53 protein-coding genes (1 of these 53 only partly in view) are annotated in these 52,517 nt (G+C 73.7%); 33 read left to right on the top strand and 20 right to left on the bottom strand.

The genetic code is table 11. The features are described from left to right. Positions 1–221: 221 nt before the first annotated feature. The 3 genes from ABD979_RS01580 to ABD979_RS01570 all read right to left on the bottom strand — a co-directional run bounded on the left by ABD979_RS01580 (position 222) and on the right by ABD979_RS01570 (position 3,012). On the bottom strand, positions 222–596 hold the full coding sequence (locus ABD979_RS01580; RefSeq protein ID WP_345505672.1) for a YciI family protein: 375 nt from the start codon (positions 594–596) through the stop codon (positions 222–224). Between the two features lie 333 nt (positions 597–929). Continuing rightward, positions 930–1,970 (bottom strand): ABC transporter ATP-binding protein, encoded by a 1,041-nt coding sequence (locus ABD979_RS01575; protein ID WP_345505671.1) that lies wholly within the window; start codon positions 1,968–1,970, stop codon positions 930–932. A 13-nt stretch (positions 1,971–1,983) separates the two neighbouring features. After that, complete coding sequence (locus ABD979_RS01570; protein WP_345505670.1) at positions 1,984–3,012, bottom strand: ABC transporter ATP-binding protein; 1,029 nt, start codon at positions 3,010–3,012, stop codon at positions 1,984–1,986. Between the two features lie 172 nt (positions 3,013–3,184). Between ABD979_RS01570 and ABD979_RS01565 the strand changes: the two genes are divergently transcribed. The 9 genes from ABD979_RS01565 to ABD979_RS01525 all read left to right on the top strand — a co-directional run bounded on the left by ABD979_RS01565 (position 3,185) and on the right by ABD979_RS01525 (position 12,865). Continuing rightward, positions 3,185–4,396, top strand: coding sequence for a dipeptidase (locus ABD979_RS01565; protein ID WP_345505669.1), 1,212 nt, complete (start codon positions 3,185–3,187; stop codon positions 4,394–4,396). Beyond that, positions 4,396–6,000, top strand: coding sequence for an ABC transporter substrate-binding protein (locus tag ABD979_RS01560; protein WP_345505668.1), 1,605 nt, complete (start codon positions 4,396–4,398; stop codon positions 5,998–6,000). Before ABD979_RS01565 ends, ABD979_RS01560 begins: the two co-directional genes overlap by 1 nt. 28 nt (positions 6,001–6,028) lie before the next feature. Continuing rightward, on the top strand, positions 6,029–6,994 hold the full coding sequence (locus tag ABD979_RS01555) for an ABC transporter permease (RefSeq protein ID WP_345505667.1): 966 nt from the start codon (positions 6,029–6,031) through the stop codon (positions 6,992–6,994). After that, positions 6,991–7,890, top strand: coding sequence for an ABC transporter permease (locus ABD979_RS01550; protein ID WP_345505666.1), 900 nt, complete (start codon positions 6,991–6,993; stop codon positions 7,888–7,890). The genes ABD979_RS01555 and ABD979_RS01550 overlap by 4 nt, the downstream gene beginning before the upstream one ends. A 2-nt stretch (positions 7,891–7,892) precedes the next feature. Then, positions 7,893–9,068, top strand: a complete 1,176-nt coding sequence (locus ABD979_RS01545) for a M24 family metallopeptidase (RefSeq protein WP_345505665.1) — start codon at positions 7,893–7,895, stop codon at positions 9,066–9,068. 28 nt (positions 9,069–9,096) lie between these two features. Next, a complete protein-coding gene (locus tag ABD979_RS01540) occupies positions 9,097–9,948 on the top strand; it encodes an alpha/beta fold hydrolase (protein ID WP_345505664.1) in 852 nt (283 codons plus the stop codon). Next, a complete protein-coding gene (locus ABD979_RS01535) occupies positions 9,949–10,953 on the top strand; it encodes an Lrp/AsnC family transcriptional regulator (protein ID WP_345505663.1) in 1,005 nt (334 codons plus the stop codon). Between the two features lie 44 nt (positions 10,954–10,997). After that, positions 10,998–12,029 (top strand): alpha/beta fold hydrolase, encoded by a 1,032-nt coding sequence (locus tag ABD979_RS01530; RefSeq protein WP_345505662.1) that lies wholly within the window; start codon positions 10,998–11,000, stop codon positions 12,027–12,029. Positions 12,030–12,100: 71 nt separating this feature from the next. Then, positions 12,101–12,865: a methyltransferase family protein gene (locus ABD979_RS01525; protein ID WP_345505661.1), complete on the top strand. Its 765-nt coding sequence runs from the start codon at positions 12,101–12,103 to the stop codon at positions 12,863–12,865. Here ABD979_RS01525 and ABD979_RS01520 read toward each other — a convergent pair. Then, positions 12,852–13,055, bottom strand: coding sequence for a hypothetical protein (locus ABD979_RS01520; protein WP_345505660.1), 204 nt, complete (start codon positions 13,053–13,055; stop codon positions 12,852–12,854). The genes ABD979_RS01525 and ABD979_RS01520 overlap by 14 nt on opposite strands. A 109-nt stretch (positions 13,056–13,164) precedes the next feature. Between ABD979_RS01520 and ABD979_RS01515 the strand changes: the two genes are divergently transcribed. Then, positions 13,165–13,590: a PNPOx family protein gene (locus ABD979_RS01515; protein ID WP_345505659.1), complete on the top strand. Its 426-nt coding sequence runs from the start codon at positions 13,165–13,167 to the stop codon at positions 13,588–13,590. A 2-nt stretch (positions 13,591–13,592) separates the two neighbouring features. Here the strand turns inward: ABD979_RS01515 and ABD979_RS01510 are convergent, their stop codons facing one another. Further along, positions 13,593–16,394: an AAA family ATPase gene (locus tag ABD979_RS01510; RefSeq protein WP_345505658.1), complete on the bottom strand. Its 2,802-nt coding sequence runs from the start codon at positions 16,392–16,394 to the stop codon at positions 13,593–13,595. Between the two features lie 231 nt (positions 16,395–16,625). Here ABD979_RS01510 and ABD979_RS01505 point away from each other — a divergent pair, with 231 nt between their 5' ends. From ABD979_RS01505 to ABD979_RS01485, 5 genes are all read left to right on the top strand, one after another. Continuing rightward, a complete protein-coding gene (locus tag ABD979_RS01505; protein ID WP_345505657.1) occupies positions 16,626–16,967 on the top strand; it encodes a hypothetical protein in 342 nt (113 codons plus the stop codon). Beyond that, the gene (locus ABD979_RS01500) at positions 16,964–17,491 is read left to right on the top strand and encodes a YceI family protein (RefSeq protein WP_345505656.1); all 528 of its coding nucleotides are present in this window, start codon (positions 16,964–16,966) and stop codon (positions 17,489–17,491) included. The genes ABD979_RS01505 and ABD979_RS01500 overlap by 4 nt, the downstream gene beginning before the upstream one ends. A gap of 124 nt (positions 17,492–17,615) precedes the next feature. Further along, entirely contained in the window at positions 17,616–18,716 is a 1,101-nt protein-coding gene (locus ABD979_RS01495) for a DNA glycosylase AlkZ-like family protein (RefSeq protein WP_345505655.1), read from the top strand. A gap of 32 nt (positions 18,717–18,748) precedes the next feature. Then, positions 18,749–19,318, top strand: coding sequence for a dihydrofolate reductase family protein (locus tag ABD979_RS01490; protein ID WP_345505654.1), 570 nt, complete (start codon positions 18,749–18,751; stop codon positions 19,316–19,318). 125 nt (positions 19,319–19,443) lie between these two features. Continuing rightward, the gene (locus ABD979_RS01485) at positions 19,444–19,725 is read left to right on the top strand and encodes a DUF427 domain-containing protein (RefSeq protein WP_345505653.1); all 282 of its coding nucleotides are present in this window, start codon (positions 19,444–19,446) and stop codon (positions 19,723–19,725) included. 42 nt (positions 19,726–19,767) lie between these two features. Here the strand turns inward: ABD979_RS01485 and ABD979_RS01480 are convergent, their stop codons facing one another. Further along, a complete protein-coding gene (locus tag ABD979_RS01480; protein ID WP_345505652.1) occupies positions 19,768–20,142 on the bottom strand; it encodes an iron chaperone in 375 nt (124 codons plus the stop codon). 101 nt (positions 20,143–20,243) lie between these two features. Between ABD979_RS01480 and ABD979_RS01475 the strand changes: the two genes are divergently transcribed. After that, positions 20,244–21,044 carry a thermonuclease family protein gene (locus tag ABD979_RS01475; protein ID WP_345505651.1) on the top strand — a complete coding sequence of 267 codons (801 nt, stop codon included), beginning with the start codon at positions 20,244–20,246 and terminating at the stop codon, positions 21,042–21,044. A 20-nt stretch (positions 21,045–21,064) separates the two neighbouring features. Here the strand turns inward: ABD979_RS01475 and ABD979_RS01470 are convergent, their stop codons facing one another. From ABD979_RS01470 to ABD979_RS01455, 4 genes are all read right to left on the bottom strand, one after another. Then, positions 21,065–21,853, bottom strand: a complete 789-nt coding sequence (locus ABD979_RS01470) for a GNAT family N-acetyltransferase (RefSeq protein ID WP_345505650.1) — start codon at positions 21,851–21,853, stop codon at positions 21,065–21,067. Positions 21,854–21,920: 67 nt separating this feature from the next. Further along, complete coding sequence (locus tag ABD979_RS01465; RefSeq protein ID WP_345505649.1) at positions 21,921–23,999, bottom strand: vWA domain-containing protein; 2,079 nt, start codon at positions 23,997–23,999, stop codon at positions 21,921–21,923. Between the two features lie 205 nt (positions 24,000–24,204). After that, entirely contained in the window at positions 24,205–25,092 is an 888-nt protein-coding gene (locus ABD979_RS01460; RefSeq protein WP_345505648.1) for a CopD family protein, read from the bottom strand. After that, positions 25,089–25,943 carry a hypothetical protein gene (locus ABD979_RS01455; protein WP_345505647.1) on the bottom strand — a complete coding sequence of 285 codons (855 nt, stop codon included), beginning with the start codon at positions 25,941–25,943 and terminating at the stop codon, positions 25,089–25,091. The genes ABD979_RS01460 and ABD979_RS01455 overlap by 4 nt, the downstream gene beginning before the upstream one ends. Positions 25,944–26,160: 217 nt before the next feature. Here ABD979_RS01455 and ABD979_RS01450 point away from each other — a divergent pair, with 217 nt between their 5' ends. Both ABD979_RS01450 and ABD979_RS01445 read left to right on the top strand, forming a co-directional pair. Next, entirely contained in the window at positions 26,161–26,964 is an 804-nt protein-coding gene (locus tag ABD979_RS01450) for a DUF4397 domain-containing protein (protein WP_345505646.1), read from the top strand. Continuing rightward, a complete protein-coding gene (locus tag ABD979_RS01445) occupies positions 26,961–27,683 on the top strand; it encodes a class F sortase (protein WP_345505645.1) in 723 nt (240 codons plus the stop codon). Before ABD979_RS01450 ends, ABD979_RS01445 begins: the two co-directional genes overlap by 4 nt. 9 nt (positions 27,684–27,692) lie before the next feature. Here ABD979_RS01445 and ABD979_RS01440 read toward each other — a convergent pair whose 3' ends face one another. Continuing rightward, complete coding sequence (locus tag ABD979_RS01440) at positions 27,693–29,090, bottom strand: sigma 54-interacting transcriptional regulator (protein ID WP_345505644.1); 1,398 nt, start codon at positions 29,088–29,090, stop codon at positions 27,693–27,695. 126 nt (positions 29,091–29,216) lie between these two features. After that, the gene (gndA, locus tag ABD979_RS01435) at positions 29,217–30,668 is read right to left on the bottom strand and encodes an NADP-dependent phosphogluconate dehydrogenase (protein ID WP_345505643.1); all 1,452 of its coding nucleotides are present in this window, start codon (positions 30,666–30,668) and stop codon (positions 29,217–29,219) included. Between the two features lie 125 nt (positions 30,669–30,793). On the opposite strand from gndA, the gene ABD979_RS01430 reads away from it, so the two are divergent. The 7 genes from ABD979_RS01430 (at position 30,794) to ABD979_RS01400 (ending at position 37,360) form a co-directional block, all read left to right on the top strand. Next, on the top strand, positions 30,794–31,300 hold the full coding sequence (locus tag ABD979_RS01430) for a 2Fe-2S iron-sulfur cluster-binding protein (RefSeq protein ID WP_345505642.1): 507 nt from the start codon (positions 30,794–30,796) through the stop codon (positions 31,298–31,300). Then, a complete protein-coding gene (locus tag ABD979_RS01425) occupies positions 31,297–32,319 on the top strand; it encodes an FAD binding domain-containing protein (RefSeq protein ID WP_345505641.1) in 1,023 nt (340 codons plus the stop codon). The genes ABD979_RS01430 and ABD979_RS01425 overlap by 4 nt, the downstream gene beginning before the upstream one ends. Continuing rightward, positions 32,316–34,481, top strand: a complete 2,166-nt coding sequence (locus ABD979_RS01420) for a xanthine dehydrogenase family protein molybdopterin-binding subunit (protein ID WP_345505640.1) — start codon at positions 32,316–32,318, stop codon at positions 34,479–34,481. Before ABD979_RS01425 ends, ABD979_RS01420 begins: the two co-directional genes overlap by 4 nt. Positions 34,482–34,551: 70 nt before the next feature. After that, positions 34,552–35,439: a DUF429 domain-containing protein gene (locus tag ABD979_RS01415; RefSeq protein WP_345505639.1), complete on the top strand. Its 888-nt coding sequence runs from the start codon at positions 34,552–34,554 to the stop codon at positions 35,437–35,439. 37 nt (positions 35,440–35,476) lie between these two features. Continuing rightward, the gene (locus ABD979_RS01410) at positions 35,477–35,917 is read left to right on the top strand and encodes a GNAT family N-acetyltransferase (RefSeq protein WP_345505638.1); all 441 of its coding nucleotides are present in this window, start codon (positions 35,477–35,479) and stop codon (positions 35,915–35,917) included. A gap of 115 nt (positions 35,918–36,032) precedes the next feature. Beyond that, positions 36,033–36,377 carry a hypothetical protein gene (locus ABD979_RS01405; protein WP_345505637.1) on the top strand — a complete coding sequence of 115 codons (345 nt, stop codon included), beginning with the start codon at positions 36,033–36,035 and terminating at the stop codon, positions 36,375–36,377. Then, positions 36,374–37,360 (top strand): DNA gyrase subunit A, encoded by a 987-nt coding sequence (locus ABD979_RS01400; RefSeq protein WP_345505636.1) that lies wholly within the window; start codon positions 36,374–36,376, stop codon positions 37,358–37,360. The genes ABD979_RS01405 and ABD979_RS01400 overlap by 4 nt, the downstream gene beginning before the upstream one ends. A gap of 394 nt (positions 37,361–37,754) precedes the next feature. Here the strand turns inward: ABD979_RS01400 and ABD979_RS01395 are convergent, their stop codons facing one another. The 3 genes from ABD979_RS01395 to ABD979_RS01385 form a co-directional block, all read right to left on the bottom strand. After that, positions 37,755–38,666 carry an alpha/beta fold hydrolase gene (locus ABD979_RS01395; protein WP_345505635.1) on the bottom strand — a complete coding sequence of 304 codons (912 nt, stop codon included), beginning with the start codon at positions 38,664–38,666 and terminating at the stop codon, positions 37,755–37,757. Beyond that, positions 38,663–39,886, bottom strand: coding sequence for an RNA polymerase sigma factor (locus ABD979_RS01390; RefSeq protein WP_345505634.1), 1,224 nt, complete (start codon positions 39,884–39,886; stop codon positions 38,663–38,665). Before ABD979_RS01390 ends, ABD979_RS01395 begins: the two co-directional genes overlap by 4 nt. Positions 39,887–39,981: 95 nt before the next feature. Beyond that, positions 39,982–40,377, bottom strand: coding sequence for a YciI family protein (locus ABD979_RS01385; protein ID WP_345505633.1), 396 nt, complete (start codon positions 40,375–40,377; stop codon positions 39,982–39,984). A 190-nt stretch (positions 40,378–40,567) separates the two neighbouring features. Between ABD979_RS01385 and ABD979_RS01380 the strand changes: the two genes are divergently transcribed. Together ABD979_RS01380 and ABD979_RS01375 are read left to right on the top strand one after the other, a co-directional pair. Continuing rightward, positions 40,568–41,698 carry a glycoside hydrolase family 76 protein gene (locus ABD979_RS01380; RefSeq protein ID WP_345505632.1) on the top strand — a complete coding sequence of 377 codons (1,131 nt, stop codon included), beginning with the start codon at positions 40,568–40,570 and terminating at the stop codon, positions 41,696–41,698. Between the two features lie 193 nt (positions 41,699–41,891). Continuing rightward, on the top strand, positions 41,892–43,016 hold the full coding sequence (locus ABD979_RS01375; protein WP_345505631.1) for an alpha/beta hydrolase family protein: 1,125 nt from the start codon (positions 41,892–41,894) through the stop codon (positions 43,014–43,016). Here the strand turns inward: ABD979_RS01375 and ABD979_RS01370 are convergent. Then, positions 43,009–43,905, bottom strand: coding sequence for an amidohydrolase family protein (locus tag ABD979_RS01370; protein WP_345505630.1), 897 nt, complete (start codon positions 43,903–43,905; stop codon positions 43,009–43,011). The two genes, ABD979_RS01375 and ABD979_RS01370, sit on opposite strands and share 8 nt — an antisense overlap. 70 nt (positions 43,906–43,975) lie before the next feature. Between ABD979_RS01370 and ABD979_RS01365 the strand changes: the two genes are divergently transcribed. Continuing rightward, the gene (locus ABD979_RS01365; protein WP_345505629.1) at positions 43,976–44,569 is read left to right on the top strand and encodes a dihydrofolate reductase family protein; all 594 of its coding nucleotides are present in this window, start codon (positions 43,976–43,978) and stop codon (positions 44,567–44,569) included. Positions 44,570–44,599: 30 nt separating this feature from the next. Here the strand turns inward: ABD979_RS01365 and ABD979_RS01360 are convergent, their stop codons facing one another. From ABD979_RS01360 to ABD979_RS01350, 3 genes are all read right to left on the bottom strand, one after another. After that, on the bottom strand, positions 44,600–45,934 hold the full coding sequence (locus tag ABD979_RS01360) for a C1 family peptidase (protein ID WP_345505628.1): 1,335 nt from the start codon (positions 45,932–45,934) through the stop codon (positions 44,600–44,602). 126 nt (positions 45,935–46,060) lie between these two features. Beyond that, positions 46,061–46,663 (bottom strand): ATP-binding protein, encoded by a 603-nt coding sequence (locus ABD979_RS01355; RefSeq protein ID WP_345505627.1) that lies wholly within the window; start codon positions 46,661–46,663, stop codon positions 46,061–46,063. Between the two features lie 36 nt (positions 46,664–46,699). After that, positions 46,700–47,623, bottom strand: a complete 924-nt coding sequence (locus ABD979_RS01350; protein WP_345505626.1) for an NAD(P)/FAD-dependent oxidoreductase — start codon at positions 47,621–47,623, stop codon at positions 46,700–46,702. A gap of 57 nt (positions 47,624–47,680) precedes the next feature. Here ABD979_RS01350 and ABD979_RS01345 point away from each other — a divergent pair, with 57 nt between their 5' ends. From ABD979_RS01345 to ABD979_RS01330, 4 genes are all read left to right on the top strand, one after another. Next, positions 47,681–48,127, top strand: a complete 447-nt coding sequence (locus ABD979_RS01345) for a MerR family transcriptional regulator (RefSeq protein ID WP_345505625.1) — start codon at positions 47,681–47,683, stop codon at positions 48,125–48,127. Between the two features lie 69 nt (positions 48,128–48,196). Continuing rightward, a complete protein-coding gene (locus tag ABD979_RS01340) occupies positions 48,197–49,201 on the top strand; it encodes an NAD-dependent epimerase/dehydratase family protein (protein WP_345505624.1) in 1,005 nt (334 codons plus the stop codon). Between the two features lie 159 nt (positions 49,202–49,360). Further along, positions 49,361–49,762, top strand: a complete 402-nt coding sequence (locus ABD979_RS01335) for a MerR family DNA-binding transcriptional regulator (protein ID WP_345505623.1) — start codon at positions 49,361–49,363, stop codon at positions 49,760–49,762. A 98-nt stretch (positions 49,763–49,860) separates the two neighbouring features. Continuing rightward, the gene (locus ABD979_RS01330; RefSeq protein WP_425583886.1) at positions 49,861–51,474 is read left to right on the top strand and encodes a SulP family inorganic anion transporter; all 1,614 of its coding nucleotides are present in this window, start codon (positions 49,861–49,863) and stop codon (positions 51,472–51,474) included. Between the two features lie 37 nt (positions 51,475–51,511). Here ABD979_RS01330 and ABD979_RS01325 read toward each other — a convergent pair whose 3' ends face one another. Further along, entirely contained in the window at positions 51,512–51,988 is a 477-nt protein-coding gene (locus tag ABD979_RS01325; RefSeq protein WP_345505622.1) for an ATP-dependent zinc protease family protein, read from the bottom strand. Between the two features lie 24 nt (positions 51,989–52,012). Between ABD979_RS01325 and ABD979_RS01320 the strand changes: the two genes are divergently transcribed. Then, positions 52,013–52,517 carry the start of a RimK family alpha-L-glutamate ligase gene (locus ABD979_RS01320; RefSeq protein WP_345505621.1) on the top strand. It continues 689 nt past the right edge of the window, so the window shows 505 of its 1,194 coding nt (coding positions 1–505); it begins with the start codon at positions 52,013–52,015; its stop codon lies off the right edge, out of view.

Raw genomic sequence — 52,517 nt, 5'->3', positions numbered from 1 at the left:
ACCTCACCCGGAGGTTCTCCTCATCGTCAACGCCTACGTGTCACCAACGTCCAGGCCGAGTACAGCTAGGCCATGGCTGGGACGGGGCTGGTCCAGGGCCGGTGCAGGCCGGTCCGCCGCTGTCGTGGCCCGACCGCGCCACCGGCGTGGCGGCACCGCGGCGGCACCGGGGCGGGCGCGGTCGTGCCGCCCCGGCCCGGTGCCGGCGTGGTCACGCGGGCTCAGTCGCCCGGGGCCTCGGGCCCGTCGGAGATCTGGCGCAGCGTGGCGACGACGGTGGCCTCCGGCCAGTGCTGCGCGTGCAGCTCGGCGAACTTCTGCTGGTCGGCGACGGCGTCCTCGAGGGTGTCGTACTGGAGGATCGACCAGCCTCCGACGACCTCCTTGGACTCGGCATACGGCCCGTCGTGCCGGGTGACCTCGCCCCCGCTGACCACGAAGTTCACGGCGTCCTCGGTGCCGTAGAGGCCACCCCCGTCGAGGAAGACCCCGGCGGCGGCCCGCTCGCCGATGTGGGCGTCCATCGCGTCGAAGAGCGACTGGGGCGGCATACCGATCCCCTCCTGCATCCGAACGAAACCCATGAAACGCGGCATGTCGATCACTCCTACGTGTGTCGGTTGGTGCGTACACCCCTACGTCGAACGACGGTCGCGGCCTTCGACATCGACGTTCACATCCACTTTCACATCCACGTCCACGTCCACATCCATGATCACGTCGACAGCGACGTCGCACTCGACGCGGACACCTCGACCGGCGGGGCCCAGTCTGCCCGCGCAACCGCCTCGACCGGGGCCGGACGCCCTCGGGTGGTCTTCGACCACCTGGCCGTGGCGCCGACCGTCCTCGACGACCCGACCGTGGTCGCGGGCGTCGGGGTGACCCACCTGACCTACCCCGTGCTCAGGGAGTAGCGGGGCGGGCTCTCACTCGGCCACTGACGCCGCGAGCGGCACGGTCTGCTCCGTGTGGTGGCAGACGGCGACGTGGCCGGCTCCCACGTCCACCGGTGGTGGTGCGTCGACGCTGCAGACCGCGGTCGCGAACCGGCAGCGCGTGTGGAAGCTGCAGCCCGGCGGCGGGTCGAGCGGTGAGGGCGGGTCCCCCTGGAGCACGATGCGCTGGGCCCGGCGGGCCGACCGCTCGCGGTCGATGGTCGGCGACGCGGAGAGCAGGGCCTGGCTGTAGGGGTGCGTGGGCTGCGCGAAGAGGTCGGCGGTGGCCGCCGTCTCGACCGCGCTCCCGAGGTACATCACGGCGGTGTTGTCGCTGATGTGCCGGATGACGCCGAGGTCGTGGGCGATGAAGACGACCGCGATCCCGAGCCGCTGCTGGAGGTCGCGGAGCAGGTTGACCACCTGGGCCTGCACCGAGACGTCGAGCGCCGACACCGGCTCGTCGCACACGAGCACCTTCGGCTCGAGCGCGATGGCGCGGGCGATGCCGATGCGCTGGCGCTGGCCGCCGGAGAACTGGTGGGGGTAGCGGCTCATCATGTCGGGCGAGAGGTTGACGAGCTGGAGGAGCTCGGCCACGCGCTCGCGGACGGCCCCGGCGCCGCGGTGCCTGCGGTGGACCCGGAGCGGCTCGGCGACGAGGTCGAGCACGCTCATCCTCGGGTCGAGCGAGGTGTACGGGTCCTGGAAGACCATCTGGACGTCGCGGGTCAGCGCGCGGCGCTCCCTGCCCGACAGGCGGGTCACGTCGTGGCCGCCGATCTCGATCGTGCCGTTGTCGGGGCGCTCGAGCCCGACGAGCATGCGCGCGAGGGTCGTCTTGCCGCAACCGGACTCCCCGACGATGCCGAGCGACTCCCCGGCGTGCACGGCGAGGCTCACGTCGCGCACCGCCTTGACGTGACGCCGGCCGCGCCCCGCCGAGCCGATCGTGAAGGTCTTGCTGAGGCTCGTGGCGCGCAGCACGGGCTGCGCGGCGTGCACGGGCTGCGCGGCGTGCACGGGTTGCACGGGTTGCACGGGTTCAGGCGTGGGCATCGAGCACCTCCAGGGCACGGAAGCAGGCGGACTCGCGGGCGGGGGCCACGGCCTCGAGCGGCGGGCGCGTGTCGCGGCAGGCGTCGACCGCCCACGCGCACCGCGGGTGGAAGGGGCACCCCGACGGTTGCGCGCCCGGGTGCGGCGGACTGCCCGGGATGACCGGCAGCGCATGGCCGATCCGCCCCGCCTGCGGCACCGAGCCCAGCAGGGCCTGCGTGTACGGGTGCCCGGGACGGTCGAAGAGCGCGTCGGCGCTGGCCCGCTCGACGATCCGGCCGGCATACATGACCGCCACGCTGTCGGCGACCTGGCACACGACGCCGAGGTCGTGGGTGATGAGCACGACGCCCATGTCGAGCTCGGTGCGGAGCCGGTCGAGCAGCTCGAGGATCTGCGCCTGCACCGTGACGTCGAGCGCCGTCGTCGGCTCGTCGGCGATGAGCAGCTCGGGCTCGAGCGCGATCGCCATGGCGATGAGCAGCCGCTGGCGCATCCCGCCGGAGAACTGGTGGGGGTAGTCGTCGACGCGCGAGCTCGCCGCGGGGATGCCGACGAGCGAGAGCATCTCGGTGGCCCGCCGACGCGACTCCTTGCGCGAGGCGCCCTGGTGCTGGCGGTAGAGCTCCCCGATCTGCGCACCGATCGTCAGCACCGGGTTGAGCGCCGAGAGCGCGTCCTGGAAGACGAGGCTCACGGTGGCGCCCCGGAGCCGGCGCAGCTGCTCGGGGGTGCTCGTGAGCACGTCGGTGCCGGCGACGCGCAGCTCGTCGGCGCTGACGTCGGCCCCGCTGCCGGTCAGGCCCATGATGGCGCGCGCCGTCACGGACTTGCCCGACCCCGACTCGCCGAGCAGCGCGAGGAACTCGCCGCGGCGGACGTCGAGGCTGACATCGCGAACGGCGGGGACGGGGCCTCGGCGGGTGCGGAAGGTGACGTCGAGGCCACGCAGGCGCAGGGCGGCCGTGGGCGGCGCCTGCGTCGGCCGGGCGGACGGAGCGGGTGCAGCTGGCATCGATACCTCCAGAGCGGTTTCGACGAGTGTGCCGGAAAATTTCAACCCTGACTAGACCCTGCCGAATTTCGTCAGAACCATTGACTTTGGTGCCGCAAAGTGATGAGACTGCCAAGGGTCCAGCGAGACACCACCGGCACGTCACACCGTTCCAGCGCCTCAGGAGGCCCCCGTGCTCGAACCCGCCGAGCAGTACAAGCAGTACCGCTCCTACAGCTACCTGGAGGCCGGGGTCGACTACCCCGACATCCCCATGGCCAAGGAGGTCGGCCGCGTCCCGGCCTACGCCGGACTCGAGCTCGACACCGAGCAGCGGGCGCGCACCGAGCGCCTGCTGACCGAGAACGTCGTCATCTCGCTCCACGACCACCCGTCGGTCTTCCCCGAGGACCTCGCCGGCGACCTGCGGGAGTACATCCGCACGGGTCGCGAGCTGACCGGCTTCGAGGGCCTCGCCCGCTCCGGCATGACCGCCGTCTTCGACAACGTCATGGACGGCACGTGCTGCATCAGCAGCGAGGGCGGCTGGAAGTGGACCGACGTGCTGCACGACCTCGGGATGCGCATGTCCGACCTCGCGCACCAAGACTACCTCGTCAAGGGCGAGTCGCTCGCCGACATCCGCGCGGCGCACGCCGACGGGAAGATGGCGCTCGTCTTCGCCCTCGAGGCCGCGACGATGATCGAGAACGAGGTCGACCGCCTCGACATCCTCTACGGCTTCGGGGTGCGCCAGATCGGCATCGCCTACTCCGAGGCGAACTACCTCGGCAGCGGCCTCAAGGAGCGCGGCGACGGCGGCCTCACCTACTTCGGCGAGCGCGCCGTGACCCGCATGAACAAGCTCGGACTCGCGATCGACCTCTCGCACTCCGGCGACCAGACCTCGCTCGACGTGATCAAGCACTCGAAGCAGCCGGTCTTCATGACCCACTGCGGCTCCCGTGAGGTGTGGCCGACGAACAGGATGAAGCCCGACGCCGTCATCAAGGCGATGGCCGAGCGCGGCGGCGTCATCGGGCTCGAGGCCGCCCCGCACACGACGCTGTCGCCGGCCCACCCGAAGCACTCGCTCGAGTCGGTGATGGACCACTTCACGCACCTCGTCGACGTCGTCGGCATCGAGCACGTCGCCTTCGGCCCCGACACCCTCTTCGGCGACCACGTCGGCCTGCACGACACCTTCAGCAAGAACCTGTCGATCGGCCAGGCCCACGGGCACGTGGAGTACGAGAAGCAGCCCTACGTCGACGGGCTGGAGAACCCGGCCGAGTGCTTCTACAACATCATCGGATGGCTCGTCTCGCACGGCTACTCCGACGACGAGATCGCCGCCGTCGTCAGCGGCAACATCATCCGCGTCCTCGAGGAGGTCTGGTTCTGATGCGAGTCCCATGGGTGGGTCGCGGCCTCGCCGCGCTGGCCGTCGGCGTGACCTCGGTGGCCCTGGCCGCCTGCGCGCCGAGCGCGCCGTCCGAGAGCGGGTCGGGGGCGTCCGGCGGCTCGGGCGCGGCCGACGTCCTCAACATCGCGACGACGACCGACGTCGTCAACCTCAACCCGATGCTCGGCAACTCGCGGACCGACAGCTGGGTCACCGACCTGATGTACCCGCGGCTGCTCACCATCGACGCCGACGGCTCCAAGCAGCCGTACCTCGCGACGAAGTGGGGCTACAGCGCCGACGGCAAGACGGGCTTCTACGAGCTGCGCGACGACTTCACCTGGAGCGACGGCACGAAGCTCACGGCCAAGGACGTCGCCTACTCCATCAACACCATCAAGACCCAGCAGCCCAAGGGCAACGTCGTCGCCGGCTTCATGGGCAACCTCGTCAAGGCGACCGCCGTCTCGGACACCCGCGTCGAGGTCCAGATGGCGCGGCCCGACAGCATCGTGGTGCCCGAGGTGGGCTTCTGGATGACGGTCGTGCCCGAGCACGTCTTCGGCAAGCAGGCCAAGATGGACGACTTCGCCAACAGCTCCGACTGGGTGAGCGCCGGGCCCTACCGGCTCTCGAGCATCGCCAAGGGCCAGAGCTACACGCTCGAACGCGTCGCGTCCTACCCGATGGCCCCCGGCGGCAAGCCCACGCTCTCGAAGGTCGTCTTCAAGGTCTACCCCGACGTCAACACCGAGATCCTCGCGCTGCAGAAGGGCGACGTCGACGTCATCGCCAACGCCCTGCCGCCGGCCCAGGTCAAGGGCCTCTCGTCGACGCCGGGCTTGCAGGTGGCCGACGTGCCGGGCCTCGGCTTCACCCACATGACCTACAACATGAAGCGCCAGCCGATGAACGACGTACGGGTCCGCCAGGCCCTCGCGCACGCCGTCGACTACGAGGCCATCCGGGCCGTCGCCGTGCAGGGTCAGGCGGTCACCGCCAACAGCAGCCCGATCACCGACTCCCTCAAGGAGTGGGCCGACCCGTCGCTCAAGGAGTACGCCTACGACCCCGAGAAGTCGAAGGCACTGCTCGCCGAGGCAGGCGTGAGCAACCTCAAGCTCTCGATGATCTACTCGCTGCAGGACCCCGTCGTGGCCACCTGGGCGACGATGGTCAAGGACAGCGCCGCCAAGGCCGGCATCACCATCGACCTGCGCGGCCTCGACCGCAACACCTACCTCGCCAAGACGGTCGAGGGCGACTACGACATCTATGCCGGGTCGTTCGCGATCATGGACGAGCCGATCTCCAACATGGCGCTGCAGTACCTGCCCGAGGGCGCGATCAACTACTCGCAGGTCGACGACCCGAAGCTGACCGCGCTCATCGAGCAGGCGCAGGGGACCGTCGACGTCGCGGAGCAGAAGTCCTTGGTGCAGCAGGCCGCCCGCTACGTGCACGAGAACATGATCGACAACATCATGTACGTGCAGAACCTCAAGGTCGCGCACAGCGACACGTGGACCGGCTTCGAGACCAAGCCGAGCGAGCTGCTCTCGATCATCGACCCGCAGTCGCTCGCGAAGGTCACCCGCAAGTAGGTCCGCAGCCGCGGCCGGAGAGGATGACATGCCACCCATGGTCTGGTTCGTGACCCGTCGGGTCTTCCACGGCGTCGTCACGGTGCTGTTCGCCGTCACCATCACGTTCCTGCTGCTCCGCCTGCTGCCCGGTGACCCGGCATCGGCGATCGCGAGCACGAACATGGACGCGCGGATGCGCGAGGAGCTGCTGACGAAGTACGGGCTCACCGACCCGCTGCCCGTCCAGTACCTCAAGTACCTCGGTGAGCTGCTGCGCGGCAACCTCGGCACCTCGTTCAGCCAGTCGGAGCCGGTCGGCGACGTGCTGCTGGCGCGGCTGCCGTGGACGCTGCTCCTCACGGGCTCGGCGCTCGTGCTCACGGTGGCGGTCGGGGTGCCCCTCGGGGTCCTGGCCGCCACCCACGCCGGCCGCTTCGTCGACCGCGCGGTCCAGGTGCTCGGCGTGACCGGGCAGTCGCTCTTCGTGCCGAGCGTCGGCATCTTCCTGCTCTTCGTCTTCGGGCTGAAGCTGCAGTGGCTGCCCATCGGCGGGGCGTACGACGAGAACGCCTACGGTGCAGCCTGGTACGTCAGCGTGCTCCAGCACCTCGCGCTGCCGTGCCTCAGCCTCGTGCTCGTCTCGCTCGGCTCCTACGTCCTGACGCTCCGGTCGACCCTGATCGAGGCGCTCGGGGAGGACTACTGCGAGCTGGCGCGGGCCAAGGGCACCCCGGAGCGGCTCGTCGTGTGGAAGCACGGCCTGCGCAACGCCCTGCTCCCCACGACGACGCTGCTCGGGCTGCAGCTCGGCTTCATGGTCGGCGGCGCCGTGCTCACCGAGACGATCTTCGCCTACCCCGGCGTGGGACGGGCCATCTACGAGTCGGTGATCCGGCTCGACTTCCCCGTCCTGCAGGGCGCCTTCGTGCTGCTGGCCGCGACCGTCGTCGTGGCCAACCTCCTGACCGACCTGGCCTACGGGCTCCTCGACCCGAGAGTGCGCACCTCATGACCACCGTCATCGTCCCGGGCGTCGACGCCGAGCACGGCAGCGAGCCGGTCGGCGACGACGAGCGCGCCGCCGCCGCGACCTGGCGCGCCTTCCGCCGCAACCCGATGGGCCTCGGCGCCGCCGTCCTGCTCGTCCTGCTCGTCCTCGTCGCGGTGGCGGCGCCGCTCCTCGCGGCCTACCCCGAGGGCTTCAGCAGCGACGTGCTCGCCCCGCCGTCGAGCGCGCACTGGTTCGGCACGGACAACCTCGGCCGGGACCTCTTCGCCGAGGTCGTCTGGGGCACCCGGGTCTCGCTCACGGTGGGGTTCGCCGCGTCGTTCCTCGCCATCGCGATCGGCGTCGCCGTCGGGGTCCTCGGCGCCTACGTCCCGCGCGTCGACACGGTGCTGCGCATGGTCGTCGACCTCTCGCTCTCCCTCCCGGTGCTGCCGCTGATGATCCTCGTCGCGGCGCTGGCCGGGCCGTCGCTCGGCACGATCATCCTCGTCATCTCCTTCTTCTCCTGGCCGGAGGTCGCGAGAGTCGTTCGCTCGCAAGCACTCTCGGTCGTCAACCTGCCGTACATGGATGCCGCGAAGGTGCTCGGAGGTCGGCACGGCTGGATCGTGCGACGCCACCTGCTGCCCGCAGTCGCTCCGGTCATCACGGTGACCGTCGTGCTGACCGCGTCGCGGGCGGTGCTCTCCGAGGCGGGACTGTCGTTCCTCGGCCTCGGGGACCCGGCCAGCTGGTCGTGGGGCCGCATCCTCTACGAGTCGCAGCAGTCGGGCTCGATGACCTCGGCGTGGTGGACGACGTTCTTCCCGTCGCTCGCGATCCTGCTCCTCGTCGTCGCAGCGACCCTCATCGCCATCGCCTACAACGACGCCCGCAACCTGCGCGGCAGGGAGGCCTGAGGATGCCCTTCCAGCAACGACTCGGCCACGACGTGCTGCGCCGGATCCAGGACCGCGTGCGGCGTTCGCTCGCCCGCAGCGAGCTCGACGCGCTGCTCACCGACGACCCGGACGACGTCGCCTACCTGACGGGCTTCTTCCACCACCCCTGCGAGCGCCCCGTCATCGCCTACCTCCCCGTCGACGGCGAGGTGCGCCTGCTCGTCCCACGCCTCGAGCGGGAGCACGCCGAGTGGCAGCGCGTGGCGGCCTCGGTCGTCGACTACCCGGAGTTCCCCGGCACCGTCGAGCCGATCAGCCGGCTCGCCGGCGCCGTGCCCGCGGCGGCGAGGCTGGGCGTGCCCGCGTCGATGTCCATCGGCCGGCTCGCGCTCGTCGAAGGGTGCTTCCCCCGCGCGCACGTGACGCCGTCGTATGCCGTCACGCGGGCCCGGTGGGTCAAGGAGCCCGAGGAGGTCGCCCTCCACCGCGAGGCGGGGAGGATCACCGACGTCATGCTGCACCGCGGCATCGACCTCGTGACCGACGCGCTCCGGTCCGGCGGCGCTCTGCCGAGCGAGGCGGAGCTGGCCGCCTACGTCGGGTCCGTCGGTGCCGGCATCATGGACGCCGAGCACGAGGACGTCGTCGTGGCCGGCTTCCGCGCCGGAGGGCTCGTCTACTCGGGGCCGAACAGCGCCCGACCGCACGGCCTCCCCTCGACCCACCGCCTGCAGCCCGGCGAGACGTTCATGCTCTCCCTGGGCTGCGCCGTCGGCGGCCGCTACATCGAGGGCGAGCGGACGTTCCTGCTCGGTGAGCCGTCGGCCGACCAGCGGCGCTACTACGAGGCCGTCCGCTCCGCCCAGGCCGCCGGCGCGCAGGCGCTGCGCCCCGGCGTCACGTGCGCGGAGGCGAACCGGACCTGCCTGCAGGTGATCCGGGACGCCGGGCTCGGCCCCTACCTGCAGCACCGCATGGGTCACGGGATCGGGGTGGGCATGCACGAGTCCCCGTGGCTCGAGGACGGTGACGAGACGGTGCTCGAGGAGGGCTTCGTCGTCTCCGACGAGCCGGGCATCTACGTCACCGGCCATGCCGGCTACCGCGTGTCGGACTCCATGCTCGTCACCGCCGACGGCGCTCAGGCCCTCACCACCTACCCCCGCTCGCTTGACGACATCGTCGTGACCGCCTGAGGCTGTCACCCTCATCCTGGAGGTACTCGTGTTTCTCGACATCAACGGCAACCGGCTCAACGTGGAGGTCATGGGCCGCGACGACGCGCCGCTGCTCATCGCGCTCCACGGCGCGCCCGGGCTCGGCTCGCTCGCCGAACCCCGCGCCACCTTCGGCCCCCTCGCCGACGACTTCCGCGTCGTCGTCTTCGACGCCCGCGGATCCGGCCAGAGCGAGGGCCGCGCGCCGTTCACGCACGAGCAGTGGGTGGCGGACGTCGAGGCCCTGCGCGAGTGGGCCGGCGCCGACCGGTTCGTCATCGCGGGCGGCTCCTACGGTGGGTTCATCGCCATGGAGTACGCCGTGCGCCACCCCGAGCGCCTCGCCGCGATGGTGCTGCGGGACACCTCCGCCGACCACGCGAACGAGGAGCTGGCCCGGGCCAACGCCCTGGCGAGCGCCCGCGTCGAGCTCGACCTGGACAAGTTCGAGCGGATCATGGACGGCCGGACGCGCGACGACGAGGACCTGCGCGCGTGCTGGGCGGAGATCCTCCCGCTCTACGACCACGTCTACGACCCGGCCGCCGTCGACCGCAAGGTGCGGGCCACCACGTACCGCTACGAGACGCACAACTGGGCCTTCACCGAGAACATGCCCCACTACGACGTCAAGGACCGGCTCGGCGCCGTGACGTGTCCGGTGCTCGTCGTCGTCGGGCGCGACGACTGGATCACGCCCGTCCAGTGCAGCGAGACCATCGCCTCGCTCGTGCCGCACGCCCGGCTCGAGATCTTCGAGGAGTCCGGCCACTCCCCGCAGGTGGAGGAGGCCGAGCGCTTCCAGGCCCTCGTGCGGGAGTTCCTGGCGGGCGCGCTCGCCCACGGGGCGGGCCGCTGAGTGTCGACGCCTCCTCGCGCCCTCGACGCGCTCGACCGGCAGATCGTGGCCGCCCTCCAGCGCGACGGGCGTGCCAGCTGGACCGAGATCGCCGAGCAGTGCGGTGCCACCCTGCCGACCGTCACGCGCCGGGGTCAGTCGCTGCTCACGTCCAAGGCGCTGCGCGTCGGGGTGAGCAGCGACATCAACTCCCCCGGGGTGGCCGACCTCTTCGTGCTGCGGATCGCGTGTCGTGCGGGCACGCAGGTCGCCGTCGCCAAGGCGCTCGCGCAGCGCACGGACCTGCGCTTCCTCTGCCTCGTCACCGGCGGCAGTGACCTGCTCGCCGAGCTCGTCTGCCGGCGGGCCGACTCGATGCACGTCCGGCAGATCAACGAGATCCTCGCCATCGACGGGGTCGAGGGCTGCGAGAGCGACCTCGTGCTGCACGCCTACAAGGTGTCGCAGCACTGGGCCCAGGGGGCCACGTCCAGCCGGGAGTCGTCGACCGAGCTGATCCGCGAGCCGCACGTGTGCGACCCGTCGCACTTCGACGAGACCGACCTGCTCGTGCTGCGCGAGCTGCGGGCCGACGGGCGGGCCAGCTTCCGCTCCGTCGCCGACGCCATCGGCGTCAACGAGAGCACCGTGCGGCGCCGCTTCGAGGCGATGCGCGACCGCGGCTGCGCCTGGGTGCTGACGCTCGTGGCCGCACCCGCGCTGGGCTTCGAGTCCGAGATCATCCTCAACATCAAGGTGGCGCCGACGCGCATCGACGCCATCGCCGGTGAGCTCGCCTCCTACGTCGGCGTGCGCTACCTCGCCGCCACGCTCAACGGCACGCTCATGTGCGAGGTGATCATGCCGTCGAGCGAAGACGTGTTCACCTTCTTGACCGAGGGGCTGGGGCGCATCGACGGCGTGCTCGGCTGGAGCGCCAGCGTCGAGCTGCTCACGGTCAAGCGCGGCTTCCTCGAGACCCCCTGGTGGCTCGACGCCGTCGACGAGGCACCCGCCCCGGCCTGAGCGCCCACTGACGCCACGGGGCCACCCTGCGCTTGACTGGCCGGGTGAGCACGCAGCGGCTCGGCACGGCCGAGCTCCCGGGCGGCGGCCGCGTGGCCTACGCCGCGACCGGGAGCGGACCGGTGCTGCTCGTCGTGCCGGGGTGGCTCAGCCACCTCGAGATGGGGTGGGCCATCCCCGCCGAGCGGATGTTCCACGAGGCCCTGTCGGCCGGACGCACCCTCGTGCGCTTCGACCGGCCCGGGTGCGGCCTGTCCGACCCCTACGACGGCCCGCGCTCGATGGAGCTCGAGCTCGAGACGGTGGATGCCGTGGCCCTCGCGGTCGGCGCCCAGCACCTCGACGTGCTGGGCTGGTCGCTCGGGGCGGCGGTGGCGGCGCGCTGGGCGGCCGAGCGGCCGGGGGCGGTGAGCCGGCTCGTGCTCTACGGCGGGTGGCCCTACGGTCGCGCGATCGGTGACGCGGCGAGCCGGGAGCACGTGCTCGGCCTGCTAGCCACGCACTGGGGCCTCGGCTCCGACCTGCTCACCGAGCTCTTCGCCCCGGATGCCGACGCCGGCACGCGCCGCGCGCTGGCCGGCTACCAGCGGGCCGCGTCGAACGCCGCCACCGCGGTCGACCTGCTCAGGCTCGCCTACGAGCTCGACGTGCGCCCGAGCCTGGGCGACGTGCGCGCGCCCACCCTGGTGCTGCACCGACGCGGCGACCGTGCCGCACCCCCGGCCGGTGGACGCGCCCTCGCGCAGGGCATCGCCGGCGCCGAGCTGGTCGAGCTCGACGGCCGCTCGCACCTGCCGGCCCTGGGCGACGCACAGGCCGTCGTCGACGCCGTGCGCCGCTTCCTCGGGCTGCCCGCGCTGCGGCGGGCCGTCGAGACCGGACTGACCCCGCGGCAGGCGGAGGTGGCGGCCCTCGTCGCCGAGGGGCTGACGAACCGTCAGATCGCCGGCCGGCTGGGCATCACCGAGCGCTCGGCCGAGTCGCACCTCGAGCGCATCCGCCTGCGCCTCGGCTTCAGCTCGCGCGCGCAGGTCGCCGCCTGGCACGTCGCGACACACGCCGCCAGGCAGCCCTGAACCTGGCGCCGACGGCCCAGTGCGGTAGTTCCACGGCTGTGCGCGACCGCGCGGCTGCCGAGCATGGGGGGATGACCCGACGCCACGCATACCTGCTCGTCTCGGGAGTCGCCTGGGGCGGCTTCCTCCTCGTCATCGCCTGGACGGCGGCCTTCCTCGCCGGGGTCGTCGTCGACCCGACGGTCGACGCCTCCCTGCGCCACCCGCAGCGGCTGCCGACCGCCGGCGCCGTCGGCGTCGACGTGGGGCTCCTGCTGCTCTTCGCCGTGCAGCACTCCGTCATGGCGCGCCGCCCGGTCAAGGAGCGACTGCGCCGGTGGCTCCCCGCCGAGCTCGAGCGCGCCACCTACGTGCTCGCCACCGACGCCTGCCTCGTGCTCCTGCTGCTCCTGTGGCAGCCGTGGGACGGCCAGGTCTGGCTCGTCGAAGGACCTCTCGCGACCGTGCTGTGGGTGCTCTGCGCCGCCGGCTGGCTGCTCGCAATCGTCGCGACCAACGCGGTCGACCACCTCGAGCTCGTGGGGCTGCGGCAGGCCGGGTGGGGTCGGCGTCACCACCTCGCCGGCGACGGCAGCACCAGCTCGCTGCACGTCACCGGGCTGTATGCCGTGGTACGCCACCCGCTGATGACCGGCCTGCTGCTCGCCTTCTGGGCCACGCCGCGGATGAGCGCGCCGCACCTGCTCTTCGCCACCGCGACGACGGCCTACGTCGCGGTGGGCATCCACTTCGAGGAGCGCGACCTGCGCCGTACCTTCGGGCGGGCCTACGCCGACTACGCAGCCCGGGTGCCTGCGCTGCTGCCGATCCTGCGACCTCGCGTCACTCGCCCCTGATGCGGTCGGGTTGCAGCACGACGAGCGCGAGGGCGACGAGGATGCCGGCACCGACCCCGACGGCGAAGCCCCGGCCGACGTCGCGCGTGAGCGCCCCGACGAGCATCCCGGCGAGCGCGCCGATCGACGCGCACCCCGTGAACGTCGCGATGACCTTGACCCAGAAGGGCGGCGTGACCTGAGCTGCCATGCCGTCACCGTAGCGGGGCCCGCCGCCGCCGTATGCCGGCACCGCCCTCCTCGGTGCCGGTGCACCTACGCTTGGGGCGACGGTTCACCACCGACGAGCGGAGGTCCGGATGGCCACGCTGGACGCGGCCGACGCGCTCGCCCGGCTCACGGGCGCCGACCACGGCGTGCTCGCCACCGTGCACCCGACCCGCGGGCCCGACCTCGTGCCGTGCGTGTTCGCGGTCGACCGGGACGGCCTCGTCGGCATCCCGGTCGACCGCGTCAAGGCGAAGCGGTCGACGCGGCTGCAGCGCGAGCGCAACCTCGAGCTCGACCCGCGCGCGACGCTGCTCGTCGAGCACTGGGAGTCGGACGACTGGTCGCGGCTGTGGTGGGTGCGCGCCTCGTTGCGACACGTGGGCGAGCCGTCGGCCGAGCGGCTGGGCGCCCTCGCCGACCTGCTCGCCGGACGACACGTCCAGTACCGCGACCAGCCCTTCGACCACCTGGTCGTGCTGCGCCTCGTCGAGGTCACCGGCTGGTCGGCGCACTGACGTCAGCGTGGCCGCCCGTCGTCGAGCACCCCGCGCACCCAGAGCGCGAGCTCGGTGCGGCTCGTGAGGTCGAGCTTGGTCAGGGCCGCTCGCACGTGGGACTCGACGGTGCGCACCGACAGCACGAGCTGGTCGGCGATCTGCTGGTTCGACCTCGCCTCGGCCACCAGTCGCGCCACCTCGAGCTCGCGCGGCGACAGCGCCGGAGCGGAGGCCGTTCCCTGCGGCAGCGTCGCGAGCACCGACCGGCCGAGGGCGAGCGGCCCCGGCAGGTCGAGCGCCTCGAGCTCGGCGACCGCCTCGACGAGGAGGGTGCGGGCGCGGGGTTCCTGACCGCCGAGTCGGAGCAGGCAGCGGGCCAGGCCGAGCCGGGCCAGTGCGACGAACGGTCGCGCTCCGAGGCGGAGGTCGACGTCGACCGCCGTCTCGAAGTGGCGCGCGGCCTGCTCGACGTCGTCGGCGACCCACGCGAGCGTGCCGAGCGGGAGGTGGTTCGAGCCGTGCGACCAGGGGGTGCCGCCGCCGTCCGCGCCGCACCAGCCGGCCGCAGGCAGGAGCATGTCCCGGCACCGCCCCGCGAGCGCCGCGTCGCCGAGGGCGGCGGCTGCAAGACCGATCTGGCCCACCGTCCCGTTCCACCGCGGTCCGAGGGGCATCCGGTCCGGCACGTGGCGCACCGTGCCGAGCAGCGCCTGCGCACGCGGACGGTCGCCCAGCAGGACGTAGGTCTGGGCCAGCGTCGCCTGCAGGAGTGGGATGTCCGGGGCGCTCTCGAGCAGCGGCAGGGCACCGTCGGGGATCTCCTGCGGGTCTCCCCGCAGCAACGCGAGCTGGAGCCGGAAGGCGACGTAGAGCCCGAGCATCGAGAGGTCGCCGATCCGTTCGGCGAGCCGGCGCCCGGCCTCCGCCTCCCGCCGGGCGTCGTCGAAGGAGCCCAGCAGCGCCGCGCGCAGTGCACGCAGCCGGTGCTGGTGCCACCGGCCGACCGGCGACCCGCGGCGCTCTGCCTCCCGGCCGAGACGCTCGACGGTGTGGTGGAGCGTCTGGAGGTCGCCGCGCTGGAGGGCGATGTCCGCCTGCCACAGGTGACCCCACAGCCCTCCGACCGCGGAGGTCGACGCCGGGCCCAGCTCGACCGCCCGGCGGGCCAGCTCCTCCCGCTCGTGCACCGCCTGCGGGTAGCACAGGGTGAAGTGCCGCGCCGCCACGGCGGCGAGCTCTGCCTCGGGCGACCCCGACCGGCGCGCCAGCTCGAGCGCCGCGAGCGAGAGCGGATCCGCGGTCGTGTCGAGGGCCCGCTCGGCCGCAGCCGAGGCACGCAGCGCGAGCAGGCCCGACCGTTCCGCGAGGGCCTCCTCGGGTAGCCGCGCGAGGGTCCGCTCGCAGAGGCCGTCCACGACCAGGGCGACGTCGAGCGAGCCGATCCCCTGCGGCACGAGTGCTGCCCGCGCCATCAGATCAGGGCGACCGGCCGCCTCGGCGACGTCGACCGCCTCGACGCACGACGCGAGCGCGGCGGGCACGAGGTTCGCCAGCCACTCGGACCTGGCCTGCTCGGCGAGCAGCTCGGCCAGCCGCGCCCCGTGCACCCCGAGGCGGCGGGCGTGCTCGAGGGCCAACCGCGTAAAGCCGACGGCCTCCTCATGTGCCCGGGCCGCAGCGGCCTGCGCCGCCGCCACCCGGGATCGCTCGAGGCACCGCCGCGACGCCTCGACGCCCTCCGCACGGTGCCAGTGCACCGCGCTCGGGCCGGCAAGCTCTTCGTCGCCGGTCGCGTCCATCGCCGCGGCGACGGACGCCTCGAGCCCCGCCCGTTCGGGCGGCAGCAGGTGCGCAAGCACGGCGTCACGGACGAGGGCGTGCACGAACGACAGCCCGGTGGGGCCGTGCTCGAGCAGACCGCACCGGATGCCGATCGCGACGTCGACGCTCACGGCCGAGACCGTGCGCCCCGTGGCCGCCGCAAGCAGCATCGGCGAGAGACGCTCGCCCAGGACGGCTGCGGTCGCCACGGTGTCCCGGGCACCGGTCGGCAGCTGGAGGAATGCCGCGGCGAGGACGTCGCGGGCCCCAGGGCGGGACCGCACGACCTGGTCGAGGGTTCCCGACGGGGGCGGCGGCTCGGTGGTCAGCACGCGGATGAAGAAGGGGTTGCCGTCCGTGCGCGCCACGAGCTCATCGGCGTGGCGGGTCCATCCGGCCGTGGCCCGGTCGGTCGAGAGCCACCCCCGCACGGCGTCGGCGTCCAAGCCGCGCAGGGGGATCGATGTCGCGCCACCGCGGAGGAGGTCGGGCACGACGCGACCGAACGACGTCGCCGGGTCCTTCCGAGCCGTGACGAGGACGAGTACGCGCGAGCTGGTGAGGTCGAGGGCGACGTGCCGCAGCACGGCGACGGTCAGCGAGTCGGCCCAGTGGAGGTCCTCGAGCACGACGAGGAGCCCGGTCGGACCGGCGGCACCGCGCAGGGCGTCCGCCACCGCGTCCGAGAGGCGGAAGCGGAGGGCGTCGTCGTCGGGGTCGGGCGCCGCCACGTCGGCCAGCACCGCGTCGAGCGCGGGCAGCCGGCGGGCGACCCGGTGCCACGGCCAGAGCAGCGGGGCACCCGCGTCGTCGACGGCATACCCCTGTGCGACGGCCATGCCTCGCGCCGCCGCGCGCTCGCTCGCAGCCGAGGCGAGCGCCGTCTTGCCGATGCCCGGCTCGCCCGTCACGAGCACGAGGCCGCCCCGCCCAGCGGCAGCCGCGGACGACGCGCCGTCGACGACGGCGAGCTGATCGGAGCGACCGACCACGACACCCACGGAGCGAGTATGCCGCTCGGTCCCTGCCCGCGTCCCGCGCAGAGTCGTCCCGCCGGTGCCGTCGGGGGGCACGCCGTCGAGGGGCGCGTCGTCGGGGTGGCGCCGTCAGGGTGGCGCCCGGCGCACCAGTGCGTGCCGATCTCGGTGGTTCCACTGAGGCGCGAGACGAGGCCCAGCAGCACGGTGGAACTCCCGGGCCGCCGGGCCCGGAGCCAGTGAAAGGACCGTCCCATGCATGCCCAGCTGCTCGTCTTCGACGGACCGCGATCCGCCGAGCTCGTCGCCGCCGCCGACCTCGCCGACCGCCGGCGCATCAAGCCGCTCCTCGAAGCCCACCCAGCCGTCCACGACGACATCGTCGCCCGCTACGACCTGCGCCAGCCCGACGGCGGCCGGGCGATGCTCGTCGTCAGCGGGTCCGAGTCGACGCTCGACGCGATGATCGAGCTCATCATGACCTCCGAGCTGCTGCCCGGGGAAGACCCGCGGCTGCTCCCCGGCCCCTCCCGGGCCGAGCGCTACGTGGTCGCCGAGGCAGTCGTGACGCGGGCGCTCGGGACGGGTGCGCGATGAGCGGGCAGGCGCAGGCCGCGGTGTCGCCTGCGTGGGTTCCGGCCGGGACCTGGGTCGTCGACCCCGCGCGGAGCACGGCCGGCTTCGCGGTGCGCGACAAGCTCGTCACGACCGTGCACGGCACCTTCGCGATCGCCTCCGGCACCGTCATCACCGGCTCGGACGGGCAGGTCGTCAGCGCCGTCGTCACGCTCGACGTCGCCGGCGTGTCGACCGGCAACGGCCGTCGCGACCGCGACCTCCTCAAGCCCCGCTTCCTCGACGCCGGCTCGCACCCGACGATCGTCGTCGAGGCCGGGAGCACCGCCACGCGGGCGACGGGGTGGCGGGTCGAGGCCACCCTCAGCGCCAGGGGTGCCTCGGCGCCGCTCGTCCTCGAGGTCGTGCCGACGTCGGTGGAGGAGCGTGCGGTGCGGGTGCGCGCCACCGGCCGCCTCGACCGCACCGGGCTCGGCCTCGCGGTGCCGACGTTCGTCGTGGGCCGGCACGTGGAGGTCGAGGTCGACCTCGTCGCCGCTCGCTGACGCAGGCCTCCCGCCACGGCTGGATCGTTGCGGCTGATCGATCCCCTCGACCGCACCCTTCCAGCCGTGGGCGGCTCGTCGGGTCGGCGGGCCACGGTCGGCGCCCTCGGCTACGGTCGGCCGCATGGCCGTCCACCAGCTCACCGTCGAGCACGCGCGTCGCATCGCCGTGCACGCCCAGCTGCTCGACCTGCCCCGGCCGACCGACCTCGTGGCGACGGTCGAGCGGCTCACGATCCTGCAGATCGACCCGACGGCGGCCATCGCGCCGAGCGCCGACCTCGTGCTGTGGAGCCGGCTCGGCTCGGCGTACTCCCCCGCGCAGCTCACGGCCGCCGTCGAGCACGACCGCACCCTCGTCGAGACCGTCGCCTACATCCGCAGCCCCCACGACGTGCCGGCCGTCGTCGCCGAGGTGCGCGAGGCCGAGCCGTATCCCTTCATGGCGACGTGGCTCGCCGACAACGCCTCGTTCCGCCGCGACATCCTCGCCCGGCTCGCGGCCGAGGGGCCGCTGCTCTCGCGCGACATCCCCGACACGAGCGTCGTCCCGTGGCCCTCGACCGGGTGGACCAACAACCGCAACGTGACGAAGATGCTCGAGGCCATGGCGGTGCGCGGCGAGGTCGCCATCGCCGGGCGCAAGGGCCGGCAGCGCTACTTCGACCTGCCCGAGCGGGTCTACCCGACCGACCTGCCCCGGCTCACGCTCGAGGAGGCCGTCCGCCACCGCAACGAGCGCCGGCTCGCCTCCCTCGGCATCGCCCGGTCGACCGGTTCGGTCATGCCGGGCGAGGGCAACTACGTCGGCGAGGCCGGTGAGCCCGCCGAGGTCGACGGGGTTCCTGGCACGTGGCGGGTGCACCCGGCATACCTCGACGTGCCGGAGCGCTTCGAGGGACGCACCGCGCTGCTCAGCCCCTTCGACCGGCTCGTGCACGACCGCGTGCGCGCCGAGCAGCTCTGGGGGTTCGAGTACGTCCTCGAGATGTACAAGCCCGAGTCGCAGCGGCGCTGGGGCTACTTCGCGCTGCCGATCCTGCACCACGACCGGCTCGTCGGGAAGCTCGACGCCCGGGCCGACCGCAAGGCCGGCACCCTCGTCGTCAACGCCGTGCACGAGGACGTCCGGTTCACCCAGCCGCTCAAGGCGGCCGTGCACCGTGAGGTGGCCGACCTCGCCGGCTGGCTCGGCCTCACGGTCACCGGCCCCGCCGCGTCCTGACACCCACTCCCGCACCGAAGAAGGAGACCACCGTGCGCCGCATCGTCGCGTATGCCATCACCTCCCTCGACGGATCGGTCGACGACCCGAACCGGCTCTTCCCCGCCGAGGTCGACCCCGACGAGCCGCACCCGCCGACCTTCGACGACGTGCTCGTCGAGCAGGAGTCCGCGCTCATCGGGCGCCAGGACGCCGTGCTCCTCGGCCGTCGCACCTACGACGCGTGGGCGCGCTACTGGCCCACCTCCGACGTGCAGCCGTTCGCCGACTTCATCAACGGCGTGCGCAAGCACGTCGTCACCTCCACCCCGCTCGACGTGCCGTGGGACGGCGCCGAGGCGGTGACCGGCCCGGTCGCCGACGTCGTCCGCGACCTGACGGCCCGACCGGGCCGGGACATCGGCGTGCACGGCAGCATCGAGCTGGCGCGATCGCTGCTCGCCGAGGACCTCGTCGACGAGCTGCACCTCGCGGTCGCCCCCGTGCTCGACCCCGAGGGACGCCGGCTCTTCGACGGGCTGCCGCAGCTGCGCCGGCTCACGCTCGTGCGCTCCACGCCGACGCCGACCGGCGCCCTCTGGCTCGTCTACCGCCCACGCTGACCGAGGGAGGACCCGCGCAAGTACCCGCACCGACACGGAACCGACACGGAAGGAATCGGGGGGCCGGGTCGTTGTCATGGAGGTCGTCCCCGGGCGTCGGGGACCGGACCCATGAGGAGCTCACCGTGCGCGCGACCTGGAACGGCACCACCATCGCCGAGAGCGACGACACCGTGGTCGTCGAGGGCAACCACTACTTCCCGCTCGAGTCCGTCGCGAGCGGCGTCCTCGTCAAGAGCGACACGCACTCGACGTGCCCGTGGAAGGGCGAGGCGTCGTACTACTCCCTGGCCGTCGACGGCGAGACGAACCCCGACGCGGCGTGGTTCTACCCCGAGCCCAAGGAGGCCGCCGCGCAGATCAAGGGGCGCGTCGCCTTCTGGCGCGGCGTCACGATCGGCGACTGACCCTCCCCGCCTTCGGGCACACCGGTTGGCGGCGCGCTGCCGTCAGCCGGTGTGCCGCTGCGCGAGGGATCGCGCCACGCGCTCGATGAGCTCGTAGGGCACGTCGTCGCGGTAGAAGAACTGCAGGGTGTCCTTCTTCGCGCGGTGCGGCGCGACCTCCACCTCGAGGTCGGGCTCGAGCTCACCCACGGGGTAGAGGCCGACGTGCTTCTTCCACCCCGCGAAGTGGATGCCGTAGCGGTCGGCGAACATCAGCGCGGGCATGCCGTAGCGGATCTTCTCCTCGGCGCCCGGCAGCGCCCGGCGCAGCGCGTCCCGCACCTGCTCGAGCACCGGGCGCACGTCGTCCGGGAAGCCCGCGACGTACTCATCGACGGTGCCGGGTGTCGCAGCTGCAGGCGTGTCGGCAGCGGTCATGACGGGACTCCTTCGTCGGCCGGTGTCGCCAGTGTCCCCTACGGTGATGCCCTCACGTCGGGAACAGGGGAGACATGCGCAGGCGCAGGACCAGGATGTGGGTGACGCTCGTCGCCCTCGTCGTCGCGGCCGGGCTGGCAGGCGCCGCCGCGCGCGGCACCGGCGCGGACGAGCCGACCACGCCGTCCGGCCAACCCGGCCGGTCCGGCACCTACGCCACGGCAGCGGGCCCGACGTGGAGCGTCACGAAGGTCGTCGACGGCGACACCCTCTGGGCCGAGCGCGACGGCGTGACCCTCAAGGTGCGCGTCATCGGCATCGACACCCCCGAGATGGGCCAGTGCGGGTATGCCGAGGCGACCCGCAACCTGCGCGCCGTCCTGGGCGACCGCCCGGTCACGCTCACCGCCGGGGCCCGCGACGACGCCGACCGCTATGGCCGCTCGCTGCGCTACGTCGACGTCGACGGGCTCGACGCCGGGCTGCGCCAGATCACGCAGGGTCATGCGGTCGCCCGCTACGACTCCCGCGACGGCTACGGCCACCACCCGCGTCAGGACGCCTACGTGCGGGCCGATGCCGCGAGCCCCACTGCGGCGTGCGCCGACCCGGCCGTCGAGGCAGCCACGGCAACCGCACCCACCACACCCACCACACGCACCACACCCACCGCCCGCATCACACCCACCGCGCCCGCCGCGCCCGCCACCGGAGACGCCGGCGCCTGGCCGCTACCCGGTGACCGGCACCCCTGCCCACAGGCCCGGCCCGTCAAGGGGAACGAGAACTCGATGATCGCGCACGCGCCGGGCGACCGGTACTACGGCATCACCGACCCGGAGCAGTGCTTCGCGACGATGGCGGCCGCGGAGTCCGCCGGCTTCCGCCCGGCCCGGGGCTGAGCAGGCAGGCCCGCGGCGGCTCAGTCGTCGGGCTCGAGGATGCAGGCGGTGCCCACGTCGACGAAGCCCACCCGGCGGTAGATGTCGGCCGCCGCGTCGGAGCCGGCGGACAGGAACACCGTCTCGACCCCGGCGTCGCGGCAGGCCGCCACGAGCGTGCGCGTGATCGCCGTGCCGTGGCCGCGGCCCCGGTGGCCCGGCGGCACGGCGATGCCCATCAGCTCGGCCACGTCGCCACGCGGGGCGGCCGACCCGGCGCCGCACAGCCGGTTGCCCTCGAAGGAGGCCACGACGACGAGGTCGCCGCGCTCCATGAGCGTGGGGCGCGGGCCCGGGTCCCTGGGCTCGACCTCGTCGCGCCCGGCGAAGCCCGCCGACACGGAGCCGAGGGCGAGCGAGAGGTGTGGCTCGGCGGGGTGCAGCGCGCGGGCCCGCGGGTCGGCCTCGACCGGCACCTCGGGTGGCATGAGGAGCAACGGGTAGAGGTGCGGCTCGAGGCCGGCCGCGCGCACCGCTGGCAGCAACGCCGGCGTCACCTCGTCGACCCACTCGATCGCGCGCTTGACCCCGCGCTCGCGCTGGAGGTCGAGCACCCGGCACACGTCGTCGGCGGCGAAACGGCTCGGGCCCCCGAGCTGCGGGCGGGCGTAGAACTGCCACCCCGTGCCCTCCTGTGCCACGAAGAGCGTGAACGGGCCCACCTGCTCGGCCGTCGCGACGGCGCGCGGCACGCAGTCGTAGTAGGCCTCGATGCGGTCGAGTCGACCGTCGCCGCCGTCGCTGCTGCCGCCGTCCTGCTCGCGCGTCATGGCGTCACCATGGCAGCCGCCGCCCGGCGTGGGCGACCGGGTTTCGGCGCCCTCGGCCGCTCTCGCCTCAGCGCCGGCCGCGACGGGTCCGCAGGTAGTCGGCGACGACGTACTCGCCGAGCCGCGCGATGTCGGGGGTGAAGACCCGCCCGCCCGCTCGGCGCGCGACCGCGTCGACGAAACGGGCGAGTCCCGGGTCGTCGCCGAGCATGAAGACGTTGAGCTGCGCGCCCGACCGGCGCAGCTCGTCGACCTGGGCGACGGTGGCCCGGACGGTCTCGGGTCGGGCGGGCCAGTGGAAGGTCGGGCGGCCGTCCGACTCGAGGTGCGCCGTCGGCTCGCCGTCGGTGACGACGAGCACGACCGGCTCGGCCTCCGGGTGACGGCGCAGGTGGCGCGCGGCGAGCATCAGCGCGTGCTGCAGGTTCGTGCCCTGCACGAACTCCGGCTCGGCCTCGGCCAGCTCGACGGGGCTGAGCCGGCGGGCGGCGAGGTTGAAGCCGATGATCTCGAGCGCGTCGTGGCGGAAGCGCGTCTGCACGAGGTGCGAGAGCGCGAGCGCGGTCTGCTTCATCGGCCCCCAGCGGCCCTCCTGCAGCATCGAGAACGACATGTCGACGCAGAGCGCGACCGCCGCGACCGCGCGACGCTCGGTCTCGGCCACCTCGAAGTCCTCGACGAGGAGGTCGACGCCGCCGGACGCGCCGCCCCGGACGCCGCCGTGACCTGCGGCCCCGTCGCTGCCCGCACGCCCGTCGCTGCCCGCACGCCCGTCGCTGCCCGTATGCCCGTCGCTGCCCGTGTGCCCGTGTGCGGCGTTGCGCTGCAGGGCGTTCGACACGGTACGCACCGTGTCGATGGGCAGCTCGTCGCCGAACTCCCACTGCCGCGTGAGCCCGGTGGGCTCATCGGCCTGGCCCGCGGCCCGGTCGTCGTGGTCGCCCCGGCCGGCCGCCTCGACCCGCTCGAAGACGCGCTTGAGCGCGGTCTCACCGAGCCGGCGCACCGCGCGGGGGGTCAGGCGCAGCCCGTCGTCGCCGCGCGAGACGTAGCCCTGGCGCTCCAGCTCGCGCTCGAGCTCGCGCAGGGCCGTCATGTCGCGGGCGGCGTCGGCGCCGAGGTACTGCTCGAGGCGCTCGACGTCGACGTCGTCGAGGCTCGCGCCGACGTAGCCCTGGCCGAGCTGCTCGCCGAGCTGCTCGAGGTCGGCGAGCTCGGCGACCGCCCCGACGGCGTCGCCGTAGCCCATCGGCTCGCCGCCACGGCCCTGCTGCACGGGGCTGCGGCGGTCGAGGCCGGGCCGCAGCGCCCGGAGGTTGTCGGACAGCTGAGCCATCTGCGAGGCGAGGTCGGGGTCGCCGAGCGCGTCGGACATCAGCTGGCCGAGCTGCTCGCGCTGCTCGGGGGTCAGCGACGCCATGAGCCGGTCGGCGGCGGCCTGGCGCCGCGCGAGGGCGTCGATGAGCTCGTCGACGGTGCCGGGCTGTTCGGGGAAGAGGTCGCCGTGGCGCTCCATGAAGTCGCGGAACTGGTCGTCGGTGTCCTCGCCACGGGCGTGCGCGGCGAGCAGCTGGTTGAGGTCGGCCAGCATGTCCTTGACGGCCTGCATCGCCTGGGGGTCGTTGCCCGACAGCGCCTCCTTGAGCCCCTCGAACTGGGCGCCGACGACCTCCCGCTGCAGCATCTGGCGGATCTGCTCGTAGGTCTCCCGGGCCTGGGGGGAGTGCCAGTCGTGGTCACCGAGCGCGCGGACGGCCCCTGCCACGTCGTCCGGGATCGTCGCGAGGTCCATCTCGGCGAGGCGGGCGTCGTCGCCGGTCTCGCCGGCGAGGGTGTCCCGCTCCTCGGCGAGCGCCTGGTCGAGCATGGCGCGCACCTGGTCGAGCGTGCCCCCCAGGTCGCCGCGCCGACGTGCCGCCTCGCGCAGGCGCCGCACCCGGTCGGCGAGGTCGTCGAGGCCGCGGCGCCCGTCGAGCCCACGCCGCAGCAGCTCGCGCAGGGCGTCGCGCAGCGAGCCGCCGGCGAGCACGTCGCGGCCGACCTCGTCGAGCGCCGACCGCACGTCGAAGGGCGGGGCGAGCGGGTCGGGCCCACCGGTCCACGGCGCGTAGCGGAACCGGCCGTGCGGGTCGTCGCTTCGGCTCATCGCCTCACGCTACGTCGCCGCCGCTCCCCTGTCGAAGGTCGGTGGCCGGCTCCGCATCCTGCTCCCGAAAACGGAGCAGGATCCGATAGGAGAGTCCCGTCGGTGTTCCCGCCGCCGCTCGCATCCTGCTCCCGAAAACGGAGCAGGATGCGATAGCCGTGCGTGGAGATCGGCGCCGTCCGTGCGCTGAGCACCTCCGGCGTGGTCAGAGACTCGGGCCCACCGCGGCGAGGGCGACCGTCGCGCCGAGCAGGCCGGCGCCGAGCAGCAGCTGTGCCCCGACGAGCAGCGACGAGGCCTGCACCCGACTCAGGGTGTCGCTCCCGACCCGCAGCCGGTGGAAGACCATGCCGTCGAGGCGACGCCGACCGTGGTGGGCGGCCACGACCATGCCGGCGAGGGCGACCCCCTTGACGAGGAGCATCGCGCCGTAGCCGGCGCCCGTCGATGCATCCCCGGAGGCCTGGACGAGGAGGATGGCGACGCCGGAGACCACCACGGTCGCGACGGTCGCGAGCGTGATCCGCGAGAACGAGCGCACGGCGGCGCTGAGGTCGTGCAGGTCGCCCATCGGCAGGCCGACGGCGGCGATGACCACGACTCCTCCGAGCCACACCGCGGCAGCCACGACGTGGGCCAGCAGCGCGACGGCGACGAGCGCGACGACCGGACCGTCCTGCGAGGCAAGGGCGTCCGACGGCAGCACGAAGGTCGCCGAGAGGGCGACGACGGCGATGCCGGCCCACCGCCGGCGAGAGGTGATGATCGGGCCGCTCACGAGCTCGTCGAGCCAGGCCAGCAGTGCGACGACCACGGCCAGGCGCACGAGCACGGCCGTCCACGTCTCCCGCGACACGGCACCGACGAGCGCCCCCGCGTCCGCACCGGTGGGCGGCGCGAGCAGCGGCACGACGAGCGTCGCCACGCCCAGCACGACAGCGCCGACGTGAACGAGCCGAACCTGACGCGGGTCGGAGCGCCCGTTGGGCGCCATCGTGACCCAACTGGCGAGCGTCCCTGCGACGAGCACGAACCCGGCCAGCAGGGCCAGCTCGTCGACGACGCCGAGCACGCCGCGCGACGCGTCGTTCACCCGGAGCCCGCCAGCTCGACCTGGAGCACCACGAGCGCCGCGGAGTCCGGGAGCGGGGCGCGCACGGTCATCCGTCCACGGATGCCGTCCGAGCACGTGACGTCTCCGGCGTCGGCGAGCAGGGGGCAGGTGAGGTTGAGCACCGACGAGCCGATCGTCGCGACGACCACCGACGTGCCGGCCTCGGGTCGGCTGAGCGGCGCCAGTCCGGTGAGGGCCCGCCCGGGCCGGGAGGGCATGCTGCGGACGGTCGCGCCGGTGAGCACGTAGTGCAGCTCGTAGGCGGTCGTGGAGCCCGGCAGCGCGACGAGCTGCAACCCGTCGGCGCCCCGCGCGGCCAGGGGGACGTCGCTGCCGCCCACGGTCACGCGCAGGTCGCGGACGCCGGGGCGAGCCGTGGCGAAGGCGGGACCGCCGGCCGTCAGGTCGGGCACCGCGAGGCGCAGGACGTCGACGGCCGAGACGAGGCGCACCCGCTCGGTGACGGCGACCGAGCCATCCGTCCCCGTGGCCGCGTCGAGCCGGATGCCGGGCTCGGAGCGCCCGGCGTCCAGACCCGTCCCAGCCGTGCCGGCCGTGCCACCGGGTTCCGAGGTCGTGATCGAGGGCGTGGCCGTCGGTGGGGCTGCGGGTGTGCCTGCGGGGGTGCCTGCGGGGGTGGACGAGGGCGTGGTTGCCTGGGTGGACGGGGGCGTGGTCGGAGCGGCGCCGACCGGCGGGACGGTCGGGAACGGGGCGACGGAGCGTTCGGCGACCGGCGTGGCCGATCGCGGGCCGTCGGCCGCGAGCGACGCGCTCGACGGGGTCCGCCCCCAGACCCACAGGGCGAGCACGACGAGCAGGGCGGGCACGATCACCCCTGCGACATGGCGGTAGCGCCGCCCCTGTCCCGATTCGCCCCCATGTGTCGACATTCGACCGATTTCCCTGTCGCTCAACGAAACTCGTCACGTCGCGCGCGACCGAGTCGCTCGATTGTCACCTATATTCGAGATCGATCGGGGCTTCGGGGGCTGCGACTTTCCGCCACCCCCACCCGCACGAGGGGATCGTCAGGGGAGGGACACCATGTCTCGAGGACGCACCGTCACCGTCGCCGCGGGAGTTCTCGCGGCCGCCGCGTCGTCGCTCTGGTCGGTGTCGCCGTCGGTCGCGGCGCCCGAACGGGCCCGGGTCTTCGTCGTGCAGGGCCTGCCGGGACGACTCGTCGACGTCGGTGTCGACGGTCGACCGGTCGCGACCGGTCTCGCCGGGGCCTCCCTCAGCCGGGCCGTCGAGCTCGAGCCCGGTGCGCACACCGTCACCTTCAGCAGCGGTGGCTCCGAGGTGCTGCGGCGCAGCGTCGACCTCCGGGCCGGGTCGAGCAGCGACCTCGTGCTGCACCTGCCCGTCGACCCCAGCGGCAGCCCGGTCCTCACCGTCTACGACAACACGACGAAGGCCGTGCCGCGCGGCAAGGCGTCGGTCACCGTGGCCCACACCGCGGCCGTTCCGCCCGCCGACGTGCGGGTGAACGGCAAGGTGCTCTTCGCCAACATCGCGAACGGCGAAGCGCTCAACCTCGTCGTGCCGGCCGACACCTACACCGTCGACATCGTGCCGTCCGGGGCCGACTCACCGACCGTGCTGGGCCCGCTCGACCTCACGGTCAAGGAGGGGTCGCTCAACCGCGTCTTCGCGGTCGGCGACCCGCAGAGCTCGACGATGCGCGCGGTGGTGCAGGTGCTGCCGGCCGGGTCCACGGGCTCGGGCGCGCCGGACCTGGTCGACACCGGCACAGGTGGTCAGGCGGCCGCCCGCACCTCCCCCCTCCTCGAGCCGCTGCTCCACCCCGGCGCACCCGCCGCGCCGGTCACGACCCCCGCGCCGTGACGCCGGGCCCGCGCAACGGCACCGGCACCGGCACCGGGCGAGTTGTCCACACGGCCCTCGCCGGGGTCATGCTCACGCTCTGCGTCCTCGTCACCTCCTGCTCGGCCGAGCCGGAGCCGGGCGCGGGCCGAGCGACCCCGGCCGCCACTCCCGCCGCCGACGGGGCGGGCACCCCCTCCGCCTCGCACGGCTCCTCCCCGGCCTCGCCACCGGACTCCCCCGCGACTCCGGCCGCCATCGCGCGCACCGCCGCCAGCGAGCGGGTGCGCTTCAGCCCCCAGCAGGTCGCGCTGCCCGGCGGGGCCGTGGCCGTCGTCGACCCGGCCGCCACCGTCGAGGGCGCCCTCGCCGTTCCGGACGACGTGCGCCGCGTGGGTTGGTGGGACGGCAGCGCCCAGGTGGGCGACCCCTTCGGCAGCACGGTGCTCGCGGGCCACCTCGATGCGCCCGGGCAGGGCCTCGGCTTCTTCGAGCGCCTCCGCACGCTGCGCCGGGGCGAGCTCGTCGTGCTGCAGGGCAGCGGCCACCGGGCCACCTACCGCGTCACCTCGGTGAGCACGGTGCTCAAGTCGACGATCGACGCAGGCAGCCCGCAGTTCGACCAGCGCGGGCCGCACCGCCTCGTCCTGATGACGTGCGCAGGCCACTTCGACCGGGCCACGCGCAGCTACGACTCCAACCTCGTCGTCGTGGCGACGCCCGCAGGCCCGGCCCGCTGACGAGCGGGCTCAGGCGCCGTAGACGGTGCGCCCGGCGACGGAGTCCTTGTCGATCCGACGGGTCAGGTGCAGGCCCTCGAGCACGAACTCGACGGCGGCCGCCACCTGGCCCGGCGTCGCGTCGTCGCCGTGCCCGAGTCGGTCGAGCACCTTGGACAGGCCCGGCACCGTGCCGACCTGGGCGAGCAGGTCGGAGCCCGGCACCAGCTCGCCGGTCTCGACGACGGCGCCCTCGGCGAAGAGGTTGGTGAAGCCGGACAGGTCGAGGCCCGCCAGCCGGGCACGGTAGGTCTCGGCGACGGCGAGCCGCAGCAGGTGCGTCAGCACGTCACGCTCCCGGCCCTCCTCGCCCATCTCGAACTCGACCTTCCCGAGGAGGGTGGGCACGACGGTGGGGACGTCGCAGACGCGGGCGACGGCATACGCCTCCCCCGAACGGGCCGCCCGGCGCAGCGCGGAGCCCGCCACGCCCTCGGCCCCCGCGATGGCGAAGCGCGCCGAGACGCCGGAGCGCTGGTCGACGGCGGAGGACTCGCGCAGACCGCGGGTGAAGCGGGCCACCACCTCGAGCAGGTGCTCGGGGACGTCGGCCACGAGGGCGGACTCCTGCGCGATGAGGGCGACCTCGTCGCTGACCTCGGTCGGGTAGTGGGTGCGGACCTCGGCGCCGAAGCGGTCCTTGAGCGGGGTGATGATGCGGCCGCGATTCGTGTAGTCCTCGGGGTTGGCCGTCGCGACGAGCAGGATGTCGAGGGGCAGCCGGAGCGAGTAGCCGCGGATCTGGATGTCGCGCTCCTCGAGCACGTTGAAGAGCGCCACCTGGATGCGCTCGGCGAGGTCGGGCAGCTCGTTGAGGCCGAAGATGCCCCGGTTGCTGCGCGGCACGAGGCCGTAGTGCACCGTCTCGGGGTCGCCGAGCGTGCGGCCCTGCGCGACCTTGACCGGGTCGACGTCGCCGACGAGGTCGCCGACGCTCGTGTCGGGCGTCGCGAGCTTCTCGGTGTAGCGCTCGCTGCGGTGCCGCCACGCGACGGGCAGGTCGTCGCCGAGCTCGTCGGCGAGACGCCGGCAGCGCACGCACGAGGGAGCCTGCGGGTCGTCGCCGATCTCGCAGCCCTCGACGACCGGGCTCCACTCGTCGAGCAGCCCGGAGAGGGTGCGCATGAGCCGGGTCTTGCCCTGGCCGCGCTCGCCGAGCAGCACGAGGTCGTGCCCGGCGAGCAGGGCGGTCTCGAGCTCGGGCAGCACCGACTCCTCGAAGCCGACCATGCCGGGGAAGGCGTCGTCGCCGGCGCGCAACCGGGCCAGCAGGTTCTCGCGGATCTCGGCCTTGACGCTGCGGTGCACGTGGCCGGTTTCCCGCAGCTCGCCCAGGGTGGCTGCGCGGCCGGTGTCGGGATGGGTCATTGCCTCACGCTACGTCCGACTCCCCACCCTGTCGAAGGTGGCGTCGACGGGCGGCGTGGAGGGTGGTGTCGAGGGGCGGTGTTGAGGGGGGTGCCGGAGGGCGCCCCGTGGGGCGCCCTCCGACGGTCAGGCCGTGGCGGACTCGGAGCGGTCGCCGGCCCAGTCGGTGTGGAAGGTGCCCTCGCGGTCGACGCGCGTGTAGGTGTGCGCGCCGAAGTTGTCGCGCAGCGCCTGGATGAGCGCGGCCGGGAGGCGGTCGCGGCGCAGGCCGTCGAAGTAGGCGAGCGACGACCCGAAGGCCGGCGCCGGCACGCCACGCTCCGCGGACACGGCGACGACGCGGCGCCAGGCCTGCACGCCCTGGCCGATGGCGTCGGCGAACCACGGCGCGGTCAGCAGGGTCTCGAGATCGGGCTCGGCGGCATACGCCTCCTTGATACGGTCGAGGAAGCGGGCGCGGATGATGCACCCGCCGCGCCAGATCGTCGCGACCTCGCCGAGGTCGAGGTCCCAGCCGTGCTCCTTCGAGCCCGCGGCGAGCTGGTCGAAGCCCTGCGCGTAGGCGACGATCTTCGACGCGTAGAGGGCGGCGCGAACGTCGTCGACGAAGGCGTCGCGGTCGACGTCGCGCTGCGCGGCCGGGTCGAGCTCGGCAAGGTCGGCGAAGGTGTCGCGCACGGCGGCGCGCTGGCTCGTGTGGCCCGACAGGCTGCGGGCGAAGGTCGCCTCGGCGATGCCGGTGACCGGGACGCCCAGGTCGAGGGCGCTCTGCACCGTCCAGCGGCCGGTGCCCTTCTGCTCGGCGGCGTCCCCGACGACGTCGACGAACGGCTTGCCGGTGGAGGCGTCGGAGAAGGCCAGCACGTCGGCCGTCATCTCGATGAGGAACGACTCGAGGTCGCCCTCGTTCCACCGGCGGAAGACGTCGGCGATCTCGGTCGGCTCGAGGCCGGCGACGCTGCGCAGCAGGTCGAAGGACTCCGCGATGAGCTGCATGTCGGCGTACTCGATGCCGTTGTGCACCATCTTGACGAAGTGGCCGGCGGCGTCGGGGCCGAGGTGCGCGGCGCACGGCGTGCCGTCGACCTGCGCGGCGATCGACTCGACGACCGGTGCGAGGCGCTCGTAGGCGTGGTCGGAGCCGCCGACCATGATCGAGGGACCGTTGAGCGCTCCCTCCTCGCCACCGGAGACACCCATGCCGACGAAGTGGATCCCCTTGTCGGACAACGTCTTCTCTCGGCGCAGCGTGTCGGCGAAGTGCGCGTTGCCGGCGTCGACGACGATGTCGCCCTCGTCGAGCAGCGGCACGAGCTCGTCGATGACGGCGTCGGTCGGGTCACCCGCCTTGACCATGACGATGATGGCTCGCGGCTTCTGGATCGCGGAGACGAACTCCTCGACCGTCTCGGCGCCGACGAAGTCACCCTCGTCGCCGAACTGGTCGATCAGGCTCGTCATGCGTGCCGTGGTGCGGTTGTGGACCGCCACCGTGTGCCCGTGCCGGGCGATGTTGCGGGCGAGGTTGCGGCCCATCGTGGCGAGGCCGGTGACGCCGATCGTTGCGCTCTTGTCCATGAGGACGGCAACCGCCGTGGAGCGCCATCCATTCCGGGGCCGCGCCCGACGAGGGGGGCGGCCCGACGGGTACGACTCACTGGGTGCCTCGACGGGAGGCACCGCACGCCAGGCAGGTGAGACGCATGGAATCCTCGATCACGCTCCACGTCGACGGGCAGGTGCGCGGCGTCGTCGTCGACCACCGCACGACGCTCCTCGACGCCCTCCGCGACCGGCTCGGGGTGACCGCCCCGAAGAAGGGCTGCGACCACGGCCAGTGCGGCTCGTGCACGGTCCTGCTCGACGGGCGCCGGCACCTCTCGTGCCTGACCCTCGCGGTGGCCCACGACGGCGCCGAGGTCACCACGGCCGAGGGGCTCGGCGACGGCGACCAGCTGCACGCGGTGCAGGACGCGTTCCTCGCCCGCGACGGCTTCCAGTGCGGCTACTGCACGCCGGGACAGGTGTGCTCGGCCGTGGGCATGCTCGACGAGGCCAAACAGGGCCACCCGAGCCACGTCACCGACGACCTCACGGGCGAGGTCGACCTCAGCGACGACGAGATCCGGGAGCGGATGAGCGGCAACCTGTGCCGTTGCGGCGCCTACCCGAACATCGTCGACGCCATCCGAGAGGCGGCCGGCGCATGAAGGCCTTCGTGCACGAGATCGCCCGCGACGCCGAGTCGGCCGTGGCCACCGTCAGCGGCGACCCCGAGGCCCGCTTCATCGCCGGCGGCAGCAACCTCGTCGACCACCTCAAGCTCGGCGTCGCCACCCCGAGCCGTCTCGTCGACGTCAGCCGACTGCCGCTGACCGAGATCGGCGACCTCCCCGGGGGCGGCCTGCGCATCGGCGCCAACGTGCGCAACAGCGACCTCGCGGCCCACCCCGTCGTCCGCGAGCGGTATGCCGTGCTCTCCCGCGCGCTGCTCGCCGGCGCCTCCGGCCAGATCCGCAACCAGGCGACCACGGCGGGCAACCTGCTCCAGCGCACGCGGTGCGTCTACTTCCAGGACGTCACGACGCCGTGCAACAAGCGCGAGCCCGGCTCCGGCTGCTCGGCGCTCGAGGGCTACGGCCGCTACAACGCCGTGCTCGGCCAGTCGCCGGACTGCGTGGCCGTGCACCCGTCCGACCTGGCCGTCGCGATGGCCGCGCTCGACGCGACCGTCGTCGTGCTCGGTCCCGACGGGGAGCGCCGCATCCCCTTCGCCGACCTGCACCGCCTGCCCGGCGACGAGCCTCAGCGCGACACGACGCTCGGCCACGGCGAGCTCGTCACCGCGGTCGAGCTCGCGCCGCTCTCGCGGACCTCGGCGTCGACGTACTACAAGGCCCGCGACCGCGCGTCCTACGCCTTCGCCCTCGTCAGCGTCGCGGTCGTCCTCGACCTCGACGGCGCGGGACCCGACGCCCGCGTCGCCGACGTGCGCATCGCGTGGGGCGGTGTCGCCCACAAGCCCTGGCGGGCCTCGCGGGCGGAGGAGGCGCTGCGCGGCAGCACGCTGACCCCGGCGTCGATCCGCACCGCGCTCGACGCGGAGCTGGAGGCGGCGTCGACGACGGACGACACGGCATACAAGGTGCCGCTCGTGCGGCGCGCCACGACGATGGTGCTGCTCCGGCTCGCCACGACTGCGGCGACCACGGCGGAGGCGATCGCATGACCGCGCAGGCCAGCAAGCAGGACGCGCTCGAGCCGGTCGCGGTCGGCACGCCCGTCGCCCGCACCGAGGGACCGCTCAAGGTGCGGGGCGCCGCCGCCTACGCCTTCGAGGTGCCGGCCGACGACCCGTTGTTCCTCCACCTCGTGCAGTCGACGATCGCCAAGGGCGCCGTCCGCACCGTCGACGCGTCGCCCGCGCTCGCCCACGAGGGCGTCGTCGCGGTGCTCGACCACACGAACGCGCCGCGGCTCGAGACCGGCGAGAACGCCGAGCTGCAGGTGCTCCAGACGCCCGACGTGACCTTCCGGGGCCAGGTCGTCGCCGTCGTCGTGGCCGAGTCGGCCGAGGCGGCCCGTGAGGGCGCCCGGCTCGTCGTCGTCGACTACGACGTGCAGGAGCACAAGGCCGAGCTGCGCGGCGGCGACGAGGACTCCTACGCGCCCGAGAAGGTGAACCCGGCCTTCCCGACCGACAGCAGCGTGGGCGACATGGACCGCGCGCTCGAGGCGGCCGCCGTCGTCGTCGACGAGACGTACACGACGCCCTACGAGCACAACAACCCGATGGAGCCGCACGCGACGACGGCCCGGTGGGCGGCCGACGCTGACGAGGGGCCCCGGCTCGTCCTCGACGCCTCCACGCAGAGCGTGCACGGCGTCATCTCCGAGCTGGCGCCGATCCTCGGTCTCGAGGCCGAGGAGATCAGGGTGCGATCCCCCTACGTCGGAGGCGGATTCGGCAGCAAGGGCCTGCCGCACGCGCACGACGTCGTGGCCGCCCTTGCCGCCCGGGCGAATCCGGGCCGCCCGGTGCGGATCGCACTGACCCGACAGCAGATGTTCGCGCTCGCGGGCTACCGCACGGCGACGATCCAGCGCTTCCAGCTGGCGGCCGGCGCCGACGGCACCCTGCTCGGTATCAACCACGAGGTGCTCGAGCAGACCTCTGCCCTCAAGGAGTTCGCCGAGCAGACCGCCGTCGCGACCCGGCACATGTATGCCGCGCCGAACCGTCACACCAGCCACCGCCTCGTCACGCTCGACGTCGCCGTGCCCTCGTGGATGCGCGCCCCGGGCGAGATGCCGGGCATGGCGGCCCACGAGATGGCGATGGACGAGCTCGCCGTCGCCTGCGGCATCGACCCGGTCGAGCTGCGGGTGCGCAACGAGCCGGAGGTCGACCCGGAGTCCGGCCAGCCCTTCGGGCACCGCAAGCTCGTCGAGTGCCTGCGCACGGGCGCGGAGCGCTTCGGCTGGGCCGAGCGCGACCCACGCCCGGGCGCACGCCTCGACGGCGACTGGCTCGTCGGTCTCGGGGTCGCGTCGGCGACCTACCCCTACTACCGGCAGCCGGCCAACACGGCGCGCATCGAGGCGCTCACGGGCGGCCGCTACGCCGTGAGCATCGGCGCGGCCGACATCGGCACCGGCGCACTGACCGTTCTCGGCCAGATCGCGGCCGACGCGCTGGGGATCGGTGTCGCAGACGTCGACGTGCACCTCGGTGACAGCAGCCTGCCCCCGGCCACGGTGGCGGGCGGGTCGGCCGGCACGGCGTCGTGGGGGTCGGCGATCGTCGAGGCCGCCCGCACCTTCCGCAAGGAGCACGGCGCGTCGCCCGGCGTCGGCGACGTCAGCACGGGCTCGCCGGCGGACAACCCCGCGATGGACACCCACTCGCTCCACTCCTTCGGCGCGCAGTTCGTCGAGCTCGGCGTCAACGTCTGGACGGGCGAGCCCCGGCTGCGCCGGATGCTCGGCGTCTTCTCCGCGGGCCGCATCATCAACCCGACGACGGCGCGCTCGCAGCTCATCGGCGGCATGGTCATGGGCCTCGGCGGCGGGCTGCTCGAGGAGTCGGTGCGCGACCCGCGCTTCGGGCACGTCGTCACGCAGGACCTCGCCAGCTACCACGTGGCCTCGCACGCCGACGTGCGCGACGTCGAGGCGGTGTGGCTCGACGAGACCGACCCGCTGACCAACCCGATGGGGTCGCGCGGCATCGGCGAGATCGGGATCGTCGGGGCGGCGGCTGCCGTCGCCAACGCGGCCTGGCACGCCACGGGCATCCGGGTGCGCGACCTGCCGGTGACGGCCGACCGCTTCCTCGACCTGCCCGCCGACCTGCCCGCGCTGGCCGGCCACCCCTCCGGCGGCGCCTGACCACGACCGCCGTGGGCACGCGGCGCTCCCACCGCGTCGAGTGCCCACGCGGATGCGGTTGGGTGGGGGCATGGACACCGAGCTGTGGCTGGAGCGGATCCGGTCGTTCGCCGCGGAGCTCGGCGGCGACGCCGGGCCCGCCGCCGACGCCCCGGACGACGTGCGAGCGGCGGCCGCCGAGGCCGTGGGCTCCCTGACCCGCCTCGCCGACGCGCTCGAGCGCGACGCGGACGCCGACCTCACCGGACGACCGGCGCCGGTCGAGGTCGTCGTCCCCGTCCTCGGTGTCGACGGGTGCAAGGGCGGCTGGGTGGGCGCCCTCCTCGAGCCCGGAGCGCCACGTCCGCGCATCGTCGTCGCCCCGACGATCGCCGGGCTGGTCGCCATGGTGCGCGAGTCGACCGGCATACGCGTCGTCGGCATCGACATCCCGATCGGCCTGCCCGACAACACGATCCGTCTCGCCGACCGGCTCGCCCGCGCAGCCCTGCCGGGCAAGGCGTCGTCGATCTTCTCCACCCTCACCCGTGGCGCCTACGGCGAGGCGACCCGGCTCGAGGCCGATGCCGTCAACCGCGAGCTCGTCGGCCAGGGCGTCGGTGCGCAGGCGTTCGCGCTGCGCGACAAGATCGTCGAGGTGGATGCCTGGCTGCGCACCCGGCCGACCGTCACGGTGCTCGAGGTGCACCCGGAGGTCTCGTTCGCGGCGATGACCGGGGCACCGATCCTCGCGAGCAAGAAGACCGACGAGGGGCGAGCCGCCCGCCTCGACGCCCTCGCGGCGGCCGGCATCGCCCGCCCGTCCGTGCTCCAGGGGCAGGGGTATGCCGTCGACGACGTGCTCGACGCCTGCGCGGTCGCCTGGTCGGCCGCACGCCACACCACGGGGCTCGCGCGGTCGATGCCCGACCCGCCCGAGGTCTTCTCCGACGGCATCCCGGCCGCCATCTGGTCCTGAGGGGCGCCTCTCGGAGGGCGTGGCGCAGGATGGCTGCGTGCGCATCACGCTCGACGACCTGACCGACCCCGCCGTCGTCGCCCTGCTCGAGGGCCACGTGTCGCAGCTGCGGTCGATCTCGCCGCCGGAGAGCACCCACGCGCTCGACCTCGACGGCCTGCGTGCCCCGGGCGTGCGCGTGTGGGTCGCCCGCGACGGCGAGGCGGTGCTCGGTTGCGGGGCGCTCACCGAGGTCAGGCCCGGCCACGGCGAGCTGAAGTCGATGCGCACGACGCCGGACGCCCGGCGACGCGGCGTCGCCCGGGCGGTGCTCGGCGAGATCCTCGCCGAGGCCCGCCGCAGCGGACTCGCGCGGGTCAGCCTCGAGACCGGGTCGGACGACTTCTTCGCTCCCGCGCGGGCGCTCTACGCCGCGCACGGCTTCACCGAGTGCGGCCGTTCGGCGGCTATCGCCTCGACCCGCACAGCACCTTCCTGACCCTGAGGCTCTGAGCTCGGCGCTCTGACTGCGCTCCGGACGGGGTGGTGCGCAGGCGCAGAGCCCGATCGGCTCGATCCGCCCGTGACGCGGCCCGACTGCCTAGGGTGACGCCATGACCGACCTCGCCGGCAGACCGGCAGCCCTCGCGACCGAGCTGCTCCGGCACGGGGCGCGTTTCGTCGTCGTCGGCAGCACCGCGCGCCGGCTCACGACCGGGGAGGGAACGCCCCACGACCTCGACGTGACCGTGTGCCGTGGCGACCTCCCACGCCTCGCGGCCGCGCTCGCCGGGCTGGGTGTGACGACGACGGTTGAGCGTCTCGGGCGGGAGGGTCAGTCGCACGTCGACACGTCGTGGGGCCCGCTCGACGTCTTCGTCGACGACGACGTCGCAGCGCGGGAGCTGGCATACGTCAGGGGAGGCCGGACGTGGACGCTCGAGGTGGTGGCGCCGTGACCGACGCGAGGCTGCCTCCGGAGCGGGCGACGGCGAGCGGCCTGACACCCGTGGAGATCTCGGTGCTACGAGCGATCGACGAGCTGGGCGGTGCGGCAGACGCACCGCACGTGCCCACGCTCGCCGTCCTCGAGCGCGTCGACGCCGAGACCGGCGTGGGGCGTCGCTACTCCCAGCAGATCCTCGCCGACCTCGTCGTGCCGTGGGTGCGCCACCTGCCGCTCGTCGACGGCTACGGCAACTTCGGGTCGATGGCCGGTGACGAGGCAGCCGACGCGCGCTACACCGAGGTGCGCCTGTCACCGGTCGGGGCGCTGGCGCTCGCGTCCGAGCGTGGCGACGTCGGCCCGCTGCCCCTCGACCTCGTCGAGGGATCCCTCTACCGCGGTGGGCTGCTGCCGCCCTTCGACCCGACTGCGACGGTCCGCGCGGTGCTCGACGACACCGTCGGTCCGGGAGTCCCGCGGACGCCGACCGGCTCGATCACGCCCGACCCCGCGGGGCCGTTCCAGCGGCAGGAGCGATGGCTGACCCGCTACCAGCTCGGCGCATCGATCCAGGCCGGCACGGACCCCCGCGAGCTCGTCATCATGTCACCGCCCTTCGGCGTCGGCACCGACGCCATCGTGACCGCCCTCCACGACCGGGTGGTTCAGGCGCGCTCATCGCACGGGGACGGGGACGTGCACATCCCGGAGCGGCCCGCCCCTCAGATCGAGCCCGAGCGCGTCCCGTTCGTCGATCTCATGGACCTGAGCAGCGGCCGGTCCAGCACGCACATCGTCATCAGGCTCCGCGACGACGTCGACGTCATCGCCGGCGCCGACTGGGTCAGGTCCGTGTGGCCCGTCACGGTGCACGTCGACTGCGCGTCCTACGAGGACACGTACGACCGCTTCGCATCGTGGACCGGGCTCGACACGAGCGGCGTGCACGCGCTTCAGGAGATCATCAGCCGCGTCGGACCGGGGGCTGGGTGGTGACGCGCGCGTCAGGACCGAAACACCGCCGTCACGTCGATCTCACCGTGCGGCAACGTCGTGGGCGCAGCATGGAAGGCGACGGCTTCACCCCGATGGACGTGGAGTGCGTGCGACGAGGCCGCCACGGAGCCGCCCGTCATGACCCTCCGCATCCCTCGGGAGCAACCGTGAAGCGTCTGCGTTCCATCGTCCACTGGCTCGACGGCTACACGCTGTGGGCCTTCAACCCGACCACGAGGTCCGGCCGGCCCGACGCCGCCGCCTGACCGGCACGACCGGCCCCGCGTGGCCAGAGGTGCGCCACGGCGCAGATCGCGTATGCCGGGTCGCCCCGCGGGCTGGTTCGTGCAGCTCGCGGGGTGGCGGGGTCCTTGGTGCGGTGCCGAGGTGCGGCTCAGTCGTCGGTCGGCCGGCGGCGGGCGGCCCCGGCGAGCCAGCCGAGCGCCTCCTCCGCCGTGCGCAGCACCGAGATGTGGCCGTCGCCGGGCTGCAGCCACAGGTCCGCACCGGGCACGGCGCCGGCCAGCCACTCGCCGTGCGAGGACGGCACCATGCGGTCGCCACCGCCGTGCACGACGAGGGTGGGGCAGCGCACCGAGCGCAGGTCGAAGCCCCAGTCCGAGACGGCAGCCAGGTCGTCGTCGATGAGCGCGGCCGGGCCGGCGGCCATCGCCGGGCCCACGACCGAGCCGAACCAGCCCCACGGCCCGGCGAACGCCGCCTCGTCGGCGGCGATGAAGCCGATGTCGACCCCCTCGTCGCCACCGTCCGTCATCGCGGCCTCGTGCGCCTCCTTCGCCGCACGCCCCGCGGCCGCCGCGCGCAGCGACGCCTCGCCACCGGGCGCCATGCCGGCGAACCAGTCGAGCCCTGACGCCCCGAACGGTGCGGGCGCCGACACGCTGACGGCCGCACGCACCCGGTCGGGGAGCCCCGCCGCCACCGCGAGCGCGTGCGGACCGCCACCCGAGTGGCCCATCACCGCGACGGTGTCGACGCCGAGGTGGTCGAGCACGGCCGCGACGTCGCCGGCGGCCGAGGCGGTGTCGCGGCCGGGCCTCGGCGTCGACCCGCCGTAGCCGGGCCGGTCGTAGGACACCCAGCGCACCCCGAGCCGGGCCGCGGCGGCGAAGAGCGGCACCGGCGGCGCACCGATGTTCGGGGTGCCGTGGAACCACACCACGACGAGCGGCTCCTCCGACGCCGCCGTCCCCGCGGGCGCGCCGCCGTCGTACGCGTGCAGCACCCTCCCGTCGCCCAGCTCGACGTCGAGCTCGGTCACCTCGGTAGCCGTGGTCTCGTTCACAGTGCTTCTGCCTTTCGTCGGAGGTGGTCCTGCTCGGGGATGCTCGTCGTCAGCCGTGACGCGAGCAGGTAGCTCTCGCGGGCCCGTTCGGTCTCGCCGGCCAGCTCGAGCAGGTGCGCGCGCACCGCGTGGAGGCGGTGGTGGCGGGCCAGCCGACGGTCCTGCGCGAGCCCGTCGAGCACGTCGAGCCCCGCCGCAGGCCCCTCGACCATGGCGAGCGCGACGGTGCGGTTGAGGCTCACGACCGGCCCCGGGGCGAGCTGCTCGAGCAGCCCGTAGAGCGCGAGCACCTGCTCCCAGTCCGTCGCGTCGGCGCTCGGTGCCTCGTCGTGCACCGCGGCGATCGCGGCCTGCACCTGGTAGGGCCCGAGCCGGGCGCGCGTCAGGGCGTCGGTCACGAGGGCGACGCCCTCGACGACGTATGCCGTGTGCCACCGCGAGCGGTCCTGCTCGGCGAGCGGCACGAGGTGACCGGCGTCGTCGACCCGCGCCGGGCGCCGTGCCTCGGTGAGGAGCATGAGCGCGAGCAGGCCGCTCACCTCGCCGTCGTCCGGCAGCAGGGCGTGCAGCCGGCGCGCGAGTCGGATCGCCTCCGCCGTGAGGTCGACGCGGTGCAGCTGCTCACCCGCGCTCGACGTGTGCCCCTCGGTGAAGACGAGGTAGAGCACGTGCAGCACGTCGCGCACGCGACCCGGCACCTCGGCAGCGGGCGGCATCCGGAACTCCGCCCCCGACTCGCGGATGCGCGCCTTGGCGCGACTGATCCGCTGGGCCATCGTCGCCTCGGGCACGAGGAAGGCGTGTGCGATCTCGGTCGTCGTCAGGCCACCGACCGCCCGGAGCGTCAACGCGATCCGCGACGCCGGAGCGACCGCGGGGTGGCAGCAGAGCAGCAGGAGCGTCAGGGTGTCGTCGCGATCCGCCGACCGGCCGGCATCCGGCGACGGGCTGACGAGGTCGTCGGCCGGGGTGCGCGCGCTGTCCGCGAGCTCGCGTCGCGCGCGGGCCTCGTCGCTGCGCAGGCGGTCGACGAGGCGGCGCGAGCCGACGCGGATGAGCCATGCCTTCGGGTCGTCGGGCACGCCCTCGTCGGGCCACTGGGCCGCGGCGGCGAGCAGGGCCTCCTGGGCGGCCTCCTCGGCCCGGTCGAAGTCGCGGTAGCGGCGCACGAGCGCGCCGACGACCTGCGGCGCCACGCTGCGCCACAGCTCGTCGGCCACCACCGACCCTTCCGTGCCGTGCGACCCGTCCGCGTCGACCACCGTCGTCCCCGCTCCCATCGCGCCAGCCGGTATCGTCCCCGTCGCCATCGTGCTCAGAGGTCCCCGGCCGACCCGCCCATGAGCGGGCGCACCTCGACGGCGGCGAACCGGGCGTCGGGGAAGCGGGCCGCGATCTCCTCGGCCCGCTCCGGCGAGGCGCAGTCGACGACGAAGTAGCCCGCCATCGCCTCCTTGGACTCGACGAAGGGACCGTCGGTCACGACGACCTCGCCGTCCCGCACCCGCACGCTGCGCGCCGTGAGCGGGTCGGCCAGGGCCGAGGCGCTGACGAGCTCGCCCGACTCGCTGATCTCGGTCATCAGCTCCTCGAAGTCACGCAGCAGCCCGGCGCGCTCGTCGTCCGTCATCGCCGCCGCCTCGGGCGTGCGCAGGAAGATCGGGTGCCCCCACGTCTGCGGGTTGCTCCAGATCATCACGAGGTACTTCATGGTCGCTCCTCGGTCGCTCCTCGGTCGGGCCGCACCGGCTGCTCCGGCACACCCCGGGCTACCGGGGCCACGCGGTGCGGTGGTGTCGCTTCGTCACCCGGGACGTCGGAGCGACGCGTGCGATCTCGACAGCACGCCCGACCCTTCCACACGCCGCCGACCAGCGGGGCCTCCCGGTAGCGTCACCTGCGTGTCCGCCGGCGACGTCACTTCTGCACCCTCGGCGCTCGACGACCGCGCCGCCGAGGCCGAGCGGTCGGTGGGCGAGCTCTTCGGCGCGCGGCTCGGGCCCCTGCCGCGCACGCACCTGGCGCGGGTCGTCCACCCGGCGGACCACGGGCGGTCCACCCGCGCAGCCGCGGGCACGTGGAACTACTGGTGGCAGGCGCACTACCTCGACGCGATCGTCGACGCGGGCCTGCGCGCGCTGCGGGTGGGCGACCGGGCCGGTGCCGAGCTCCGGGCGCGGCACGGCGACCGCCTGCTCGCGACGATCCGCCTGCGCAACGGGCTGCGCTGGGTCAACGCCTACTACGACGACATGGCCTGGCTCGCCCTCGCGACCGGACGGCTGCGCGACCTCCACGAGCGCGTCGGTCGCACCGCGCGCCGCCGGCGCCTCGCCGGGGCCGACCGGCACCTGACGGCGCAGCTGCGCTCCGCCCACACCGACGACCTCGGCGGCGGGCTCTTCTGGAACCGCACCCGCGACTTCAAGAACAGCCCGGCGACCGCGCCGGCCGCGCTGCACCTCGCGCGGAGCGGCGCCGCCGACGAGGCGCGCCGCCTGCTCGACTGGGTCTACGCCCGGCTGTGGTCGCAGCAGAGCGGCCTGGTGCTCGACGGCATCCGGCTGCAGGGCGGGGTCGAGGTGCTCGTCCCCGACGTGTGGTCCTACAACCAGGGCACGGTGCTCGGCGCGCTCCTCGAGCTCGGCGACGCCGAGAGCCGGTCGCGGGCGGCAGCGCTCGTGGCGGCCGTCGACGCCGGGCTCACGACCGAGGTCGACGGCGCGCGGGTGCTGCGCACGCACGGCGGTGGCGACGGCGGACTCTTCACCGGCATCCTCGTGCGCCACCTCGCGACGGCCGCGTCGCCCGCGTCCGGCCTCGGCGACGCCCCCCGGGCGACGGCGCGCCGCCTCGTCCACGACACGGCGGAGGCGCTGTGGCGCGGGCGGGCCCCGCTCGAGCTGCCCGGGCGCCGCGACCCGTCGGTCTTCCCCGTCGCACCCGGCGCGCCCGCACCGCGCCCACCGCTCGAGCTGTCGCCGCAGCTGCAGGCGTGGACCGTCCTCGAGGCCGCCGCGACCCTGGGCTGAGGGCGCAGGAGCCGCCGACCGACGACCGTTGCGTATGCCGTCCCCTCGCCTCCCGACGCACCCGCGCGCGCGCTGGGGCCAGGTCACCGGGCAGGCACGAGCAACGGTCGTCGTTCGGCCCGCAGGTCTCGGATCGGGCACGAAGGCTGGGAGCGGGCTGGGAATCGCGGCGATCCCGGGTGAGACTCGAGGGGTGCGCACCCCCCGAGCCCTCGTCGTCGGCATCACGGCCGGACTGCTGCTCGGCGCCTGCTCCAGCAGCGGGCCGACCGACGACCGGGGCGGCGGCACCACGGGGCCGAGCCCCACGGCATCCGTCGGCGGGACGGCCACGGAGGGCGCGGCAACCCCCGGACCCACGGACCCGACCACCCCGACCACGCCGACCAGTTCGACGGCGCCGCCGGTCACGCCGTCCACCACGCCGGCCCCGGCGGCGAAGGCGCCCGACCCCGCGTCGATCGCGGCGCTCGTCGCGACCCGCTACGACGGCGGCAACCTGCGGCTGGGCCGCGAGCGCGGCAACACCGACGCCTACCGGCAGTACTTCGCGACGTACGAGAGCAACGGCCTGACGATCTCGGGACGCATCAACATCCCCCGCGGTACCGGCCCGTTCCCGGCCGTCGTGCTCGCGCACGGCTACGTCGACCCGGAGGTCTACACGAACGGCCAGACGATGCTCCGCGAGCGCGACTACCTCGCCCGGCAGGGCTACGTCACGCTCCACATCGACTACCGCAACCACGCCCAGTCCGACGACGACCCGCGCAACGACGCGAACCTCCGCGCCGGCTACACGGTCGACGCGATCAACGCCGGGCTCGCGCTCAAGAAGGCGCAGGTCGTCGACCCCGACCGGGTGGCGCTCATCGGCCGCTCGATGGGTGGCGGGGTCGTGTACAACGCCCTCGTCGTGCGTCCGGGCCTGTTCCGTGCCGCCGTGGCCTACGCACCGGTCAGCTCCGACACCGTCGACAACTTCGACAAGTGGGTGCGCCGCGACAGCTCGCGCTCCGGCGCGGCCCGCGCCGTCATCGCGCGGCTCGGCACGCCCGAGGCGAAGCCCGCCGCCTGGGCCGCGACGAGCCCGCGTACCTACTTCGGCAGGATCACCGAGCCACTGCTCATCCACCACGGGACCGCCGACGAGGACTGCCCGCTGTCGTGGTCGCGCGAGTCGGTGGCGGCCCTCGAGGCCGCGGGCAAGGACGTCGAGCTGCGCGTCTACCCCGGGGGGCGGCACACCCTCACGTCACCGCAGTGGGACACCTCGATCCGGCGCACCGAGGCCTTCCTCGCCCGTCACCTCAGGTGACGTCGAGCCCGAGCAGCCGGGCGCCGTTGTGCCACAGCACCGCCCGCATCCAGTCGTCCCCGAGGTCGAGTCGTGCGAGCGCCTCCAGCTGGTGGGCGTAGGGGTAGGGGATGCTCGGGAAGTCCGAACCGAGCACGACGCGGTCGCGCAGGCCGGCGAGCCGCTCGACGTAGCCGTCCGGGAAGGGCGCGAAGCGGTTCGTGAAGTCGGTGCCGTTCATCGTCGTGTCGAGGTGGACGCCCGCGAACTCGTCGGCCAGGTCGGCGAACTCGTGGTACTCCGGCATGCCGAGGTGGGCGACGACGAGGACGAGGTCCGGATGCCGGCGCAGCACCTCGCGCACGCCGCCCGGGCCCGTGTGGGTGCCACGGATCGGCGCCGAGCCGGCGTGCACGACGACCGGCACGCCGGCGCGCTCGAGCCGTGCCCACGCCGGGTCCAGGCGCTCGTCGTCGGGCGTGAAGTCACCCACCTGGACGTGGAGCTTGAAGAGTCGCGCGCCCCCGTCGAGGGCATCCGCGACGTCGGCGTCGACACCGGGCTCGGGGTAGAACGTCGCGCAGTGCACCGCGCCCGGCACGCGCCGCGCGAAGTCGGCCGACCACGCGTTGAGCCACCGCGCCATGCCCGGCCGGTGCGCGTAGGCCAGCGCCGGGATCGCTCGCAGCCCCAGCGCGCGCAGCGTCTCGACGCGCTCGCCCTCGTCCGCGCGGTAGGTGATCGGCCACGGCGTGCCGTAGTGCGCCTGCGCCTCGTCGAAGTAGCCCCACACCTTGCGCTGCACCGCGTCGGGCAGGAAGTGCACGTGCACGTCGGCGAGGCCCGGCAGACCGAGCGCGGCGACGTAGGCCGGCACGGCGGCATCCGTCAGGGGTCCGGGGGTGCTCACGCCATGCAGCGTAGGCGACCGTGTGGCAGGGTGGTCGGCCCGGACGCCGACCGACGACAGGAGCCCGCCCGTGCGCACGCTGACCTACCTCATCGCCTCGAGCATCGACGGGTTCATCGCCGGCCCCGACGGTGGCGACCCCACCGGGCCGGACGGCTTCTGGCCGGTGTCACCCGACTACCTGTCGCACCTGCTCGAGCACTACCCGGAGACGCTGCCGGTCATGGCGCACGAGCCGCTCGGCGTCGCGGGGCCCTGGCAGCACTTCGACACGGTGCTCGAGGGCCGCGGCTCCTACCAGGTGGGCCTCGACGCCGGGATCACGAACGCCTACCCGCACCTGCGACACGTCGTCTTCTCCCGCACCCTCGGCGCGGGCGACGACCCGGGCGTCGAGGTCACGGCCGACGACCCGGTCACGACGGTGCGCCGCCTCAAGGCCGAGGACGGCGCAGGCCTCTGGCTCGTCGGTGGCGGGACGCTCGCGGCCGCCCTCGCCGACGAGATCGACCGGCTCGTCGTCAAGGTCGGCCCGGTGACGGTCGGCGACGGCATCCCGCTCCTCGGTCGCGGCGCGGCGTTCGAGCCGCGTGCCTGGCGCCTGCTCGACCACGCCGTGGCCGGAGACACCGTCGTGCTGACGTACGAGCGCGCCACCGCCTGAGGGCGATGGCGCGCTCGGGTCGGGGCCGGCTCAGTCGGCGAGGGCACCCATCGGGTCCCAGGCCGGGAGCACGATGGCCTCCTGGTCGAGCGCGGCCTGCAGCTCGGCGGGCAGGGCGTCGCGGCGCACCGCCACCTCGAAGACGAACTCGGCGAACCAGCTGTCGTTCATCGTCATGAAGCCCTTGTCGCCCTTCTCGGTGCCCCAGCTGTTCTCGACGCGCCACCGGCGGGGGGCCTCGTCGTGCAGGTCGACACCGGTGAAGAGCATCGCGTGCGTCATGAGCGACTCGTGGTGCGTGAGCCGGTCGGCCTTGCCGAGGCTCGGCTCGGTGCCGTAGACGGCCGCCCGGTCGTAGAGGGCGGCGTCCCACAGGCCGAGGTCGGCGTTGGACATCTGGCCGGTGTCGCAGCCGAACCAGACGGGCTCGCCGCCCGAGATCGCCTGTGCGGCCAGCGACTTCATCAGGTCGGGCTCGACGTTGAGGTAGGTGACGGGCGGCGCACCGACGACGTTGCCGAGGTGCTCGACCGTGAAGGTGCGGCCGTAGGGGCTCGACTCACGCGGGTCGTTGACGAGGCAGACGTAGTCCTCGAGCGGCACCGTCACGTAGCGCTCGGCGAACTCGTGCGGCGTCATCGACCCGTCCCGGTGGAAGCCGCCGTCGGAGTCCTTCCACTGCCACACGAACGACTCCGGCGGGGTGCCGAGGTGGATGCAGAGCAGGCGGTGGATCGAGGCGAGCACCTCCTCCTTCGCGTCCTGCACGTCGTCGGCGCCGGCTCCCGCGGCCGCGAGCGCCCGGAGGTCACGGGCCGCCTGGCGCAGGATCGTGCCGATGTCGCGGTTCATGAGGCGGGTGTTGCTCGAGCTCTTCGTCTCGGGCATGGCCACCTTCGGCACCAGGCCGTGCTTGACGACGAGCGCGACGAACATGTTCCACTGCCCGCCGTCCTCGGCCGGCGTCGCGAGCAGGTGCGCGACCGTGCGGTCGTCGACGTCGCGGTCGGCCGTCGCGATGATCGACTCGAGCCAGTGGTTGGCCTTCTCGAACTTGTCCCAGAAGAGCAGGTGGTTCTGCGAGAACTCGAAGTCCTTGACCCCGAGCTTCGCCCGGGCGCCGGCGCGCAGCAGGTTGGTGCCGGCGAAGAGCCAGCAGCGGCCGCTCTTCTCCTGCGACGTCGCCGCCCAGTCGTCGAGCAGGTGCGACACCGAGTGGTCGATGCCGGTCACCACCCGGCGGTCGAGGGCGATGTCGTCGACCGACGTCGTCGTCACGGCGTTCTGCAGCATCCGTGCGGTGGGGTCGGCCTCGAACGCCTTGGTGAGGCGCTCGACGAGGTCGGGGGCGAGGTCGCGCGGCATGGGCCACTCCTTCGAGCTTCTCGGGATCCCAGCATCGTAGGCGCGTCACGGCGTCCCGGGCGGGCGAGGACCCCGTCACCTCTCACGACGAGGGGCCGTGGAACGGGCCGGCGGACGGGTGACGACTCAGCCGACGCCCTCGGCCACGACCTCGACGGGGACGACACCGGCATACGTCCTCGCCGCTGCACGCACGTCGTCGGCACTCACCCGGCCGGGCACGAGCGAGGGGTCGGGGAGGAAGTGCACGACCGTGCCCGACGCGGGCGCGGCGGGCAGCAGGTCGAGCGGGCCGGCCGGGATGCCGTGCTCGAAGCGTCGGCTCCAGCCGCCCTCCGCCCGGCGGTTCGTGTGCACGAGCCACGTGCTGAGCGCGGCGACGACCGAGATGCCGGAGCGCGGGCGCCCGTCGGGCAGCAACGGCGCGTCGCCGCGGCCGAAGAAGCGCAGGTCGCGCGTTGCCATGACCGGCTTGACGCGCGCCACCCCGTCGGCGTCGACGCGGGTCTCCGTGCCGCGGCCGTCGTCGGCGACCGAGACGGACCCGTCCGCGTGCAGCACGACGCGGACGTGGGTCGAGCTCCCCTCGACGGCCTCGTCGACCGGGTAGGCGAGGACCTCGAGCACGAGGTGGAGCGGGCCCCCGGCCGCGAACGCGTCCGCCTCACTCCGGATCTGCGCGAGGTGCTGCTCGTCGACATCGCCGCTCCAGTCGTGCGTGGCTCCCATCCGACCCACCCTGCCAGACCCGCACCCAGCCAGAGGTCAGCGGGACAGCAGCGCCATGATCGCGCTCGAGGCCGCGAGCTGACCGGCGGCCGCAGCGGCCACGACCGACGCCATGGGCATGGGGAAGACCGCCTGGTGCGCCAGGTCGCCCGCGCACAGCACGCCCGGGCGGCTCGAGCGCCCCAGCTCGTCGATCCGCACGGCGCCGGAGGCGTTGAGCTCGAGGCCCAGCTGCTCCGCGAAGGGTGCCGACTGCCGCAGCTCGGGCCGTACGAAGAGGCCCGCGACGTGCTCGTGCGACCGCCGACCGTCCACCCCCTCGAGCGTCACGCGCACCCCGTCCTCGTGCGGCTCGACGCAGACGACCCGTTCGGACCGCACGTCCGTGCCGTCGGGCAGACCGTCGGGCACGTCCTCGCCGTCGGTGAGCACGAGGAGGCCGGACGCGATGCGCCCGAGGAGCGCCGAGAGGTGCGGGGCGGCCATCGCCCCGAGGATGCCCACGCGGCGTCCGCTCAGCTCGTGGCCGTGGCAGAACGGGCAGTGCGCCACCGGCCCGCCCCACAGTGCGTCGAGCCCCGGCACCGGCGGCAGGCAGTCGCGCACCCCCGTGGCGAGGACCACGGCGTGGGCGGTCACGCTGCTCCCGTCGGAGGCCCGCACCCGGAAGGAGGCGTCGACCTCCTCGATCGACTCCACCCTGACCTCGCGCAGCTCGACGGTCCCGTATGCCGCCAGCTGCCCCCGCGCGTCGGCGCGGAACTGCGCCGGTGGCGTCCCGTCGTGAGCCACGACGTTGTGCATGTGCGCGGCGGCGGCGTTGCGGTAGGTGCCGTCGTCGAAGAGGACGACGTCGCGGTGGATGCGTCCGAGCGTCAGGGCGGCCTGCAGTCCGGCCGGGCCGCCCCCGACGACGACGACCTCGGTGGTGCTCTTCTGTTGCTGCGTCTTCGGGTCCATGACTCTCTCCTTCTCGCTCTTGGCGGGCTGGGGACCAGCGTGTACCTTCAGGTCGACATGAAGGCAAGCGATCGATCGAGGCAGTGGACGGTCGGGCAGCTCGCAGCCCGCTTCGACCTGCCGACCCACGTCCTGCGCCACTGGGAGGACCTCGGGCTGCTGGCCCCGGAGCGCGACGCCTCGGGCTACCGCCGGTACGGGCAGGGCGACCTCGTGCGGGTCGCGGTCATCCTGCGCAACAAGGCGGCCGGCATGACGCTCGAGCAGATCGGGGTGCTCCTCGACGGTGAGGCGGCGGGGCGTCACGAGGTGCTCGAGGCGCACCTGCGCGACCTCGCGGAACGCGCCCGCTCCATCGAGCGGTCGCGCGAGATGACCGAGCACGCGCTGCGCTGCCGCGCGCACGACATCGTCGCCTGCCCGCGCTTCGCGCAGCACGTGGACGACCTCGTGGACGGGCGGGCGACGGGTGGCGTGGCCGAGTGGGACGGCGTCCGCGCCTGACGCGGGGTGTCGTCACGCCGTCGGCGAAGTCCCCTTGGCACGAGTGGTGGGACGGGTGAGGATCGGCGCATGAGACTGCTCGTGCTCGGAGGCACGCACCACGTCGGACGCGCCGTCGTCGAGACGGCGCTCGCCCGCGGCGACCGCGTCACGACGATCAACCGGGGCGCGAGCGGCAGACCCGTCGAGGGGGCGGAGGCACGGCACGCCGACCGCCTCGACCCCGAGGCGATGGCCGCCGCGCTCGGCACCGACACGTGGGACGCCGTCGTCGACACGTGGTCGGGCGCCCCCGTCGCGGCGACGACGTCGGCACGACTGCTCCGCGGCCGGGTCGCGCACTACGCGTACGTCTCGTCGTGCTCGGTCTACACCTGGCCGATGGCCATCGGCACCGACGAGCACGCCCCGGTCGTCGACGGCGACGCCTCGTCCACGAGCACCGACGACTACGCCGCGGCCAAGCGCGGGGCCGAGCTCGCCGTGCTCGAGAACTTCGACGGCGACGTCGCGATCGCCCGGGCCGGGCTCATCCTCGGCCCGTACGAGGTCGTGGGCCGCCTGCCGTTCTGGCTGAACCGCGTCGCCGCGGGCGGCCGGGTCCCCACCCCCGGCCCGCGCGAGCGGCCGCTGCAGTTCGTCGACGGTCGCGACATCGCCGACTGGCTGCTCGCGAGCCGCCCGGTCGGCACCTTCAACACCGCGAGCGCGCCGGGGCACACGACGACCGGCGACCTGCTCGACGAGGCGCGGCGCGTCACGGGCGGGGACGCGCAGCTCGTCTGGGTCGGCCCGGAGACGGTCGAGGCCGCCGGGGTGGAGCCCTGGACGCAGCTGCCGATCTGGGTGCCACCGACCGGCGAGCTCGCGGGCCTGCACGCCCTCGACACCTCGGCCGCGGCTGCTGCGGGCCTGCGCTGCCGGCCGGCGGCCGAGACCGTGCGCGACACGTGGGCCTGGCTGCGGGACGAGGGGCTGCCGCCGCGCCCGGGCAACCGCGCCGGCAGCCCGATGGACGCAGAGGCGGAAGCACGACTGCTCGCCCTCCACGACTCCGGGCCGTCGCAGCCCTGAGCGACCGGGCGCCGGCCGTTCGTCGTCAGCGCGTGCGAGCGCGGTGGGCCGCCGCCTTGACCCGGCTCTGGCACCGCTCTGGCACCGCTCCAGCACCGCGATGTGACTCTACCCTCACGTAAGGGTAGAGTCGCCGCGTCCCCCACCCCGAGGAACGCCGTGCCCGAGGCCCGCCCCACGACCGACCTGCTGCAGATCGGCGACGTCGCCGACCGCACCGGCCTCAGCCTCCGCACGATCCGGCACTACGAGGAGGTCGGGCTGCTGCCCGAGCCGCAGCGCAGCCCCGGCGGCTTCCGCCTCTACTCCGAGCTCGCCGTCGAGCGGCTGCTGCTCATCAAGCGGATGAAGCCGCTCGACTTCACGCTCGAGCAGATGCGCGACCTCATCGACGTCCGCGACGAGCTCGCCCGGCCCCGCCTGACGCGCGCGCGCCGCACCGAGCTGACCGAGCGCCTGCGCGAGTACCACGCGCTCGTCGAGCACCAGCTCGGCCGGCTGCGCGAGCGCGTCGAGAGCGCGGAAGCCTTCGCGCACCAGCTCGGCGACGAGATCGACTGAGCCCGAGAACAGCCACGCACGTCATCCACGCACGTCCGCACGGACCTGCACCGCCCGCACAACGTCGTCCGGGCAGCCCGCACCCGCACGCCCGCCGCATGCACCCGGCCCACCGGCCCGCGCCGAGCGTGCCCCGCCCTTCACCGAGGAGTCCCGTGACCACCCCTGGACCACTGACCCCGACCACCCCGGAACCGGCCACGCCCACACCGAGCACGCCGCCGTTCGCGCACGAGTCCGACGTGACCTCGGTCCGCGCCGCCCTGCGGTCGCCGAGGCGGCTGCGCATCGAGGTGCTCGGCGGCCTCGTCGTCGCCCTGGCCCTCATCCCCGAGGCCATCTCGTTCTCGATCATCGCCGGCGTCGACCCGCGCGTCGGGCTCTTCGCCTCCTTCACGATGGCGGTCAGCATCGCCTTCCTCGGCGGCCGACCGGCGATGATCTCGGCCGCCACCGGCGCCGTCGCGCTCGTCATCGCGCCGGTCGTGCGCGACCACGGCCTCGACCACCTCATCGCGACCGTCATCCTCGCCGGCGTCATCCAGGTCGCCCTCGGCCTGCTCGGCGTCGCGAAGCTCATGCGCTTCATCCCGCGCTCGGTGATGGTCGGCTTCGTCAACGCGCTGGCGATCCTCATCTTTCTCGCGCAGCTGCCACACCTGATCGACGTGCCCTGGGTCGTCTACCCGCTCGTCGCCGTGGGCATCGCCGTCATGGTGCTGCTGCCCCGCGTCACGACCGCCGTGCCGGCGCCCCTCGTGGCCATCGTCGCCCTCACCCTCTTCACCGTCGTCGCCGCCGTGACCGTGCCGACCGTCGGCGACGAGGGCGCGCTCCCCGACAGCCTGCCGAGCCTCCTCCTCCCGGACGTCCCGTTCACCCTCGAGACCCTCTCGACCATCGCGCCGTACGCGCTCGCCATGGCGCTCGTCGGCCTCATGGAGTCGCTGATGACGGCCAAGCTCGTCGACGACATCACCGACACGCACTCGAACAAGACGCGCGAGGCGTGGGGCCAGGGCGCCGCCAACGTCGTCACCGGCTTCTTCGGCGGGATGGGCGGCTGCGCGATGATCGGCCAGACGATGATCAACGTCAAGGCCTCGCACGCCCGCACCCGCATCTCGACGTTCCTCGCCGGCCTCTTCCTGCTCGTCCTCGTCGTCGGACTCGGCGACCTCGTCGCGATCATCCCGATGGCGGCGCTCGTCGCGGTCATGATCATGGTCTCGGTGGGCACGATGGACTGGCACAGCATCCGCCCCGCGACCCTGCGCCGGATGCCGCGCAGCGAGACCCTCGTCATGGTCACGACGGTCGCGGTCGTCGTCGCCACCCACAACCTGGCGATCGGCGTCGTCGTCGGCGTCCTCGTCGCGATGGTCCTCTTCGCCCGCCGCGTCGCCCACCTCACCCGGGTCGTCGACGTCGCGCACCCCGACGCGGACACCCGCGTGTATGCCGTCGAGGGCGAGCTCTTCTTCGCCTCCAGCAACGACCTCGTGACGCAGTTCGACTACGTCGGCGACCCGGTCGACGTCGTCATCGACCTGTCCCGCGCCCACGTCTGGGATGCCTCGACGGTCGCCACCCTCGACGCGATCACGCAGAAGTACGCCGCCAAGGGCAAGACCGTCACCATCACCGGGCTCGACGACGCCAGTCAGGCACGGCACGACCGGCTCGCCGGCCGGCTCGGCGGCGGGCACTGATCGAAGGGGTCGGTGGTCGGTGGTCACCGGTCGGTGGTCAGTGGCCGTGGTTGCGGCGCCGGAACTCCTTGGGTGCACGCGCGCCCGCGTAGGAGCGGCCCGGGTCGACGACGAAGCCCTGGCGCAGCGCCTCGCGGCCGACGAGCATGCGGAAGCCCATGCGGTGCCGGTTCGTCAGGGTGACCTCGGCGGGCACCGTGCGCCCGGCGAGCGAGAGGTCGAGCAGCACGACGTAGCGCTGCTGGGCGTGCCCCGACGAGCTGCGCACGTGGCGCCGGTCGTGCACCGGGCACTCGACCTGCACGGCGTCGTCGTCGGTGTCCTGCCACGGGTGCGCGGTGAAGCGCACCCACGGCGCACCGTCGCGCTCGAACTCCTCGAGGTCGGCGGCGTGCAGCGCGGAGGTGCGCGCGCCGGTGTCGATCTTCGCCTTGAGCCACGGCATCCCGATGCCGGGCAGGCCGACCCACTCCCGCCATCCGACGGGGGTGCTTGAATAGGCCGGCCCAGTCACCCGCCCATCTTGGCAGGACCCCGGATGAAACTCGCGATCCTCTCGCGCGCGCCGCGTGCGTACTCGACGCAGCGCCTGCGCGCGGCCGCCCTCGACCGCGGCCACCAGGTGCGCGTGCTCAACACGCTGCGCTTCGCCATCGACCTCACCGGCACCGAGCCCGACCTGCAGTTCCGGGGCCGGCCGATCTCCGACTACGACGCGGTGCTGCCGCGCATCGGCGCCTCGATCACCTACTTCGGCACGGCCGTCGTGCGCCAGTTCGAGCAGATGGACGTCTACACGCCGAACACCGCGAACGGCATCTCCAACGCCCGCGACAAGCTGCGGGCCGCGCAGATCCTCTCGCGCCACAACATCGGCATGCCGGCCACGACGTTCGTGCGCAACCGCGTCGACGTCATGCCGGCCATCCAGCGCGTGGGCGGGGCGCCGGTCGTCATCAAGCTGCTCGAGGGCACCCAGGGCATCGGGGTCATCCTCGCGCCGGACATCAAGGTCGCCGAGGCGATCATCGAGACGCTGCACA

The organism is Terrabacter aeriphilus (genome assembly GCF_039542985.1).
Lineage (GTDB): Bacteria > Actinomycetota > Actinomycetes > Actinomycetales > Dermatophilaceae > Terrabacter > Terrabacter aeriphilus.
This window is presented reverse-complemented; position numbering and strand designations above follow the sequence as displayed.

Coding starts and splice junctions, on each gene's coding strand:
- ABD979_RS01495 (WP_345505655.1), top strand. CDS start 17,616: ATGGCCGTCCACCAGCTCACCGTCGAGCACGCGCGTCGCATCGCCGTG.
- ABD979_RS01420 (WP_345505640.1), top strand. CDS start 32,316: ATGACCGCGCAGGCCAGCAAGCAGGACGCGCTCGAGCCGGTCGCGGTC.
- ABD979_RS01520 (WP_345505660.1), bottom strand. CDS start 13,055: ATGGCAGCTCAGGTCACGCCGCCCTTCTGGGTCAAGGTCATCGCGACG.
- ABD979_RS01350 (WP_345505626.1), bottom strand. CDS start 47,623: ATGGACCCGAAGACGCAGCAACAGAAGAGCACCACCGAGGTCGTCGTC.
- ABD979_RS01560 (WP_345505668.1), top strand. CDS start 4,396: ATGCGAGTCCCATGGGTGGGTCGCGGCCTCGCCGCGCTGGCCGTCGGC.
- ABD979_RS01330 (WP_425583886.1), top strand. CDS start 49,861: ATGCACCCGGCCCACCGGCCCGCGCCGAGCGTGCCCCGCCCTTCACCG.
- ABD979_RS01450 (WP_345505646.1), top strand. CDS start 26,161: ATGTCTCGAGGACGCACCGTCACCGTCGCCGCGGGAGTTCTCGCGGCC.
- ABD979_RS01345 (WP_345505625.1), top strand. CDS start 47,681: ATGAAGGCAAGCGATCGATCGAGGCAGTGGACGGTCGGGCAGCTCGCA.
- ABD979_RS01500 (WP_345505656.1), top strand. CDS start 16,964: ATGAGCGGGCAGGCGCAGGCCGCGGTGTCGCCTGCGTGGGTTCCGGCC.
- ABD979_RS01580 (WP_345505672.1), bottom strand. CDS start 596: ATGCCGCGTTTCATGGGTTTCGTTCGGATGCAGGAGGGGATCGGTATG.
- ABD979_RS01545 (WP_345505665.1), top strand. CDS start 7,893: ATGCCCTTCCAGCAACGACTCGGCCACGACGTGCTGCGCCGGATCCAG.
- ABD979_RS01415 (WP_345505639.1), top strand. CDS start 34,552: ATGGACACCGAGCTGTGGCTGGAGCGGATCCGGTCGTTCGCCGCGGAG.
- ABD979_RS01470 (WP_345505650.1), bottom strand. CDS start 21,853: ATGACGCGCGAGCAGGACGGCGGCAGCAGCGACGGCGGCGACGGTCGA.
- ABD979_RS01515 (WP_345505659.1), top strand. CDS start 13,165: ATGGCCACGCTGGACGCGGCCGACGCGCTCGCCCGGCTCACGGGCGCC.
- ABD979_RS01440 (WP_345505644.1), bottom strand. CDS start 29,090: ATGACCCATCCCGACACCGGCCGCGCAGCCACCCTGGGCGAGCTGCGG.
- ABD979_RS01465 (WP_345505649.1), bottom strand. CDS start 23,999: ATGAGCCGAAGCGACGACCCGCACGGCCGGTTCCGCTACGCGCCGTGG.
- ABD979_RS01505 (WP_345505657.1), top strand. CDS start 16,626: ATGCATGCCCAGCTGCTCGTCTTCGACGGACCGCGATCCGCCGAGCTC.
- ABD979_RS01570 (WP_345505670.1), bottom strand. CDS start 3,012: ATGCCAGCTGCACCCGCTCCGTCCGCCCGGCCGACGCAGGCGCCGCCC.
- ABD979_RS01405 (WP_345505637.1), top strand. CDS start 36,033: ATGACCGACCTCGCCGGCAGACCGGCAGCCCTCGCGACCGAGCTGCTC.
- ABD979_RS01425 (WP_345505641.1), top strand. CDS start 31,297: ATGAAGGCCTTCGTGCACGAGATCGCCCGCGACGCCGAGTCGGCCGTG.
- ABD979_RS01525 (WP_345505661.1), top strand. CDS start 12,101: ATGACCCGACGCCACGCATACCTGCTCGTCTCGGGAGTCGCCTGGGGC.
- ABD979_RS01360 (WP_345505628.1), bottom strand. CDS start 45,934: ATGCCGCGCGACCTCGCCCCCGACCTCGTCGAGCGCCTCACCAAGGCG.
- ABD979_RS01555 (WP_345505667.1), top strand. CDS start 6,029: ATGCCACCCATGGTCTGGTTCGTGACCCGTCGGGTCTTCCACGGCGTC.
- ABD979_RS01430 (WP_345505642.1), top strand. CDS start 30,794: ATGGAATCCTCGATCACGCTCCACGTCGACGGGCAGGTGCGCGGCGTC.
- ABD979_RS01355 (WP_345505627.1), bottom strand. CDS start 46,663: ATGGGAGCCACGCACGACTGGAGCGGCGATGTCGACGAGCAGCACCTC.
- gndA (WP_345505643.1), bottom strand. CDS start 30,668: ATGGACAAGAGCGCAACGATCGGCGTCACCGGCCTCGCCACGATGGGC.
- ABD979_RS01385 (WP_345505633.1), bottom strand. CDS start 40,377: ATGAAGTACCTCGTGATGATCTGGAGCAACCCGCAGACGTGGGGGCAC.
- ABD979_RS01340 (WP_345505624.1), top strand. CDS start 48,197: ATGAGACTGCTCGTGCTCGGAGGCACGCACCACGTCGGACGCGCCGTC.
- ABD979_RS01480 (WP_345505652.1), bottom strand. CDS start 20,142: ATGACCGCTGCCGACACGCCTGCAGCTGCGACACCCGGCACCGTCGAT.
- ABD979_RS01550 (WP_345505666.1), top strand. CDS start 6,991: ATGACCACCGTCATCGTCCCGGGCGTCGACGCCGAGCACGGCAGCGAG.